Raw genomic sequence first — 44,278 nt, 5'->3', positions numbered from 1 at the left:
ACGCAGGTCCATCTGGTAGTGATGCAATTGCATCTTTCAATTAATTATCATGCAATAATCAATTTTATGCGGTATTAGCTATCGTTTCCAATAGTTATCCCCCGCTACCAGGCAGGTTACCTACGCGTTACTCACCCGTTCGCAACTCATCCAAGAAGAGCAAGCTCCTCTCTTCAGCGTTCTACTTGCATGTATTAGGCACGCCGCCAGCGTTCGTCCTGAGCCAGGATCAAACTCTCATTAAAAAGTTTGAGTTCGCACTCATTACTGTCCACTGACAGATTTATTTTCGTTTTTTGACAGGTTACATATCTCTATGTCACCCTGCACTTGGTTCGTCTTGTTCAGTTTTCAAAGGGCTTTGTCTTTCGCGACAACTATATTAGTATATCACCTATACCCTCACCCTGTCAATACCTTTTTCAATCTTTTTTCGTTTTTTTAAAAGTTTATTTTTCAGTTCTGAGTATAAAGTTAATTTCTTTGTGAGCAGGAAGCTGGTTTATGTCACCTGAGTGTATGACTTTCTATAATCTAAAAAGGTTGAGAAAACTGCTCTCAACCCTCTTTTCTTACTTTATTTAACCTCTAAAAGGCCAATATCTCCATCCTCGCGACGATATATAACATTTGTGCTGCTGTCCTCAGCATCGGAATATATGAAGAAATCATGGCCCAATAAATCCATCTGCAGAATCGCTTCTTCCAAGTCCATCGGCTTCAAATCTATGTGTTTTGAACGGACAACTTTTGATGGGACTTCTTCTGCTTCTTCAGCAAAGGAATCTGTGAAAAGCTGGCTTGTAGCAACCTTATTGCGATTCTTTCTTTCAATCTTGGTCTTATTTTTGCGGATTTGGCGCTCAATCTTATCTGTGACCAAATCAATTGATCCATACATGTCCTGAGAGATATCTTCTGCACGAAGAGTGATGGAGCCTAGCGGAATTGTTACTTCCACTTTCGCAGTTTTTTCACGGTAAACCTTGAGGTTCACACGCGCATCAAGTTCTTGCTCTGCTTGGAAATACTTCTCAATCTTCTCAAGTTTAGAAACTACGTAGTCACGGAGAGCATCTGTTACTTCTAGGTTTTCACCACGGATACTATATTTAAGCATATAAGTACCTTCTTTCTAAACATAAATGTTTTATTTATAATATCATTATAACGCTTTCATTCCTTTTTTGCAAATTTTTTCTTATCTTGCGATTGAAAATGTCAAAATTTCTTTCACTCCTGCTTCCAGCAAGATTTGCTTGGCTAATTGCAAAGTTTTTCCAGTCGTATAGATATCATCAACCAGCAAAATTTTATCTGGTAAATCAACCCCATTCTTAATTTTAAAAGCCTGCTGCGTCAGCAGACGCTCCTCACGTGTCTTGCTCGACTGTGCTAGGGTGTCTTTTTTCTCTAAGATATTTCTATATGACAAGTTTGCAGCATCTAAAAACCCCTGTACTTGATTAAATCCTCTTACTTGAAATTTTTCGATACTAACTGGAATCGGAACAATGGTATGCTCTCTAAACATTTTGACTGCTTTTTTAATTGCTTTTGCAAATACAAAACGCAATGCATAGTCTCCCTGAAACTTGTATTGACTGAAATAATCCTTCATTGCATCATTATAGGTAAATAGTGACTGATGCTGGACTTGATTCCCCTCTTTCTCCCATTTTTTGCAATCTGTACATAAGTCTGATTGTCCGTTTCGAAAACAGCGTGGGCAATGCTCTTCAGATATGCGTTCAAAATTTTGATAACAAGTGGAGCAGCAGCTTGGTCCTTCTTCTTTTAATAGAAAAAGCCGTAAAAAACTGCCTTTCTCCTTAATTTGCTCCTTACATAAAAGACACTCTGTCATAATCCCGCCTCCTTATTCATATCTCTCATTTCCCGAATTGCCTTTTCCATAGCAAGGGTAGTCCCATCATGAAAAAATAGCAACTGTCCAGTCGGTCTATCCATACTACGGCCAACTCGGCCTGAAATCTGAACCAGAGCACTACGACTGAACAGGCGATGATTGGCTTCCAAGACAAAAACATCTACACCAGGAAAGGTTACCCCACGCTCTAAGATAGTCGTTGTCACCAAAATAGTGATCTCCTTGCGACGAAACTGCTCGACAATCTCCAGACGATTTTCTGTTGTGGAGGCGACAAAAGCCAGCTTTTCATCCGGCAGAGCAATCTGCAAAGCCTGAGCAAAATCCTCTCCTCTTTGAATTTCTGCAACAAATATCAAGAGAGGAAATTGAGTCTGCCTCTGTTTTTCTATATATTTTAAAAGCTTAGGTGTTATTTTCTTCTTCTGAAGATATTTTTGAAAGTCAGATAACCAAACTTTCTGAGGGATAGTCAAGGGATTACCATGAAATCTTCTGGGAAGACTCAGGCGTTTCAGCTCACCTTTTTGAACTCTTTTATCCAGTTCATCTGTGGAAGTGGCTGTCAGAAAAATAGTTGTAGCATTCTCTTTCACAGAACGCTCTACAGCGTGATACAGCATGGGATTATCCACATAAGGAAAAGCATCTACCTCGTCAACAATCAACAAATCAAAAGCCCGATAAAATTTTAAGAGCTGGTGGGTGGTCGCAATTACCAAGGGGCTGCGAAAATAAGCTTCTGACTCCCCATGCAGAAGGGCTATTTCACAAGAAAAGTCTTCTTTTAGGCGCCGATAAAGTTCTAAACAAACATCAATCCGCGGACTGGCCAAGCAAACAGACCCTCCTCTATCAATAACTCTTGCAATCACTTGGTAAATCATTTCTGTTTTTCCAGCGCCAGTAACAGCATGCACTAACGTATTCTGTCTTTTCTCTAGCGCATCCAGTAAGCCTTTGGAGACCTTCCCCTGAAACTCTGTCAGTTGCCCCTGCCATTTAAGCACCTGTTTTTTAGGAAAATCCTCTTGAGGAAAATAGTAAAGTTTTTGGTCACTCCGTACCCGGCCCAATATTAAGCATTCTCTACAATAATAAGCTCCAACAGGTAGCTGATTTTCTCGTTCAATCAAGCTGTTGCAGCGTCCGCAGTGGAGCTTGCCTTTTTCTTCTCGGATACTGGGAATTTCTTTTGCTTGTGCTCGCAAGCTAGACTCTAACTGACTCTCTGTAAATATACGTCCTAAACAATCTTGCAACTCTAACATACTTATTTATTCGTAATTTTTTGGCAAAATTCATATTTTCTTGTAAAATATAGTTATGGAATTTAAGACAATTAAAGAAGATGGCATGGTTCAAGAGGAAATTAAAAAATCCCGCTTTATCTGCCATGTAAAACGAGTTTACTCCGAGGAAGAGGCTCGCGCTTTTATCACTGCTATAAAAAAAGAACATTACAAGGCCACTCATAACTGCTCTGCTTTTATCATTGGGGAAAAGAGTGATATAAAGCGAACTAGCGATGATGGTGAGCCCAGCGGAACAGCCGGGGTTCCTATGCTGGGAGTACTAGAAAAGCACAATTTGACCAATCTTTGCGTGGTGGTTACTCGCTATTTTGGCGGTATTAAGCTAGGAGCCGGCGGTCTGATTCGAGCTTATGCCGGCAGTGTTGCTTTAGCTATTAAGGAGATTGGACTGGTTGAGATAAAAGAACAAGCTGGCCTGCGCCTAAGACTGTCTTACAGCCAATATCAGGATTTTACTAATTTTTTGAAGACAGAAAATCTTGCTGAATACGATACTGAATTTACAGATACCGTCTCCACCCTTCTTTTTGTTGATAAAGGTGAAAGAGAACTGCTCAAAGATAAGCTAACTGAGTTTTTTAAAGGCAAATTAGAAATGATAGATCAAGGACTGCGCCAAGTAGAAGTCCCCTTGACACTTTGACATAAAGAAAAGCTATGGCTCTCATAGCTTTTTTATATTTTACAAAGCTCTTATTTCATTTTATACTAATTCTATTAAATTATATTGAGGTATGTATTCTATGTCACGTATTTATCAAAATATTACAGAACTAATTGGGCAAACTCCCATCGTCAAATTGAACAACTTGGTTCCAGAAGGAGCTGCTGAGGTTTATGTGAAGTTAGAGGCTTTCAATCCTGGCTCTTCTGTCAAAGACCGGATTGCCCTCAGCATGATTGAGGCGGCTGAGCGCGATGGCCTTATTAAGCCTGGCGATACCATCGTTGAAGCAACCAGCGGAAATACCGGTATTGGCCTTTCATGGGTTGGAGCAGCTAAAGGCTACAAGGTCGTCATTGTTATGCCAGAAACCATGAGTGTGGAACGCCGCAAGATTATCCAAGCTTATGGTGCTGAGTTGGTCTTGACTCCGGGTAGCGAAGGAATGAAAGGTGCCATTGCAAAAGCACAAGAAATTGCGCAAGAACGTAATGGCTGGCTGCCACTACAATTTAATAATCCGGCCAATCCAGAGGTTCACGAACGAACAACAGGAGCAGAAATTATTGCTGCTTTCGGTGAAACTGGACTGGACGCTTTTGTTGGCGGTGTCGGAACTGGCGGAACTATTTCCGGTGTATCTCACGCTCTCAAAAAAGTTAATCCGGACATCCAAATCTACGCAGTTGAAGCAGACGAATCTGCTATCCTTTCTGGTGAGAAGCCAGGTCCTCACAAAATCCAAGGGCTTTCTGCCGGATTCATTCCAGAGACCTTGGATACAGCAGCCTACAACGGTATTGTCCGCGTAACTTCTGATCAAGCACTGGAATTCGGACGCTATATTGGCGGTCAGGAAGGCTTCTTAGTGGGGATTTCATCTGCTGCTGCTATTTTCGCAGCTATTGAAGTAGCGAAAAAACTAGGAGCTGGCAAGAAAGTCCTTGCTCTGGCTCCTGATAACGGCGAACGTTACCTGTCTACCGCTCTCTACGAATTTGATGCTTAGTATTTTTTGAAAACATGTCCATTTCAACTTAGCAATCGGCTATGATTTGAATGGCAATTCTATCTAAGCAAAATATCCTGTTCTCTTATGGAACAGGATATTTTTTAAACTTTTTCTTCTTTTAAGAATTTTTTTGCCTCTTTGATCCAGATAGGCAGCTGTCTGCCTAAAGGCTCAAAACCAATTTTACAGCGGTCGTTTGAAAAGCGGTGGCGTCTAGGGAGGCGGTGCTTTTCTTCTTCCAGGGTCCGCATGGACAGACTGGACTTCCCAGAAAATTCATCATAGTCCACAACCTGTACTAATACCTGCTGGCCAATCTTTACACTATCATGGATATTTTCAATATAACCCGGACGAATTTCTGAGATATGAATCAGACCAATCGTACCATTTTCCAGCTCAACAAAAGCTCCATAAGGCTGAATCCCTGTGATTTTGCCTTTTAATTTATCACCGATTTTCATCAGTCTTCTACCTCAATTGTCTCAATCACAACATCTTCCACCGGCTTATCCATAGCCCCCGTCTCAACAGCTGCAATCTTGTCCAAAACTTGGTAGGACGCTTCATCAGCCAGCTGACCAAAGACAGTGTGGCGCCGATCCAAATGCGGTGTTCCTCCCTGACTGGCATAGACTTCAGCGATAGCTTCAGGCCAGCCGCCGCGGCTCAATTCCTTAGCTGAATAAGGAAGATTTTTATTTTGAACAATGAAAAATTGACTGCCGTTAGTATTTGGCCCAGCATTTGCCATGGAAAGAGCCCCACGAATATTGTAAAGCTCAGGTGAAAACTCATCTTCAAATTTCTCACCATAGATAGACTGACCGCCCATACCGGTACCAGTAGGATCGCCACCCTGAATCATAAAGTCCTGAATAATGCGGTGGAAAATCACACCGTCATAATAACCATCTTTAGCAAGGGCGATAAAGTTGGCTACTGTTTTTGGTGCCTGTTCTGGAAACAGCTGAACTTTCATGTCCCCATGATTAGTCTTGATAGTCGCTTTTGGACCTTCTGCTGCTGCAAGTTCTACTTGTGGAAAATGTAATTCTTTTTCTACCATACCTAACTCCTCTAAAGCGGCAAAAATACCGTCTTCTTCTACTGTTTTTGTAATATAATCTGCTCTTTTTCGCAGTTCTTCATGGGAAACACCCATGGCAATGCCAATTCCGGCATAGTCAAACAATTCCAGATCATTGAGCCCGTCGCCAAAAACCATGACATTTTCAGGTTTCAAGCCCAGATGCTCGACAACCTTGGAAACTCCGGCTGCCTTGGAACCTTCTGTCGGCACGACATCTGACGAATGAGGATGCCAGCGAACCAAACGCAGATGCTCCGCTAACGCCTCTGGCAGCTGCAGGCTATCTCCTCTATCTTCAAAGGTCCAAAGCTGATAAATATCCTTGTCTAAATGAAAGTCTGGATCAACAAGCAAATCTGGATAAACCACATCAATGGCCTCTGAAATTAGAGAATGTCGATTTGACAAGGATGCTCCATGGCTGCCGACCAGACCATAGTCAATCCCCTCCTCCTGAGCCCAATTAATATAGGAAGTCACTCTATCGGACGGGATAACCGTCTGAGAGATCACCTTCCCTTTGCTGTCTTCGACATAGGCTCCGTTCAGTGTAACGAAAAAGTCTGGCTGCAAAGCTCTCAGTTCCGGCACGACACCAAACATTCCTCGACCAGAAGCAATACCCGTCAAAATCCCTTTGTCCTTCAACTGCTTGAAAACTGTCTGGATAGATTCTGGGATAAAACCTGTATCCTTGATTCGCAGGGTATCATCTATATCGAAAAAGACAATTTTTATCTTTTTTGCCTTATATTTTAATTTCGCGTCCATATCTCCCCTTGTCCAATCTTAATCTTTTCTATTATACCATTAAAAGTCTTCTTGTGGGACAAGATGGTGCTGAAAAGCATAAACAACTGCCTGAGTGCGGTCGCTCACCTCCAATTTGGACAGGATATTGGATACATGAGTCTTGACCGTTTTGAGGGAAATGAAGAGCTCATCTGCAATCCGTTGATTTTCATAACCCTTGGCCAAAAGCCCTAAAATATCACGCTCACGAGCTGTCAAATCCTCATGGAGCTCGATATGGTTACGATGGTACTCCACTTTCTTGCTGACCTCTGTTTCAATGGCAAATTCTCCCTTGGCCACTTTTTTGACGGCACGAAGAATTTCTTCAGCGCTGGAAGTCTTGAGCATGTATCCATGAGCGCCTGCATCCAGAACAGGATAAATTTTTTCATTATCCAAATAAGAAGTCAAAATCAGAATTTTTGCTTCCGGCCATTCTTTTAAAATGGCCAGTGTCGCTTCGATACCATTCATCTCAGGCATGACAATATCCATGATAATCACATCCGGATGTTCTGCCAAAGCCTGCTCAACTCCTTCTTTGCCATTGACTGCTTCAGATACTTCAGCTATATCATCTTGCAGTTCCAGGTAACTTTTCAATCCCAATCTGACCATTTGGTGGTCATCCACTAACAATATCTTCATGATTTTCTCCTTCTAGTAAAGGTATCGTGATTTCAATAGAAAGACCTTTTCTGGGGGCTGTCAAAAGCTTAAAAGTGCCCGCCATATCCCGCACACGGTCTTCCATATTTTTCAGGCCGTAGCTGAGTTCATCCTGAGCCAGCGGATCAAAACCGACGCCATTATCAGATACCTTGATTTTAAGCTCATTTGGCGCCTGATAGAGGTAAATATCCAGTCGACTGGCTTGGGCGTGCCGCAGTGTGTTGTTGATAATTTCCTGCATGATTCTGAAGACATGCTCCTCCATCTGTTTGGGTAGATGCCCAACCTGATGATTGAAGTGAACATCAATGTCACTTTTATCAGTCAGCTCCTTGATAATCACATCCATACCTTCGACCAGAGTCTTATTTTCCAACTCTGTAGGTCGCAAATGAAGCAGGAGAATCCGCAAATCCTTCTGGGCTGTGTCCAGAATATCGGCAATCCCCTTGAGCTGCTTTTGCAGTTTTTCTCCATCAAGCCGTTCTACATTTCCAGCCACTCCTGAAAGAATCATATTGGCTGCAAATAATTCCTGACTGACAGTATCGTGCAAGTCACGCGCAATCCGCCGCCGTTCTTTTTCGATAATTTTTTCTTCTGTCTGCAGGGTTTGATTTTCAGACTTTTGGAGATTCTCTGTCAAACGATGCAGCCTTCTCTCGAGCTGATGCAGAGAGCTATCCAACTCGGGTTGGTCTGTCGGCTCCAGTCTCCGTCCATCCAGCAAATGCCGAAGATTTTTTTGCACATGGGCTACCGATAGATATTGGATTAAGCGGGCCGCAATCACAATCAGAATGGTCAGTGATAAACCGATAATCACAACAAAGAAAACAAATGACTGCAACAGCTCCAAATCATTAAAGAGCTCCTGCCAAGTGAAATCAAAAATATTGAAAATATAATGGAAGATGATAAATAAGACAAAGAAAGTATAGAGGAGAATGAGAAAATAATTTGATTTCTTCACTTTCTGACAACCTCCACATTTCCTAAGAAGCTGACGAGGACAATCTTCACTGTCTTATTGGCCCGCTTGTAGTCTGGTGTCGTCAGCGAAATGGTTTCATTGCGCAGTTTGCGAGATGGATGATGCAGAAAGTTCAGCTCCCCGTAAAGAGTATTGATTTGCAGCTGAATTTCCACATCCAGCGGCACAATAATCTTGGTATCACCAAAACCTTTTCGAATGACAATGACGTTATCATGGTTGACTAAAATCACATCTTCCAAATGAATGGTGTCTTTCCCAACAATGCGCAAGAGATTGATGTCGTGGAATTGACAGCTGTCCTTAGAAAAATGCTGCAGGTCCCCCAGCCAGCGATTCTTTTCACTCTGAATTTCCACATCTTCTTCGTAAACGAGATGGGTTTCTTGATTTTCCTTATAGATATAAGGGTAGGCCACAATCATTCCATAAACCAGCGCGAATAAAAGGGCAGCAATGACATAGGGATTGAGCATAATAATGAAAAACAGCATAATCATGGAAGCGACCAGCAGAAAATTCCCTTTTTGCTTGCCGAAGTAATAATAGAGCAGCAGCAAAAAAAGGACCAAGATAATGACAACACGTGAAAAATCAGCTGCCAACATGGTCACCAATGCCATGGATAGTAAGACTGTTTCAACAAAGACAAATAATTGAACCTTCCACATAGCCTTTTCCTTTCTCTACCTTCCTATTTTAACAAAATTAGACCAAAAATCCTCCGTCCAAGGCATGAAATGGGGAAATTTGTCCAGCAAAAAAGAAAAAACCATCCGTTTTAAGCTGAAAAACTTAAAATGGATGGTTTATTAATCAACCATCAGATGAGCTGGAACTAGTTCCATGTCCGCTATCTTCAGACGATGAGCTGCTCTTTGAGCTGCTACTAGACGATGAAGATGACGAGCTAGATGACGATGGTGTCGTTGCTTCTGTCACATAAAGAGTGATTTTTTCATTAGATTTGAGGTCAATTGTCTGACCTGCTGCTGGTGACTGGGAAGTTACCAAGTCTGCCTGAGTCGAAGTGACTGAGCGGTCAACAACTCGCTCAATTCGGGAAGAAGAAATTCCCATTTGGATCAAGTAAGACCGTGCATTAGCGTAGGTGTACTGCATGCTGCCAAAGTCAGGCATGGACACACTAGTCACTTCTTTGGCCACTGTCAGCACAATCTGATGATTGGAAGTCAAATCATAGGTCGAACCAGCTGCCGGAGACTGACGAATCACCTGACCTGGCTCGTACTCGTCCGATTCTTCCTCAACAATCTCAATCAATTTCTCAGAAACATTATAGTTTGTTTTCAGATTTTCAACTGCGGCTGATTTTGCTTGTCCAACATAATCTTCCATTACAAAGGTCTTGGGGCCCTTGGAGATAATCAGGTCAATCTTGCTGCCTTCGCGGCGCTGACTGTTGGCCTGTGGATCGGTTTTAATGACTTTGCCAGATTCGACATTGTCGCTGTATTCTTCCTTTTCGTCTCCGACAACCAGCTTCTTAGCTTCAATAGCGGAGCGAGCCTCTGCTACAGTCTGACCAGAAACATCTGGCACGCTGGTATTGGATGGGCTATTATAAAGAAGGACAACAAAGGCAGCCAAAACCAATAGGACTGCAAAGAAAAGTACTTTGTAACGCGTTCTCAAACGACGTTTCTTTGGAACTTTCTTAACCGCATCAGCTGTCTCTTCCTTAACTTCAGTCGCTTCCGCTTTAGGCGGTGTTGGCTTAACAGGTGGAACTGCTGGCTGCGGTACAGGTGAGATTTTTGGCAAGGTCTTGGTGTCTGCTTTCGCAACATCATCAAAGACCAATTTCTTTTCATTACGACGCTCATAAGATAAGCTGCTGGACAAGTCAACATACATCTCTGCAACTGACTGATAACGATCCGTCAGTTTTTTGGCTGTTGCCTTAATGACCACATTTTCTAAAGCTTGAGGCACATTAGGATTTTCAGAAATGATGGATGGCAGCGGCTTTTGGAAATGCTGAAGAGCAATCGTAACGGCGCTATCCCCATCATAAGGGATATGACCAGTCAGCATCTCATAAAAAATAATCCCCATCGCATAAATATCACTCTGAACAGTTGCTTTAGAGCCACGTGCCTGCTCAGGCGATAGATAATGAACCGAGCCCAGCATAGAATTAGTCTGAGTCAGACTAGTCTCTGCAAAGGCAACCGCAATCCCAAAGTCTGTTACCTTGGCATTGCCATCTGGGGTTAAGAGGACATTTTGTGGTTTCAGGTCACGATGGACAATACCGCGTGTATGCGCCAAGCGCATCGCCAGCAAGATTTGTCCCATGATTCTGACTGCTTCTTCATTTGAAATCGGAGAATTCTCTTTGATATAGCGCTTGAGGTCAAGACCTGCCACGTATTCCATAGCCAGATACTGCTGGCCATCTTCTTCCCCAATATCAGTAATCCGAACGATGTGCGGATGGTCCAAGTCAGCCATCGCCTTAGCTTCCCGCTGGAAACGCGCGACAGCGATAGGATCTGTCTGGTAATTGGTCCTAAGAACCTTTACCGCAACTTCCTCACCATCCAAAATCAAGTCCTTGGCCAGATAGACATCTGCCATGCCTCCTCGGCCAATCTGCTTGATGATTTTATATCGCCCGGCAAAGATTTTGCCGATTTGAATCATGCCTTATCCTCCTTGTCAAAGCGAACCAGAGCAACTGTGATGTTATCCAGCCCTCCAGCATTGTTGGCAAAGCGAATTAAGGTTTGTGTTTTTTCAGACAGGCTGATATCGCTGGTGACAATGTCACAAATTTCACTGTCTGAAATCATATTGGTCAGACCGTCACTGTTAAGCAGGAGGTAGTCACCATCTTCCAAGGTAATCATGCCATAATCAGGCTGCACTTCGTCTTTTTGACCAATAGACTGGGTAATGATATTCTTCTGCGGATGACGCTCTGCTTCTTCTGGAGTAATCTGTCCAGCTTTCAACAAAGCATTAACAAGTGAGTGATCATTAGTTAGCTGACGGTATTCATCACCGCGAATCAGGCCGATGCGAGAATCGCCGATATGGGCATAGATGGCTTGATTATCAATGATAGCCAAGGCTTCCAAAGTCGTGCCCATGCCCTTGTATTCTTCATCTTGACCAAATTGATGAATGCGCTGATTTTCCTCTTCCAAGTGCTCCGCAAACCATTCACGCACCTGATTCACCGAATCAATCTGTGTATCAACCCAGGCAGCTCCTAAGTCTGTCACAGCCATTTCACTGGCAATGTTTCCAGCTCTGTGACCGCCCATACCATCTGCCAAGATGATCAGGGTCTTGCCAGCCCGATTCACAAAAAGATTAGCATAATCTTGGTTATTTGTACGCTTTTGACCAACATCTGTTAATAATGAAATTTCCATACTGTCAGTTTCCTCCTCTTATTCCGATATCTTCCTAAATTGACTGATAAAAAATCCGTCGCTTTCATATAATTCCGGCGTAATTAAGATACAGCCGTCTTTGACGATATCTTTTCTTTCATGGTCTAATAAGACTTGCTCAAAGTTCGGATGACTGGCCAGAAATTTCTCAACAACCTCAAAATTCTCTTTGGCCATAATCGTGCAAGTACTATAAGCTATTATACCACCTTTACGTAGACTTTGACAAACGCTGTCTAGTATATCCAGCTGAATTTTTTGTAAATTCTCAAAATCTGCATTTTCTTTATTATATTTTATATCCGGTTTGCGGCGAATTAAGCCAATACCAGAGCAAGGAGCGTCCACCAGGATTTTATCGAAAGCATCTGGGCCAAATGTCTCAAACACCTTGGTCGCGTCTAGCTTTTTAGTGGTGATTTTATCAGCCAGGCCCAGCCGTTCCGCATTTTCTTTTACGAGCTCTAACTTATGATCGTAGAGGTCCAAGGCTGTAATGTGGCCGCTCGTCAGATAGGAAGCCATGTGGACAGTCTTGCCGCCCGGTGCACTGCAGGCATCCAGAATCTGCTCCTCCCCTTCGATGGCCAGAGTCGGAGCCACAAGCTGACTAGACTCATCTTGAATCGTAATCGCTCCGCTTTCAAAGAGCTGATGCCCAGCAAAATGCCCCTGTCTTTTAACCAAGGCTGACGGAGATAAAAGCGAGTTCTCAGCCCCTAAAAGCTGGCGAAGCTCTGCCTTGCGCGACATATCCGTCACGCGAATGCTGGCCTTACTACGAACAAAGAGACTGGCAAAGATAGCTAGAGCTCTTTCTTCGCCAAACTCTTCTATCAGGTCTTTGACCAGCCAGACCGGCAGAGAATACTGGATCGAATAGCGCTTGTTTTTGCGCTTGATTGTTTCAAAATCAGCCACACCCTCACGCTCAATCCTACGTAACAAGGCATTGGCAAATTTTTCGCTGCCTCGTTTACGTATTTTCGCAATCTCAACAGCCTCATGAACAGCTGCATGCTGAGGGATTTTATCCAGATAGAGCATCTGGTACAGACTGAGCATAAGCAGAATGTAGAGCCAGTTATCTAATTTATCCCTATCCTCAATCAGATGGGATAAATACCACTCCAGAGTGATTTTCCGAGCAACTGTGCCGTAAACCAGCTCTGTTACCAGACCTTTATCTGCTTGACTCAGCGGACTTTGACTCAGAGCTCGATTTAAGGCGATATTGGAATAGGCTCCTTCTTCAAAAACTTCTTCCAAAATTTCCAAGGCCTGACACCGGGCCGTTTTTTGCTTACTTTCCAAAAGTATCTCCTGTGGACAGGCTGCGGCCCAGTCCATTCAAAAAATCAACGATAGCCATCTTGGGCTTACCAGCAGGCTGAACCGTCTTCAGCGAGAGAGCTCCCTGACCAGCTGCGACCACCAGCTCTTTTTTACTAATAGACAATATCTGTCCAGGCTGACCGTCGCCAGACGCCATATCTGCTTCGTAAATCTTAAAGCGTTGCCCTTGCAGCAAGGTATGAGCTACCGGCCAAGGATACATGCCGCGAATTTGATTGAAAATTTGGCGGTTTGTTTTGCTCCAGTCTATCCTCTCTTCTTCTGGGCTGATATTCGGAGAGAAAGTGACCTGACTAGGATCTTGCGGCTGAGGGATAATCTTCCCTTCCCTATAAGCTGGCAGAACATCCAATAACAGGTCTCGACCGATAAGCGCCAATTTTTCAAAGAGAGTTCCGACATTGTCAGTCTCTTCAATCGGCGTCGCCTTGCTGGCTATCATGTCTCCAGCATCCATTTCCTTGACCATTTCCATAATCGTAACACCCGCTTGCTCATCTCCATTGATCAGAGCGTAGTGAATGGGAGCCCCACCTCGGTATTTAGGCAACAAAGAGGCATGAACATTCACCGCAAAGTCAACACTGTCTAGCAAGCGGCTAGGCAAAAACTGTCCAAATGCAGCTGTGACAATACCATCTGCTTCTAAGTTCATCAACTCCTCTAAACCCGAGCTTTGAGCCAGCTTTTCCGGTTGATAAACCGGTAGCTTGTATTCCAAGGCCAATTCTTTTACTGGAGTCATACGTATCTCTCTTTTTCGGCCGACGGCCCGGTCCGGCTGCGTCACTACTGCTAATACTTCGTATTGACTGCTGGACAGCAGTCCTTTTAGGACAGTCGCTGAGAAGTCGGGCGTTCCCATAAATATTATTTTCATCATTTTCAACTATTGATTCCTTCTTTGTTCCTTCCCTTATTATATCAGAAGTCGCCTACAACAACCTTAATCTCGGCTAAAAAGCTTTACATAAAATTTTGTGGTTCATTATCAATTGTCAGGCGTAAAACTTTATTGTCCCGATTCTGTGTCCAGTCCAAGACTTGATTTAGCGTCGCCTGCAGCTTGTCTTCAAAGCGATATTTGAGCAAAATCTGATAATGATAGAGATTGTGGGTACGGGCAATGGGCTTCGGCGTTGGACCCAGGATTTGCACTTTTTCTGACAGACCGCTCCGCAGAATATCCATAACCTCATAGGCTTTTCGCACTGCTGTCTCTTCGTCCTTGTGGGACAGGGTTAGACCGACTGTATAGTAATAAGGCGGATAGCCTAGCTGCCGGCGGATTCCCATTTCATAAGCATAAAAGCCTTCATAATCCTGCTGCTTGGCAAATTCAATGGCATAATGATGAGGATTGTAGGACTGGATAAAGACCTGACCAGCCTTTTCAGCCCGACCAGCACGGCCAGCCACCTGAGTCAGCAGCTGGAAGGTTCGCTCTGAAGAGCGAAAGTCCGGTAGATTAAGAGCAGTATCCGCATTGAGTACACCAACTAGCGTCACGTTTGGAAAATCCAATCCCTTGGCAATCATCTGGGTGCCTAAGAGAATATCTGCCTGACCCTGACCAAAGCTTTCTAAAATGGCTTCATGGCTGCCTTTCTTACGGGTCGTATCTACATCCATCCTCAGAATGCGAGCCTGTGGAAAGAGCTGAACCAACTCATCATAAGCTTTCTGTGTCCCAGTACCATAATAGCGAATGCTGCGGCTGGCACAGTTAGGACAAGACTGAGGAATATTCTTAGTAAAGCCACAGTAGTGGCAGTTCATGGTCTTAGTGTCCATATGCAGGGTTAGAGAAATATCACAGTTGGGACAGCTATCAACTGTCCCACATTCCCGACACATGACAAAGCTGGAATACCCCCGCCTATTAAGCATAAGAACCGTTTGCTCTCCCTTATCCAGACGATCTTGAATAGCCTCTAGCAGGACCGGGGTGAAATTACTGGCCTCATGCTGGCCGATATAATCTCTAAAATCCACCACTTCCACTTGAGGAATCTGCGCCAGCGGATTTGCACGCTTGCTGAGCAGCTGAAAATCATAGACACCACGACTTGCTCGGGCACGGCTCTCCAAACTCGGAGTCGCCGAACCCAGCACTAAGACAGCTTGATTGTACTGAGCTCGCAGGAGAGCCACCTCTCTGGCATGATAGCGAGGATTAGAATCCTGCTTGTAGGAAGATTCATGCTCTTCATCAATGATGATGGCTCCAATATTTGTCAAGGGAGCAAAAATAGCTGAACGCGCGCCGACAACAACCTGGGCAGCTCCTCGCTCCACCTTGCGCCATTCATCATATTTCTCACCGTCAGACAGACCTGAATGCAAAATTGCAACTTGGTCGCCAAACCTAGAAATAAAGCGATCGGTTACCTGCGGAGTCAGAGAAATCTCTGGAACCAGCATGATAGCGGTCTTGCCTTGGTCCAGTGCCTCTGCGATGACCTGTAGGTAAACTTCGGTCTTCCCACTGCCTGTGACCCCTTCTAAGAGGACTGGCTGAGAATGACTCTGACCAATTTTCTGAGTGATTGCCGCAACCGCTGCGGCTTGTTCATCGTTTAAGGTCAGACTTTGCTGCTGACGCTCCTTTTGGAAATAAGCAGCAGAACGGCTAACTTCTCTATCTTCAATGCTAATTAGGTTTTCTTTGATAAAGTAATTGATAACATCGCGCGAAAAGTTTTCTCGCAAATCAGCCAAGAGCCGACTGTCCTGCTGGCTGAGCAGCACTTCTTTTAATTCTTGTTTTTTCTTGGCTTGTCGGGGAAGGTCATGATTTTGCAGAGCGGCATGATTGACCCGATACCATTTCTCAGTCTTAATATGCTTCTTGTCCGTCGCCTGATACTCCAGTCGAATACGGCACGTTTGAGTCAGTCGCATCAGCTTAGCCTGGCTTTTCTTGTCCAAATCAGAAAAGCGAAGACTGTCCTCCTGACCAAATATAGCTGAGCGCTCCTCATCATTCAGCAGCTCCGTCGGATAGAGTAGTTTATCATAGCTGGAGTTGAGAAGACTAGGCAGCATGGCCTTTAAAAGGCTAATCTTATAGGAAAAGACTGACTTGCGCAGCTCATCCGCCAGCCAGAGCTGTTCCTGATTCAGTACGGGACTGAAATCAAGGACTTCCGCAATCTCCTTCAGCTCATCTTGGTCTCCTGTCTCATCAAAGCCAACCACAATTCCCTGAATCAGGCGATTTCCCTGCCCAAAAGGGACATGGACTCGCATGCCAGCTGCCAGCATCCCTGCAAACTCTTCTGGAATAGCATAACTATAGGGCTTGTCCGTCTGCATCAGAGGAACATCCACAATAATCTTTGCTAGCTTCACATTCTCACCCCGCTTTCCTAAACGTCATTACAGAAAAAATAAGATTGAGCATCCCCAACCTTAAATCTTCTCACCTTCTTCTTTTTCTTTAGCGATTTGCTCTTTAATCTTGCGTTCTTCTTCTTCTTTACGCAGGCGCTCTTCTTCTGCCCGACGGCGAACTGCCTCGCGCTTGCCTTCTGGATCTGGATGGATAACGACATTGCCAGATTCAATTTCTTCCAAAGCACGAAGAGTGGATTTGACAGACTTGAATTCCTGCGTAGCGGGAGCTCCAGCTTCAAGCTCATGAGCGCGCTTAGCTTCTAAAATAACCAAGGAATATTTTGACGGAACCTTGTCCAGCAAAGTGTCAATAGACGGTTTTAACATCATAATTTTCTACCTAATTTCTAACTTTCTATCGAATAATCGTTTCATTTTTTGGAAGCATGTCCTGATAACGGCCGATAACACGGTCTACTCGGAAATGCTCTGCTTCAATCACGCGCTTGACACGGTCGGCAGCCAGCGGCACCTGATCATTGACAATGGCATAATCATACTCGCGCATAAGGGCAATTTCTTCTTTGGCCTTTTCAATGCGCTGGGCGATAATCTCAGCACTGTCTGTCCCACGCCCGACCAAGCGGTCTTTGAGTTCTTCTAAGTCTGGAGGAGTCAAAAAAATAAAGACGGCATCTGGAACTTTTTTCTTGACTTGCAAAGCTCCCTGAACCTCAATCTCTAGGAAGACATCAATACCTTTATCCAGCGTTTCATTGACATAAGTCAGAGGCGTCCCGTAGTAGTTTCCTACATACTCTGCATACTCCAGCATCTGTCCCTGACGAATCAGCTCTTCAAACTCCTCGCGAGTACGGAAGAAATAGTCAACTCCATCCACTTCACCTGGACGCTGAGGACGAGTCGTCATGGATACCGAGTACTGGAATTGGTTATCAGTGCTTTCAAAAATTTCTCGTCTAACAGTCCCTTTTCCTACACCAGAGGGGCCAGAAAAGACGATTAGTAAGCCTCGTTCCGTCATCATGTCTCCTTCACAGTCTTTCTATCTAGTGTAACAAAATTAGGCTAATATTTCAAGAGGATAGGAAGAAATGTATGTGTCTAGAGTTTTGAGAAAATAGAAAAAATAAGCAAGCAATCATACGGAAAACAAAATAGACCAGCAGATAATTTAAGAAAAAAGCAATCTGTTACCAGACTGCATTTCTTCTTTATTTTGCGTAGTCGACGGCACGCATCTCACGAATAACCGTTACCTTGATATTGCCTGGATATTCCAAGTTGTTTTCGATTTTTTCACGAACATCGTGAGCCAAAATCGTAATCTTGTCATCCTTAATCTTGTCCGGCTGAACCATAATCCGGATTTCCCGGCCGGCTTGTAAAGCAAAGCTGTTCTTGACACCCTTGAAGCTATTAGCGATTTCTTCCAAATCTTGGAGACGCTTGATATAGCTTTCCAGAGATTCACTGCGGGCACCTGGCCGAGCGGCACTGAGAGCGTCTGCTGCAGCTACGATAACGGCAATGACACTTTCTGCTTCCACATCCCCGTGGTGGCTGGCAATCGTATTAACAACGATTGGATGCTCCTTGTACTTACGAGCCAGTTCTGTCCCGATTTCCACGTGGCTGCCTTCAACCTCACGGTCAATAGACTTGCCAATATCATGGAGGAACCCAGCACGGCGAGCTAAATTGGCATTTTCACCCAGCTCAGCAGCGATGATGCCGGAAAGCTTGGCAACCTCAATAGAATGCCGCAGGACGTTCTGACCATAAGAAGTACGGAACTGCAAGCGCCCCATGATTTTCATCAGATCAGGATGCAGGTTAGGAGCTCCAATTTCATAAGCTGCGGCTTCCCCGTACTCACGGATGCGATTGTCAATTTCCAGACGGTTCTTCTCAACCAACTCCTCGATGCGGGCTGGATGAATGCGACCATCTTTCAAGAGTGCTTCCATGGTCATACGAGCAATTTCGCGGCGAATCGGATCAAAACCTGATAGAGTGACCACTTCAGGCGTATCATCAATGATGACATCAATACCAGTCAGACTTTCAAAAGTCCGAATATTGCGACCTTCCCGGCCAATAATCCGGCCCTTCATACTGTCATCTGGCAGATGCACCGTTGAGTTGGTTTGCTCAGCGACATAATCACCGGCAATACGCTGCATGGCTTGGACCAAGATATTCTTCGCAACCTTGTCAGATCGCTCTTTGATATCTTGCTCCGCATCCCGAATCCTAGTCGCAATCTCTTTAGAAAGCTTGTCCTCGGTCTGCGTCAAAATAATATCACGCGCTTCTGTCTGCGATAGCGAAGCAACTCGCTCCAGCTCTGCCGCCTTCTGCTTTTCAAGTTCCGCTACTTGTTCTTCACGCGCATCAATGTGTTTAGATTTATCTGAGAGACTTTGTTCTTTTTGCTCCAAAGCCTTTTCTTTGTTGCTTAAATTATCGTCTTTGCGGTCAAGGGTAGAAGCACGCTCTGTCAAGCGGCTTTCGATTTGTTTTAACTCTTGACGTTCAGACTTAAATTCTGCATCAACTTGTTCACGATATTTTCTGGCTTCTTCTTTTGCCTCCAAAAGTGCTTCTTTTTTAAGCGAACTTGTTTCCCGCTTGGCTTCTTTGACAATCAAATCAGCTTCGCGTTCAGCCTGTCCGCGTAAATTGGTTGCTTCTTGTTCAGCATTTAAAAGAGTAAGCTCTGCAGCTTCTTTAGATGATTTCATCTTAGCCGAGACACTTACATATCCAATCACTAAACCAATGATGGCAGCAAAAACAGACATAATTATAGGAAATAGGTCCATGTTTTTACTCCAAATCTATTTAATTGTTGAATTCAAAATTCCATACTATTCTATCACAAATCTAAAAAATTCACAAACCTATTTTTTGAAAATCAAGAAAGCTTTTGTCCAATTTTTACCGACTAAATCTTCAAAGTTTGTAGAAACCTGAGCACCAAAACTTTTTCAAACCATAAGCAAGATTGTTCAATTTTTTCATTTTCCTAAGATGTAAACTTTATTCCCAAATAAAAAATTTTTATGCTATAATCAGAGAAGAAAAGATGCATATGAGACAGGCTTTTTCTTCACTAATAAGACAAACCTATGGCTTGATATGACTAGAAAAACCTTCTCGCACTCGCTACATTGTAAAGGAGAAACCATGTCTAAAGAAGTTATCGTTGAAAGCTTTGAGCTGGATCACACCATCGTCAAAGCGCCTTATGTCCGCCTCATCGGAGAGGAAACCGGCCCTAAAGGCGACATCATTTCCAATTTTGATATCCGTCTGGTTCAGCCTAATGAAGATTCCATTCCAACTGCTGGCCTGCATACCATCGAGCATTTGCTGGCTATGCTGATTCGCAAGCGCATTGATGGTATGATTGACTGCTCGCCTTTTGGCTGCCGCACTGGTTTTCATATGATTATGTGGGGCCAACACAGCTCTAACCAGATTGCTCAGGTCATCAAATCCTGTCTGGAAGAAATTGCTGAAACAACTAGCTGGGAAGATGTCCCTGGAACAACCATTGAATCCTGCGGAAACTACAAGGATCACAGCCTCTTCTCAGCCAAAGAATGGGCCAAACTTATTCTCAGCCAAGGGATTTCTGATGATGCCTTTGAACGCCATGTGATTTAAAAAAGTTCTCGATTTCGAGAACTTTTTTTGTGCATGTATAATGAAATTCATCAACAAAGCAGAAAGCCAACTGCTGAAGAAATGTTCACAGATGTCTAGAAATCAAGCGAGTCAGCATGACCTGGTCCATTTCCGACGAAGTATCCAGTCTTACAGTTAATACTGAAGAGGTAGGTACCGTCTGGTTTGAAGAGGTTGTAGTAGCCGTTTCCTTTGATAATATTAACGCGTTCCAGAATATAGTTGTCTCCAGAAATGTAGCCGCGCTCACGAGAAGTTTGCAAAATCTTCTCCAGAACACCAGGATTGAATGTCCAAGCTGGATTGTTGACGTCATCAATAGCTGCTTGGTTATAAGGGACACGACTGAGATCTCTCTGCAGATTTACTCCATTGCTAGGAAGACCATAACCAGAGTATGAGCTGGAAGCCCCTGAACCAGAAGCAGACGAGCTTGAACCGCCACTTGTACCTGCACCTGTACCTCCTTGATCAGTAGCAGGAGCCGGTGTTGGAACCTGTTGGCCGCGTCCTTGGGCAATTGCTGCCTTTAGAACTTCATCTAGCTTAGCATTGCCACTTGATACATCTGAGAAAGTCGCATTTGTATTAGCCTTGGCTTCCTTGTTCAAGACACCGTCAGTAATCGCTCCGCCATCAAACTGCGAATTGACACTTTGAATAGCTGAAATTTGTTTCACTAGGGAATCATACTTGCTCTTGGCTGCATCATAGTCTTTGCTGCCTTTTAGCTTTTCAAGTAAGGTTTTTAATTTTTCCAAGTCGCCGAATTTACTGTTTTTGACAGCTGTTTGATTGCTATCTGTGAAGAATGCAGCATACTCATCATTAAAGGACTTCAGATCCTTGGCAATATTATCAGAGCTAGACGAAGACGAGCTCTTTTTGCTAGACTGCGATGTTGAAGAGCTGGAGCTTGTAACGGTCTTGTGGCCCCAATTATGCCCCAGAGCAAAGTAAAGCCCTGTGCCCGCTACAGCAATCCCTAAAAGTCCTAAGACTGGATAAAGGAAAGCTTTTTTCTTGTAGAAAGGCGTCTTAGAAACCTGTAATTCCTTCTCATCAAGCGGTTCTGGAATAGGACCGTAAGATGTCTTTTGAACGGGAGCGGCAGGAACCGCATCTTCCTGCTCTGAGCGTTGACTGCGAGAACCTAAGGGGTTTGGAGCTGCTTCTGGCTCACTTGCTGTCTCAGTGGCTGTCAACTGAGCTGCTGGAATCTCCTGCTCACTTTCAACCTCTTGCCGTCTTTCTTTGATGAAATCGGTCAAATCAGAAGTGGCTTGCTCAGCTTGAGCCGCTTCCTGCTCCTGCAGCTTTCTGATTTTCTGGGTTTCAAATTTTCCAGCTTCGATTTCCTGACGGTGCTGCTTGATGTACTTATCCAGCACATTATCGCTTTCATTCACACCGGCTTCCAGCTCCTCTTTCTTACGAGTGGCTTGTCCGACTGTCATTTCCTTGGCCTCTTCAAAATCAAGGACAGACTCTTTCTTTTCTTCTTCCGGTGAGTAGTTTTCTTCTTTCGTCACGGCAAATCCTTTCTAATCTAACTGACGTTTGACCCGCTGGCCAAAATACTGATATAAATCAACTTTTAAAGTACCATTATAAAGTTTGCGTTTTTTATCGGCCTGACTGCCGTATTTGCTTTCAAACGCTTCATCGCTAGTCAGGATAAACTTGCTCCAGGTTTTGAGCGGAGCAAAGGTTTCTCCCATTTCCTGATAAAGACGAGTCACAGTCTCATCATCTAGGAGGCGCTCCCCATACGGCGGATTAGAGATAATCACACCATTAATCTTATCTGTATGCAAATCCTGCAGACGCATCTGCTTGAAGTGAATCTGCTCTGCAACTCCTGCTTGCTCAGCGTTTTTTCGAGCTAGTTCTACCATACGGCCATCGATATCCGAACCAGAAATATCCAGCTGGATGGTCTGATCAATCTGACTGAGTGCAGTTGAGCGAGCCTGTGCTACCAAGTCTTTATCCACCCAATTCCAGTCTTCAAATGCAAAGGAACGATGAAGTCCTGGCGCCACCTTCATCCCAATCATGGCTGCCTCGATACAAAAAGTACCAGAGCCGCAAGTCGGGTCTATCAAGGGCTTATCTGGATACCAATTGGACAGGAGTAAAATGGCCGCTGCCATATTTTCCTTAATCGGTGCACCACCTTTATCGACACGATAGCCACGTTTGAAGAGGCTAGACCCTGTTGTATCAATCATGACCGTCGCTACATCTTTTAGGATAGAAACCTCTATCCTAAACTCAGCTCCATTTTCCTGCAGGGGCACCCCTTCCGGACGTGCATAATGCTTCTGCAGCTTCTTGACAACTGCCTTTTTAGAAATAGCCTGAACACTAGGCTCATTGTGAAGTTTTGACTTGACGCATTTAGCCTTGGAAATAGGAAATTTAGCTCCCAGCGGTAGATAATTCTCCCAATCCAGAGCAAAAACTCCCTGAAAGAGCTCTTCGAAAGTCTTGGCTGGAAAACTGCCAACTACAATCTTAATCCGATCGGCCGCGCGCAACCAGAGATTGGTTTGAATAATGGTACTGACATCACCCTCGAAGCGAACCCGGCCATTTTCGACCTGACAATCAAGTCCCAGCTCTCTGATTTCACGGCCGACGACAGCTTCTAGCCCTGCCGCTGCGGTCGCAATTAAATTAAATTTTTCTTTCATCTCGGCTTTTAAATGGATTCCAATCTATACAAACAAAGGGAGTGAGACAAAAATCGTGATTTCGTCACATCGATTTTCCTCACTCTCCCTTTTTAAATTTTGGGCTGAGAAGGTTTCGCTGCCATTTATCAGCTAGCTCATTCCTTGAAATATCCATCAGACAAATGAAGCAACAGCTAGTTGAACTTGGCAGAGAATAGAGCGCTCAGCCACTCTCTTGCTATTCTATTATAAAATTTAAAGAGGACAGGACTTGACGTCCCAGCCTCAGCCTATATGCAATTTTCTGTAAGCCATGTTTTGTTCCGGAAATGACTAGGTACCATTTCCTTCGATAATCATCTGTCTACTGTTTCCAGTCAGAGTGCTATGTTCGCTTCCACGCACTCCATGCCCCGACCAAAGTTTGGGTTGCTAGCTTGAGGGGTTTACCGCGTTCCACTTCTTCTGTTTCCAGAAGAACTACGTCACTGTGGCACTTTCAGACCTAATCAGACATATCCAAAGACTTAGCCCTTTCAGTCGCCGTAACGGAAAAATCCGTCCCTAGGCTTATTTCTTCGCCTAGCACAAACACTACCGGCATCACAGCCAGTGCTAGCATGGACTTTCCTCATGAAAATCTAAAATTTCCACGCGATTATCCAAAAATTGCACTGTTCTAAAAGAACCATTATTCACGATCCAAAATCTGTTTCCCGAATACTTCCTTTTCAAGGCGGTTCAAGCGTTTCAAGATATCAAAGTTAGTCGCAGAAGTCATCTGAGGGAAGCTTTCTGCAGTTGACTGAGTCGCTTGTGTTGATTGGACAGGCTGAGCCGGCTGAACTGGTGCTTTTTCAACTGGCTTCGCAGCTAACTCTTCCTTGAGACGGCGATTTTCCTCACGCAGCTCCTTTACCAAGGCTGCATAAGTCTCATAATCCTTGATAATATCATCCAAAAACTCATCCACTTCGGACTTACTATAGCCGCGTACTTCGCGTTTAAAATCCTGATCAAAAATATCTTTTGCTGTAAAAATAATACTTGCCATCTTCTCTCTCCAATCTAGTTTATCATATTCAATTATAAACAAAATGCCTAATAAAAATCAAGATTTATCATCTAATTTCCCGAAAAATTTTCAGCCACTTCATTCAGGTCATCAAATGTTAATTTTTTGATAAAATATTGTTCTTGTTTTTTCATTTCTTGGTAAAGATATTTCAATTTTGTCTCCTGTTCTTCATCGTAAAAGAGGTAAGCTCCGTCTGTATTTTGAATGACGAATTGATTGTAATCACGAAACTGACTGGGATTTTGGTAGGTAGGATAAGCATACTTGACAAAATCGGTCTGCTTAAAAGCAGCTAATTTTGCCTGATTGGCTTCATTCCAATTTTCACCTTGATTCTCAAAGAGAAAGATGCTTGCCGTCTGAAATTCATAGTCTTTTTTCAGTTCATTAGCTAGATCCAAAACCCAAGACTCAAAGCCCAGATTACCCAGAAAAACCAGCCAATCCACTCCGTCTTCCAAAAAACGAATTAAATCCCTCTTAGCGGCTTCTTTTATGATATTTATTCTCATATCTTTTTCCGTCGAAATGCCGATTTCAAAGGCTTTGTAGCCTGTTATTAGTAGACTGGTCATTTATTCTCCCTTAAAAAAGTTTTTTGTGGTATAATAGAGTGATGCTATTGTACCAATAAGGAGTTTTATGGTCAACTATCCGCATAAGCTAAAGGCAAAAAGCAGTATCAACAGGCCTGTTCCCGGCATTGCTAACTTTGCCAATCGTGGGATGTCTTTTGAAAAGATGATCAACGAATCCAACAGCTACTATCTAAGCAGAGGACTCGCTGTCATCCATAAAAAGCCTACCCCCATTCAGATTGTTAAGGTTGATTATCCGCACCGTAGCCGAGCCAAGATTGTAGAGGCTTATTTTCGGCAAGCTTCTACAACAGACTATTCTGGTGTCTACAAGGGCCATTATATTGACTTTGAAGCCAAGGAAACCCGACAGAAAAAATCGATGCCCATGAAAAATTTTCATTCGCATCAGATTGAGCATATGGAGGCTGTCCTTGAGCAAAAGGGCATCTGCTTTGTCTTACTGCATTTTTCCAGCTTAAGGGAGACTTACCTGCTTCCAGCTTCTTATTTAATTGAGTTTTACAAGATTGACAAGGGAGGGAAGTCCATGCCTTTGACCTACATTCAAGAGCATGGTTATCCGATTGAAATGCAGCAGCTTCCCAGCATCCCTTATCTTGAAATTATCGAACAAAAACTACTAGGTGGTATTATAAATGAATAAACAAACTCTTATGCAGGCTTTGAAATATCTTGCAAGTGCACTTATAACCCTGCTTATGATTGGATTCGTGATTGGCTGTTTGGTATTTACCTACTATGCGGTCAAGGCTCCTAAGCTTTCTGAAAAAGACCTGATCGCGACCACATCCAGTAAAATTTTTGACAGCAATAACAATTTGATTGCGGACCTAGGCGCTGAAAAGCGGGTCAATGCTGAAACAAGTGAAATACCTACGGATTTGGTTAACGCCATTGTCGCCATCGAAGACCATCGCTTCTTCAACCACCGTGGGGTAGACTTTATTCGGATTGCAGGTGCCCTTGTTAGCAACATCCGCGGAGGTCGCCAAGGGGGATCAACTCTGACCCAGCAATTGATTAAGCTTTCCTATTTCTCAACCTCTTCTTCGGACGCGACCCTTTCACGTAAAATCCAAGAAGCTTGGCTGGCCGCTCAGCTTGAGCGTAAAGCAACCAAGCAGCAAATCTTGACCTATTATGTCAACAAAGTCTACATGTCTAACAGTAACTACGGTATGCAGACAGCAGCCCGAAGCTACTATGGCAAGGACCTAAAAGACTTGAGCTTACACCAAACAGCTCTACTGGCAGGTATGCCTCAGGCACCTAACCAATATGACCCTTACACTCACCCAGAGGCTGCGACCAACCGCCGTAATCTGGTACTTCGTGAGATGCATGATCTCAAGTACATCACAGATGAGCAGTATGAGCAAGCCAAGAATACCCCTGTAACCGACGGACTTCAAAGCTTGAAAGCTTCCACTAGCTATCCTGCTTACATGGATAATTATCTTAAGGAAGTAATTGAACAAGTAGAAGAAGAGACTGGCTACAATGTCCTGACAACTGGTATGGAAGTCTATACAAATGTCAACACTGATGCCCAAAAGAAACTCTGGGATATTTACAACACAGGAGACTATGTAGCTTATCCAGATGACGAAATGCAGGTTGCGTCCACTGTTATGGATGTGCAAACTGGTAAAGTCATTGCCCAGCTCGGTTCTCGTAACCAATCTACCAACGTATCCTTTGGTACCAACCAAGCTGTTGAAACCAACCGTGATTTCGGTTCAACAATGAAGCCAATCACCGATTATGCTCCAGCTCTTGAAAATGAAGTCTATACCTCAACTGCTGCTCCTATCACGGATGCTCCATATAACTTCCCGTATTCCAGCACACCAGTCTATAACTGGGATAAGAAATATTATGGCGGGATGACGATTCAATACGCTATTCAGGAATCCCGGAACGTTCCTGCCGTGAAAACGCTGGAAGCCGTTGGTCTGGATGAGTCCCTCAAGTTCCTAAATCGTATTGGGATTAACTATCCTGAAATGTTCTATGTTAATGCCTTTTCAAGTAATACCAGCAAATCCGGCAACGAATACGGAGCCAGCAGTGAAAAAATGGCTGCTGCCTATGCTGCTTTTGCCAATGGTGGTACTTACTACAAGCCTCAGTATGTCAATCGCGTTGTCTTCAGTGACGGAACGGAGAAGACCTTCTCCAACAATGGTTCCAAGGCTATGAAGGAAACGACAGCCTACATGATGACCGATATGATGAAAACAGTCTTGCAGTCCGGTACAGGTACAAACGCTGCTATTTCTGGGGTTTATCAGGCTGGTAAGACTGGAACCTCCAACTATGCTGACGATGAATTAGCTAAGCTGACCAAGCCTTATTACTACTCTAGCATTGTCACACCAGACGAGCTCTTCGTTGGTTACACGCCTAAGTATTCAATGGCTGTTTGGACCGGCTACTCAAACCGTCTGACACCAATCCTTGATGATGGAGTTAAGGTTGCGACAGATGTCTACCGCGAAATGATGCTTTATCTAGCTCAAGATGGCTCTGCCTCAGAAGATTGGGAAATGCCAGATGGTCTCTACCGCAGTGGCTCCTATGTCTACCTCAACAGTGGTACTGGCTATAACCGTTACTACAATAACCAGCAGTACTATAACTATTCTAGCTATAGCAGTTACAGTACAGAAGCTAGCTCTGACACATCAGCTTCTAGTGATCATTCTGGTGATTCAAACAATAGCTCTTCTAGCCACAATGACTCATCTTCCGGTAACGGTGGAGATGACTAGAGTGACGAAGATTAGAATACAAACTAAAAGAGTAAGAATGAAAAATTCTTACTCTTTTCTTATTCTCTCATTAAAGATTACTTTGCCAAAGCACCCATGGGATCCCAGGGAGATAGGACAAGAGGCTCTGCTTCATATGCAGCTAATTCTGCTGCTGTCAGAAACTCCTTTCGAACGACGATTTGATAGGTATACTCGTTCATCCAAGCGTCAGAGGCTACAAAGTAACCCTTATTACCAACCTTTTCACCCCAAGAGTTTTCGACCTTCCATTTCTTAGCTTTACCATTTTCATCCAAGTCTACCCCTGTCAAGACCATGGCGTGGGTCATGAGGCTTTCGCTATAGTCCAAGCGGCCAGCCTTATCCTGAGTCAGTCGAATATCCATGCTAGCAGTGAAATCGTGCATCCCCTCTGCCATAACACCTGCCTTACGATTGCTAGACTGAGCAACATCCGAACCAAACCAAACGGTCTCGCCAGCCTGCATTTGAGCTATAGCCAGCTCTTTTAGTCGGTCCATTTCAACATTCAAATAACGCACTGGCTTACTGCCAACGACATTTCCCAACATCTCAACTGTATAGGACCGACCATAAGGCTTGTCTGCAGTTGGCGCATTGATGATAGAGACATAGTCATCTAGCTTTAGATCGACATATTTTTGATAGAAAGTCAGAGGTGTCAATCCGCTCTCGCTATGGAAATGATTGTCTTTATCGCGATAAGAAAAGTCAAACTGGCGAGGTGGCAAGCCTAAATTCATAGCTAAGAAGTTAAAGACTTCTTGTAGGAGTTCTTCTTTCTTGGTCTGAAGTTCTGACGATTCTGCCCCTTCCGCTCTTAATTCTCGCAAAATCTGCGCATCCTGACGCAAGAGTTTATTGAGAATCTGATTGAGTTCACGGCTATTGCTGGATGAGATAGACTCCGGGTAGACTGACTTGGGCACGACACCATATTTTTTAAAGAGGGAAACAACCATATCCCACTGACCGCCATCCTGCTGTGGCGTATCTAAGAGAAACTTGACCTTACGGCTGGTCAATTCTTGGTCAGCTGTCGCAATCACCTGCTCCAAGAACCAGTTGGATTTTTCATATTTATCCCAAAAGAAAGTGTGGGCCTGAGATAGCTCAAAATCTTCCAATTGGAAACCAGCAATCATCTTGTGGCGGAAGGTATTAAGAGCTGCAAACATCCAACAGCGTCCAGAAGCTTTCTGGTCGCTAACCTTGTCCTTAGTAAGATCCAGTGAAAAGATAGGTGTATTTTCCACAGCGGCGCTTCGCTTCTCTAAGGAAGCCAAAAGGCCATTGTGGCTGATGGCATTTTCAATTGCTGCAAACTTAGGATTGGCCTCATAAGCAGCATACAGCTTATCTGTAAAATCTTGTTCTAACGAATGCATAGAATCCTCCTTGTCATTATACATCTATTATAGAACTTTAAAAAAGGAGCGCAAGTAAAAAGGCTAGACAAAAGAGTCCTAGCCTTTTTCTAAATCGGATTTTAGAATACCATAGACGGAAAAATCTTTGACTTGTCCTTTATGAAATACAGCCTGACGGAAAGTGCCTTCGTAGCCCATTCCAGCTTTAGCCATAACACGCCCCGAAGCTGGATTGGCTGTTACAAATCTTGCTGTGACACGATTGAATCCTGCGTCTTGCAAAAGGTAGTTCAAAACAGCTTTCAAAGCTTCTGTCATCAACCCCTGCCCCCAGTAGTCTTTACTTAAAATATAACCGACCTCGCAAGCATTGACTGCTCCATCCGTGTCCACCACACTGATGTCCCCGATTACAGAATCAGGATTTTCTTTCAGACAGATGGCCCACTTGTAAAAATCCATGTTTTGATAATTCTCAACCCAGCGAGCAATAGACTGTTGGGTGACTTCAGGACTCTCGTGAGCATCCCATGTCACGTGCAACAAATTATCCGGACGAGAAGCCCAGTTGTCATACATAGCTTGAGCATCCGATTCCAGAAAAGGTCTTAGTAAAAGACGTTTGGTTTCAATGGACTGTGTGCCTATCTTTTTCATAGCTTCCTCATTTCTTGGCTCGGACTAAAAAGATTCGATAGAGATTTTCACTTCCAAAATTCATCAAAAACTGTAATCGGCAAATGCCGTTTATGCTGGCCTTTATGCCACCAAGATTCGATAGTTTCTTGGGCTTTGGCTGAAACGGACTTGCCTTCGAGGTAGTCGTCAATTTCATTGTAAGTCACGCCCAGAGCGACTTCATCCGCAATCCCAGGCTTTTCTTCTTCCAAGTCAGCCGTCGGCACCTTTTCATAGAGGGCCGGATCAGCTCCTAAAGCGGCCAAAAGCTGCTTGCCTTGACGTTTATTGAGACGGTAAAGTGGTAAGATATCTGCTCCACCATCTCCAAACTTGGTGAAAAAGGCTGTGACATTTTCTGCTGCGTGATCGGTCCCAATGACAGCTCCGCTGTATGAACCGGCCAAAGCATACTGGGCAATCATACGGCTGCGCGCCTTGATATTGCCCTTGTTAAAATCAGAGACTTTGGCCCCCGTTGCCTCGACAGCCTTTGTCATGGCATCAGCAGATTCCTTGATATTGACTGTCAGACTGACATCAGGTTGGATAAAAGCCAGAGCTTTTTGCGCATCATCTTCATCTGCTTGGATACCGTAAGGCAAACGAACTGCGATAAAGCAATAGCTATCATCCCCAGTCTCAGCCCTCATTTCCTCTACAGCCAGCTGAGCTAAGCGGCCAGCCAAGGTTGAGTCCTGACCACCAGAAATTCCCAAAACATAACTTTTCAAAAAAGGGTGCTTTTTCAGATAGGCCTTGAGAAAATCCACCGACTTGCGGATTTCTTCCTCCGGATCAATGATTGGTTTAACGCCCAGTTGAGCGATGATTTCTTCTTGTAGACTCATTTTTCTGCTCCTGTCTGGTAGGCTTTCTTGCGCATCTGGTCAATCAAGTCCATCTTATCCTGCCAAATATCTCTAGCCAGGTCAACTGGATAATCCTGTGGATTGAGAACTCGTTTGTACTCATCCCAAAGTTTATCAAATTCCTTACGTGCATAGGCTTGAATCTCAGTCAAGCTCGGCTGATTATAGACCAAATTCCCCTCTTGGAAAATATCCACCAAAAGCGGTACAGCATCAAAATTTTTGACCGTTTTATTGATGTAGGTATAGGTCGGATGGAACATTTCCAGTTCTTCTAAGCCATTGACATCAAGGCCGTCATAAGTAATGTAGTCTCCCTCAGACTTCCCTTTCTCGCGACTGGTAATACGCCAAACCTGCTTCTTGCCTGGGGTCGAAACCTTTTCGGCATTATTGGACAGCTTGATGGTATTGCGCAAAACGCCATTCTCATCTTCAATAGCAACAATCTTATAAACCGCTCCTAAAGCTGGCTGGTCATAGGCTGTAATAAGCTTGGTTCCCACGCCCCAGACATCAATCTTAGCCTTTTGCATTTTCAAGTTGAGAATGGTATTTTCATCCAGATCATTGGACGCATAAATCTTAGCATCAGGGAAGCCAGCTTCATCTAATTGCTGCCGAACCTTCTTAGAAATATAGGCAAGATCTCCCGAATCAATGCGAACACCCAGAAATTTAATCTTGTCTCCTAGCTCACGCGCCACCCGAATGGCTGCCGGAACACCTAGACGCAATGTATCATAGGTATCTACTAAGAAAACACAGTTATGATGAGTCTCAGCATAAGCTTTAAAGGCTTCATAATCATTTCCATATACTTGAACGAGAGCATGGGCATGCGTTCCCAAGACTGGAATGTCAAAGAGCTTACCAGCCCGGACATTGCTGGTGCCATTAGCTCCGCCAATCACCGCAGCCCTAGTCCCCCAAATAGCAGCATCCATTTCCTGGGCTCGACGCGTACCGAACTCCATCAGAGGCTCATCCTCGATGACAGAACGTATACGGGCTGCCTTGGTGGCAATAAGCGTCTGAAAATTAACGATATTGAGCAGAGCCGTCTCAACCAGCTGACACTGAGCTAGTGGACCTTCCACCTGCACGATTGGTTCATTGGCAAAAACCAAATCGCCTTCCTGAACAGACCTTACGGTCAGGCTCATCTTGAGATTCCGCAAATAATCCAGAAACTCTCCGTGATAGCCCAAGGTTTGCAAATAATCTAAATCGCTCTGGCTGAATGTCAGATTATTGAGATAGGAAATAATTCTTTCCAAGCCCGCAAAAACTGCGTAGCCGTTATTAAAAGGATTCTTACGGAAAAAAACTTCAAAAACTGCACGCTTGTTGTGAATATTTTGCTTGAAATAAACCTGCATCATGTTGATTTGGTACAAATCAGTGTGCAGCGTTAAACTATCATCTGGGTACATCTTCTTGCTCCTTTATGCTAGATACCTTTTATTATATCATAATTCCAAAAAAGCTAAGCAAATCCAGTCAACTCACTTGAATAGACACACTTGCTTAGCTTATATTTTTATGCTTGTTCTGTAAGGTATTTGTAGGCTTCCTGACTGGCAATGGCACCATCGCCAACAGCCGTCGTAATCTGGCGCAGGTCTTTCTGGCGAACATCGCCAACAGCGTAAATGCCGGCTACTGAAGTCTTCATCTGATGATCCGTCAGAATCCAGCCAGCCTCATCAGCGATGCCCAAGTCCGCAGCAAATTCACTAACTGGATCTAAACCAACATAAATGAAGATACCACCAAACTCTGCCTGACTAATCTCACCTGTCTTGACATTCTTGAAGGTTACGCCAGTCACTTTACGCTCATCACCATGGATGCTTTCCACCACAGAATCCCAGACAAAGCGAATCTTTTCGTTGGCAAAGGCGCGATCCTGCAGCACTTTTTGTGCTCGCAACTCATCTCGACGGTGGACAATGGTCACACTTTTTGCAAAGCGCGTCAGGAAAATAGCCTCCTCTACAGCCGAGTCACCACCACCGACAACCAATAGGTCTTCATCACGGAAAAATGCGCCATCACAGACCGCACAGTAGGAAACGCCGCGGCTGTTGTAGTCTTCCTCGCCAGGAACCCCCAGATGACGATGATTGGCACCAGAAGCAATGATGACTGTTTTAGCTTCAAAACGCTCATCCTCTGTGATGATTTCCTTGAAATCACCTCGGTCTTCAATTTTCTCTACTAGGCCAAATAGATGTTCAACACCCAGATTCTCCAGAGGTTCAAACATTTTCTCTGCTAGCTCAGGACCGCTGATATTAGCATAGCCTGGATAGTTTTCAATATCAGCAGTATTGTTCATCTGACCACCAGGAATACCACGCTCCAGCAGGGCAACTTTTAGGTTACTACGGGCTGCATAGAGGGCAGCTGTCATGCCGGCAGGCCCAGCTCCAATAATAATTGTATCGTACATAACTCTTCTTTCTCCTTGTTGTAACTAGAATTATTCTAACAACTTTTCTACAGTTTTACAAGCATTTAAGCTTTTAGGACAATGAGCAAGCCCAGCGTCGCAAAAGACAGGACTGGAATCGTCATAATGACAATCAGAAGGACATCGTACAGATGGCTCTGGCGCTCCTTGGCCGTCTTATCCTTGCGGCGAAGCATCCGCAGTCCAATCCATAAACCCGCAATGATCCCTACACCGACTGCTGTATAAAGCAAGCTCTCGATATAAAGTGCAAATATTTGATCTAACATGTCAACTCCTCAAAGGTCAATCAGCCTCATAGTGCATAGAAAGGGAACAATTCCAAATCTAGCCGTCAATATAAAACACCCACTAGACAAGAAAGCCTGCCCCACAGTATGCTAAGACTGAAAACAAACTCAGCTGGTCTAGCCAACTGAGCCTTCACTGTCTCTATTATATCAAATATAGGTCCGTTTGTAACTAGCAAAAAATTCCTTGGTTCTTTCTTCCTTTGGTTGATGGATAATTTCATCTGGTGTCCCAGACTCTATGATTTTCCCCTTGTCCAAAAAGAGTACTCTATCCGCAACCTGAGCGACAAAGGACATATCATGACTGACCAGAATCATGGTTTGGCCAGACTTGGCTGCATCAGCGATTGATTTCTCTACTTCTCCGACCAACTCGGGATCCAAGGCTGAGGTCGGCTCGTCTAGCAAAAGAACATCTGGCTTCATAGCTAAAGCCCTTGCCAAGGCTACCCTCTGCTTCTGTCCGCCTGACAAATGTCTAGGATAGTGATTTTCTCGGTCTGACAAGCCAACTTTTGCTAACTCTTCCTTGGCTATCTTAGTCGCTTCTTGGTCTGACAGTTTCTTAACTACCAGCAGACCTTCCTTGACATTTTCCAGAGCTGTCCGACGGGAAAAGAGGTTGAACTGCTGAAAAACCATGGCTAGCTTGCGGCGCAGTAGCAAAATCTCATCTTTGGAAATCCTTGAAAAATCCACTTTGAAGCCGTCGATAGTAATCTTTCCGCTATCAGGCTGTTCCAGATAGTTGAGACTGCGGAGGAAAGTTGACTTCCCAGCACCTGAAGAGCCAATCAAAGCTACCACTTCGCCTTTTTTAATGTCCAAACTGAGATCATCCAGAACCTTTTGACCTGAAAAAGTCTTACTTAAATGTGAAATATTAATCATCAGATTCCTTCTCCTTCTGCTTGCTGAAGCGATTCAAATTTATCCGGCTGCTTGATATCCATCATCTTTTCGATCCAGCGGCCAAGTTGCTCAATGAGAATATTGACTGCCCAATAAATCAGCGACACCGAGATAAAACGCTCAAAGTAACGGTAGTCTGCCCCCGCGATAGCCTGTGCCTTGGCAAAAATTTCCACTACACCAGCACTAAAAGCCAGAGATGTTCCCTTGGTCAAGCCAATCAGGGAATTAATCAGACTAGGCGTCGCTACCACTGCTGCATTAGGGATAATGACACGCATATAAACCTGCTTGTTGGTCATCCCTAAACTGCGAGCAGCCTCAATTTCTCCCGGATCTACGGACAAGATTGCTGCTCGGATGGTCTCACTGGCATAAGCCGCTTCGTTGAAAGCGAAGGCAACAATCGCAAAGACAGACGCTGGAATCTCGTTGATATTAAAGCTTGTGCCATACTTCTGATTGATAGCCTTGAGCAATAAAGGAATCCCAAAATAGGTCAGCATGAGCTGGACCAGCAGCGGTGTTCCTCTCAGAAAGCTGACAAAGAAAGCCTGAATCGGATACAGGACTTTAACCCGATTAATCTTGACGATAGCAAAAACCATGGCAAGCAGAATACCAAAGACTGCACCACCCGCTGTCAAGAGAAGGGTGATTGGCAGATTTTGCAAAATGCCCGGAATAGCCTCAAAAACGGCCCTTAAACTAAATAATTTACCATCTGGAATGAACTTGAGGAACTCCTCATACCAACCAGTTGTCAGAAGATAAGTTGTAACCACCATTATTACTTCCTTTTCTTGATAATGAAATATTTTAACATAATTCTGGAACAAAACAAAGAATTTGCTTCGCTTTTACTGTCTTTTAGCAGTCAAAACGTGAGTAGCTAGTGCAAATCTCGTGTTCCTAAATATCAAATAAGCCACACTAAGCCCAATATAAAAATAGACTAGTTTCACTAGTCTATCATATCTATCTCACAAAGACTAATATATTTTTCTTATCACAGCGATAAGAAAAGTATATCACTAAAAGGTTTGGCGCTTAGCCTTACGCTCTGCCCGGCCACGTGCACGATTCTCTGCTCGCTTAGTTTTGCGGCGCTTTTCGTTCACTGCCCACTGGATTTTTTTCTTGTAGCCTGGTTTGATTTTTTTCTTTTTCTTCTTGACCAGCCCCAGCATTTCCGTGTCCAGCTTCTCCCGACTCTTTTCCCGATTGGCCCGACGGTCTCGGTCATAGGTATCCTGGAACTCGTCATCCTTTATCATTTTGGGAGTGAATTTGATCCCCATCTTTTCCAACTCTCGAATATCTGAGTCGTCACTCGGCTGGTAGAGAGTAATGGCTGTGCCGGGAAGACCATTACGGCCGGTCCGGCCTACCCGATGGACAAAGAAAGACAAGTCCTGAGGAATGGCATCATTGATAACATGGCTTACACCTTCAATATCAATCCCCCGCGCTGCTAAGTCAGTAGCGACAATGTACTCAAAATCCAGATTCTTGACCTGATTCATGATGCGCTTGCGCTCCCGCGGAGCAATATCTCCATGAATTTTAGCAACTTTGAGCCCTTGAGCTGTCAGATAGCTGTGCAGCTCATCTGCCCTCGTCTTGGTATTGACGAAAATCATAGCCAGATAAGGCTGCAGGAGCTGACTGATTTGATAAATCTGGGCATTCTTGTCTCGTCCCTTGGTTGACAGAAGCCAGTTTTCAATGGTGTCCGCAATGACCGTCTTGGTCTTAATCTGCTCAATCACTGGATTAGACAGGTATTTTTTCAAAAAAGGCTGAAGCTTCTGCGGAATGGTCGCTGAAAAAACGAGAAACTGCAAATCTTTAGGCAACCGGCCTGCAATCTTATCAACCGTCGCCAAAAAGCCCATGTCCAGTGTCATATCTGCCTCGTCAACGACAAAGGTCTTGGCCTTGTGAATGGCCAAGTCGCCAGACTCTACCAAGTCATAAATTCGACCAGGCGTTCCAATGACGATATGAGGCTGACTGGATTCTAACTTCCCAATCTGACGAGCTTTGTCAGTCCCACCAACATAATTGGCCACCCGAATCTCTTTTTCAGAAAAGCTAGCTAACTGACGAGCAGCCTGATAAATCTGCGCTGCCAGCTCCCGACTTGGGGCTGTAATAACAGCCTGCACGCTGTCTGCTTCCTCATCCAGCATTTGAAAGATCGGCAGCAAAAACGTGTGGGTCTTCCCAGAGCCTGTCTTGGACTCACCGACCAAATCCCGGCCTGACAATACGACTGGAATCAGCTTCTCTTGGACTGGAGTCGCTTCAACGAAGTTCAAATCCCTGAGCGCTTCCTGAATATAATCTTTAAACTTAAATTCTGTAAATTTCATCTTGTCCTCTATTCTATTATCCTAACTATTATACCAAAAAATTGACCATCCTGCTTACCCTCAATGCTAAGAAGCAGAAAAGCGAGCCAGAGACTCGCTTCTTGCTATAGATATAGGATAGCTAGGGTCAAAAGACTGCCCACGATACCGATTCCCCAGAAGAAGAAATCGACTTTCCACTCGCTCCACTCCTTGCCGTGGCCAGTTAGGCCTCCCAGCTCAAAGTGGTGATGAACCGGGGTCATCCGGAAAATCCGCTTGCCGCCGGTCAGCTTGAAGTAGGTCACCTGCATCATGACAGAGGTCGTTTCAAACACATAGACGATCCCAATCAAGAGCAGGGTCCACTCTTGGTGAAGGGAAATGGAGATAGCAGCCAGCATACCGCCCAAAGCCAGGCTTCCCACATCTCCCATGAAGATTTTAGCGGGCTTGTGGTTGAAGACAAAGAAGCCTAGCAAGCCACCAATCATACTGATGATGATAATCAAAATATCAAAACGCTTCTGCTCAACAGCAATCACAGCATAGGCCACCAAGCTAATGACCACAGAAATGCTGGCCAAACCATCAATTCCATCCGTCAGATTGACAGCATTGGAGAAGCCAATCAGCCAAAAAAGGACGAAAAAGACATAGAGGAAGCCTATCTGGACAGGAACGGTGAAGACATTCAGCTGGTCACCTGCACCGTGCTGATTATAAAAGAAGTAAAAGACAACTCCGCCGACCAGCTGCAAAAACAGTTTCTGCTTGGGATTTAGACCCTCGTTGATCTTACGAAACACCTTGAGGAAGTCGTCCAAAAAGCCGACAACGCCATACAGGACCAAGATAAAAAGAATCATGATAAGGCCGTTGGACAGCTGATGAGAAAATAGACCGATAACAAAGCTAGCCAAAACAGATGTCAAGAGAAAGACTGTGCCACCCATGGTAGGTGTTCCGGCCTTGGCCTGATGCTGCTTGACATCTTCGTGCATCTGTTGGCCTGTGATACGAGCCTTATGGTAAAAACGAATAAAGGCAGGAATGCCGATGATAGTTAGGATAAAAGTTACGATTCCTGCAATAAGAGCAATAAGCATATTAGTCTCCCATTGTAATTGTTATTTTCTTGAGATTTTTCAGCGAAGTATTGGTCTTTTCGCTCTGCTTGACGACCTTGGAGCCCTCTCCTTTGAAAGTGACTTCGATGTCCTGCCACTTCGCAAAACGTTCAACATTGGCCTTGGTCCAGCCGTACATATCAGGCAGACTGTCTAAATCATCTGACAAGATCAAAACCTGCTGGTTGGCCTTGAGATTTTTGCCCTCTTTGACAGATACTTTTTTAATCTTGCCACCTGTTCCTAGTACAATTGGTTGGACGAGGTTGCGGCTCAATTCATCTGCCAAGCCGCCAGGGCTGACTTGATGTTTCAGACCTAGTTGCTTGGTCAGATCTTCCAGTGATGGCATTTTATAGCTGGTTTCTTCAGTGACTGTTTCAAGAGCTGGAGTTGTCTCTGTCGTCAGATTAAGACTGTCTTTAAGAGCGACTGCTTCTTCCAAGACCGGATTGACCACTTCCTGCCAGAATATAGGCTGGAATTTTTCCTCGGGCTGCTGAACTGTCACATACATGATAAATTCAGGATTTTCTGCCGGCGTCATGGCAACAACTGAGTAGATGTTGTCGTTCTCACCCTCTAGATAACCATTTTCAGAAGCGATCTGAGCGGTCCCTGACTTGACAGCGACATTCTGACCGGCCACTTGAATGACGGGTTCTCCACCGACATTCAGGGTTCCTTTGTAGGGGTCTGTTCCGACCTGAACCATATAATCCCGAGTGGTTTGAGCTGCTTTTTCTGAGACAGGATTTCCGATAATTTCTGTCGCTGTCTTACGAGCTGTATTGGTTTTTGGATCATGGATGGCATTGATAAACTTAGGCTCCACCATGACGCCGTCATTGGCAACGGACGAGAAGGCACGCAACATCTGCACCTGGGTCACACCAATCCCTTGACCAAAAGAACTCATGGCAATCGTAACATAGTTATCACCTGGCAAGGAGCCATAGGTTTCATTGCCCATCCCAAAGCGGGTCGGCAGACCAAACTTAAACTTACTCAAGTAGTCCAGCCACTTGTCATTGCCCATCTTCTGCTCCAAAATAGTCATACCAACGTTACTGGAATAGGTAAATCCTTGGGCAAAGGTCAGGGTTTCCCCTTCTGAAATCCCCATGTTGACGTTCCAGTCCCGAATGGTCGCATCCATAACCTTGTATTCTCTACTGTCAAAGGTATCGTTAGGATTAAAGCTGCCATTATCAATAGCTGAAGCTAGAGTCATGACCTTCATGGTAGATCCAGGCTCATACTGACCTTGATAGAGCATGGTATTCCAATTGCCCAGATTTTTCTCATTCAAGCCTTCCTTGGTATCGGCATTATAGGTCGGCCGTTGAGAGGTAGCTAGGATTTCGCCGGTCTTGGCACTGACCAAGGTTGCATTGACAAACTTACCTTTGACTTTTTCCTGAAAAGCATTCATCCGCGTTTCTAGGTAGGTTTGCAAATCAGCCGACAGCGTTGTATAGACGTCCTTGCCGTCCTCTGCCTGTACAGAGACCTTTTCTGACCCAGGCACAACATTACCGTTTCGGTCTTTTTCGTAGGTCACAATCCCATTCTGACCAGCAAGAATCCTATCCAGAGCCTGCTCCATGCCAGAAGTCCCTTTCAGCGTCTTATTGCCTTCCTTATCCTCCTGCAGCTGGGCAAGACCGATAAACTGGGAGGCAAAGACACCGTTACTATAACTGCGGTTGGGACTGGTAGTAAAGTCAATCCCTTCAATACCAGCAGCTTCAAAGGCTTCCCGCATAGCGTTCATATTACTGTAGGTAATGCCATTGCCCTGTGCCCCGAAGGAAACCTGCTTGAGATTTTTCTGCGACAGCTGGGTTTTGACGTAGTCCTTATCCAACTCTAGGTATTGATTGAAAATCTCTGCCACCTTATCATACTGGGATTCTTCTACGTAGAGAATCTTGCCGGTAGCTGACTTGTAGCTCTTGTCAATAATGGCATAGACATTATAAGTCGTGGCATCCTCTGCAATGGGAACACCATTTCGGTCATAAATCGTTCCCCGCCGGGCAGCGACTGTGACCGTCTTTTGATGGACTACTTCTGCACCCTTTGATAGATTAACACCGAACTTCTGGTCTGTTCCGATAATAATGGCAAAATTAATCAAGAAAACGAAAAAGAGAAAGATAGCTAAGATACTCATGCTCTTTCCCACTTGCCTCCGATTGTATTCAGGGGTTTGCCTATTTTTCAGGGCGTATTTTTTAATTCTTTCAAAAATTCTATTCTTCATCCGTTGAACTCACTGTTTTACGATTTCCCTTCTGGAGTTTCATATCCTGAGAGCTGGCTAGTTGGGACAGCCTTTCATAGCGGGTCAGTTCATTGACTTCCTGCTTGAGGTCGGCTAGCTCTGTCTGCTCCGCTTCAATCTGGGTATTAACTTCTGTCAAATCCCGGTCCACCTGCAATAGCTTGGTCTGCATAAAGACGATGCTGACCGCTAAAATAATGGCAGTCAAAACGATAGATCCGTAAAAGGCCTTCTCAACTCGGGAAAATTTTCTCATCTGATCTTGAAGCGGGTTTGGTCTTTTTTCTGACATTTCTTCCTCACTTGTGTATCTTACGGGCCACGCGCAGCTTGGCGGAATGAGCCCGATTATTGCTTTCTAATTCTTCTTTGCTTGGTAAAATTGGTTTGCGGCTGACCAGCTCCAGCTTAGGCTGCAGTTCATCAGGTATAAAGGGCAAGCCCTTAGGAACATCTACTGTTGACGCCTCCTTGAAAAGCTGCTTGGTCAGACGATCTTCCAGCGAATGAAAAGTAATGACCGCAATCCGGCCGTCCACCGCTAGCAGATCAATGGCCTGCTGAATAGACTCATCCGCTGCGCCCAATTCATCATTGACTTCAATCCGAATAGCTTGAAAAATCTGCTTGGCCGGGTGGCCTTTCTTCTTCAGCTCCTTAGCTGGCTTAGCTGACTTGATAATTTCAGCCAATTCTGTCGTTGTTTCAATAGGCTTGATACTTCTAGCCTGCTCAATCTTGCGAGCAATCTGCTTAGAAAACTTATCTTCGCCGTATTTAAAAAAGATTCGTACCAAATCCTGATAGCTATAATGATTGACAACCTCAAAAGCTGTCAAGGCTGCCTCGCGGTTCATGCGCATATCCAAAGGCGCATCCTGTTTATAGGAAAAACCACGCTCACGCTGATCCAGCTGAGGGCTGGAAACGCCTAAATCATAACAAATCCCATCAATTTCTTCCACACCGGCTTCTTGCAAACGGCTCTTGAGGTGGCGGAAATTGTCCTTGATAAAGGTCACCATCCCCCGCTCTACATAAGGAGCCAAACGCTTTTTAGCATTGTCAATAGCCGTCTGGTCCTGATCAAAGGCATAGAGATGCCCCTCATCTCCGAGCTGGCTCAAAAGATATTCGCTGTGACCAGCACCGCCAAGGGTCGCATCGATATAGATGCCGTCAGGCTTAACCGCCAACTGGTCAACCGTTTCATGAAGAAGAACCGTAATGTGATGAAATTCGTTTGTCATATCTTACTTATTATATCACATTCAAAAGCAAAAAAAAATTTAAAAGAAAAAGTAAGCGGATGAAATCCTTTTTTAAATTTTTTGTCAGATATACTTGACACTTTTTCCAAAAAGTATTATACTAGCATAAAATAAAAGTCAAATATAACTGACAAACTTGTTGAAAGTTATCAGTTATAGTATTAGAAAGGAAGGGTGTAATGAATCGTGTCAAAGAATTTCGAAAAGAAAAAAAGATGTCTCAGCTAGAGTTGGCCAAGTCTATCGGGGTATCGCGGCAAACTATCAATATGATTGAAAATAACAAATACAACCCCACCCTCGAGCTCTGTATCAATCTGGCTAGAGCGCTGGATACTGACCTCAACGCCCTCTTTTGGGAGCCCCAGCTGACAGATGAAGATTCTGAGGACTAAGAATTCTTCCCTGTAGCAAATTTCATACCTAAAGAAAGGACACAAACATGAAAAAAGAAACATTCTCAGACAAGATGATTAAACGATTTTACGGCATTACTGGACCTTTGGACGAGCAAAAGCGCCAACAGGCTGAGCATCTAGGAAATATAGGCTTTATCTGGCTTTTCTTTATTCTGATTTTTGGCAATGCCATCGCCTTTCCCCTAGCCTTTCGCTGGCCCAAAATTATCGCTGTTGCCTATCCTATCCTGCTGGAAATCCTTATCCTCGGCTTCTGTGTCTATATAGTCATTCAAGCACGGCGCAAAGGAATTGATGACCTAGAGCTAGAACTTCAGGATGAAAAAGAAGAAAAAGCCATGAAACACGCTGGTCTCAAAGCAGGTTTCTCTTATTGGTTGCTCTTTTACCCTCTCTTTAGCATCATGATAGCTGTCATGGAAAAGAAAGATATCCTACAAGTTCTGCTTCAACCTAAACTCATTATAACTGGATTAGCTGCTGGTCTTGGATTTGGACTGATTATGCATTTCATTGCCAAAGGAAAGATTCGTCAAGCACAAAAAAAGGAGGAAGAAGACCTATGAGACTCAATCTCAAAGAAAAAATGGATCTAGGCATTCTGTCCCTCATTACTGCCATCGCTGCCTATTTCTTTTTCCGTATCACGGAGCCTTGGATTTTCTGGCTGGATGTAGCAATCATCGTTAGCTGCATCTATATAGCTCTCCGCATTTTGAAAAAACATAAACAAGAATAAAAGAATCCCTCGACAGGAACTTTCTAGCTTCCTAGCGAGGGATTCTTTTATTTATATCTACTTAAGACTCTGGGTCATCCAGACTACGGCCGTGAAGGCCTTTCTCGCGCTGAACTTGACGCAATTTTTCAGGAGTGATATCATTGCCATCCTCGTCGACAATCTTGATGCCTTCGATGTGATGACGAACAGAGCGACGGTAGCCTTCGATATACTCTTCACGAAGCTTGGCTTGTTCCACTTTTTCCTCAGCAGTTAGACCTTCAGCTTTTTTCTTTTTAGCCAGTTCATTAATACGGGCAATTTTTTTAGGATCCATGATTCTACCTCTCTCTTACCTTTTATTTGGTATTAATCTGATTAAACTGAGCCATTTGTCCCGCTTTGGCTGTCAAAGAAGCTAGGAGAGCTAGACGATTGTTACGCACAGCCTCATCTTCATCCATAACCATGGTATGGTCAAAGAAAGCATCGATAACTGGACTGAGTGCAAAGAGTTGGTCCAGATTGGCAGCCAAGTCTGACGTCAGCTCCACCGCTTCAATGGCCGCAGCCAAGTCTTTTTCCTCTTGATTTTCAAAGAGTGCTGGATTAACAGCTGCATGCCCCTGGGCTTTCTCAGCAAGATTGAAGACCCGAGACAGGCTTTCCACTGCTGTCTTGAAGTTGTCTTCCTGAGCTTTCTCAGCTAGAAGCGCTGCTGTTTCTACCAAATCGCGTACGACAAAGTGAGTGCTTTGAAGAACAGACGTAACAATGTCTTTCGGAATGCTGCGATCCATCATCTTCTCAACGCGGGCACGGAAGAAATCCAGCACAGCCTCTTGATTTTCATAGCTTAGGCTATCAAACTTGAGTTCGTAAAGTCGACCAAGAAGCTGAGCCAAGTCAATGTTCCAGCCAAACTTATCCAAGATACGCACAACACCCTGAGTCGCACGGCGCAATGCATACGGGTCATTAGAACCACTTGGAATCAGCCCAACTGAGAAGAAGGACAGAATAGTATCCAGCTTATCAGCCAGAGCCAAGACTGCTCCGACCTTGGTGTCAGGCAATTCCCCATCTGCTGAAGTCGGCATATAGTGCTCCCGAATGGCAGCTGCCACCGCAGCATTCTCACCAGCCAGAAGAGCATACTTCTCACCCATGATACCTTGCAGCTCATCAAACTCACCAACCATGCCAGTCAGCAGGTCAAACTTATAAATAGCCGCTGCACGGGCCAAGTCAGCCGTCTCATCAGCATCCAATCCTGCTTCTTGCGCCAAGAGAGCAGCAATCTTGCCAGTCCGCTCCATGTGCTCTGCCAGAGAGCCAATCTTTTCGTGAAAGGTCACATTGCTCAGCTTTTCAACCAAGTCGGCAATAGCCAGCTTCTGGTCTTCTCTCCAGAAGAATTCCCCATCTTCCAGACGAGCCACCAAGACTTTTTCATTTCCCTTGATGACATTTTCTAGATGCTCTGCATTCCCGTTACGGACAGAGATAAAGTGTGGCAAAAGCTTACCTTCACTATCACGCACAACAAAGTAACGCTGGTGCTCTTTCATGGAAGTTACTAAGACTTCTTCTGGAACCTCTAAGTATTTAGAATCAAAATTACCTAAGAAAGCAGTTGGATATTCTACCAGATTCAACACTTCATTGAGCAAGTCTTCGTCAATTTCGATAGAAACTCCGTGCTCCTCTTCCAGTGCTCGAATCTGCTCGACAATCATATCACCCCGTTCAAGAGGACTGGTAATGACAAACTGAGCCCGCAAGTCATCTTCATAGGAATCCGCTGAAGCAATCTCCGTTTCTTGCCCCAAGAAACGGTGTCCTCGGCTAGTACGGCCGCTCTTGATATCCAAGAAATCCAAATCAAAGGCCTGCTCATCTAGGAGCACAGTCAAGGTGTGAACTGGGCGGATGTATTCAAAGGTGTTGTTGGCCCAGTGCATGCTGACAGGGAAGGTCAAAGCTTGCAGAACTTCCGTTACTGCTGGGATGATTTCCTCTACTGGGCGGCCGATTTCTTCCTTGGTCA

General features: G+C 44.4%; 43 protein-coding genes, 1 rRNA gene and 1 other RNA gene (1 of these 45 running past the window's edge). 8 read left to right on the top strand and 37 right to left on the bottom strand.

Going from position 1 to position 44,278, the window contains the following annotated elements; genetic code table 11:
- The 4 genes from K4I03_RS05275 to K4I03_RS05260 form a co-directional block, all read right to left on the bottom strand.
- Nucleotides 1–245: ribosomal RNA gene (locus tag K4I03_RS05275) — 16S ribosomal RNA — on the bottom strand; the annotation flags it as partial.
- 332 nt (nucleotides 246–577) lie between these two features.
- Nucleotides 578–1,120, bottom strand: a complete 543-nt coding sequence (gene hpf, locus K4I03_RS05270; RefSeq protein WP_002903257.1) for a ribosome hibernation-promoting factor, HPF/YfiA family — start codon at nucleotides 1,118–1,120, stop codon at nucleotides 578–580.
- Nucleotides 1,121–1,201: 81 nt separating this feature from the next.
- Nucleotides 1,202–1,867, bottom strand: a complete 666-nt coding sequence (locus K4I03_RS05265; RefSeq protein WP_227963945.1) for a ComF family protein — start codon at nucleotides 1,865–1,867, stop codon at nucleotides 1,202–1,204.
- On the bottom strand, nucleotides 1,864–3,162 hold the full coding sequence (locus K4I03_RS05260; RefSeq protein WP_227963944.1) for a DEAD/DEAH box helicase: 1,299 nt from the start codon (nucleotides 3,160–3,162) through the stop codon (nucleotides 1,864–1,866). The genes K4I03_RS05265 and K4I03_RS05260 overlap by 4 nt, the downstream gene beginning before the upstream one ends.
- Nucleotides 3,163–3,217: 55 nt before the next feature.
- Here K4I03_RS05260 and K4I03_RS05255 point away from each other — a divergent pair, with 55 nt between their 5' ends.
- Together K4I03_RS05255 and cysK are read left to right on the top strand one after the other, a co-directional pair.
- The gene (locus tag K4I03_RS05255; protein ID WP_002903261.1) at nucleotides 3,218–3,850 is read left to right on the top strand and encodes a YigZ family protein; all 633 of its coding nucleotides are present in this window, start codon (nucleotides 3,218–3,220) and stop codon (nucleotides 3,848–3,850) included.
- Nucleotides 3,851–3,950: 100 nt separating this feature from the next.
- Nucleotides 3,951–4,880: a cysteine synthase A gene (gene cysK / locus K4I03_RS05250; RefSeq protein WP_049553164.1), complete on the top strand. Its 930-nt coding sequence runs from the start codon at nucleotides 3,951–3,953 to the stop codon at nucleotides 4,878–4,880.
- 104 nt (nucleotides 4,881–4,984) lie between these two features.
- Here cysK and K4I03_RS05245 read toward each other — a convergent pair whose 3' ends face one another.
- The 13 genes from K4I03_RS05245 to K4I03_RS05185 all read right to left on the bottom strand — a co-directional run bounded on the left by K4I03_RS05245 (nucleotide 4,985) and on the right by K4I03_RS05185 (nucleotide 19,409).
- Nucleotides 4,985–5,347, bottom strand: a complete 363-nt coding sequence (locus K4I03_RS05245) for a S1 RNA-binding domain-containing protein (RefSeq protein WP_002901252.1) — start codon at nucleotides 5,345–5,347, stop codon at nucleotides 4,985–4,987.
- Nucleotides 5,347–6,747: a bifunctional Cof-type HAD-IIB family hydrolase/peptidylprolyl isomerase gene (locus K4I03_RS05240; RefSeq protein ID WP_227963943.1), complete on the bottom strand. Its 1,401-nt coding sequence runs from the start codon at nucleotides 6,745–6,747 to the stop codon at nucleotides 5,347–5,349. Before K4I03_RS05240 ends, K4I03_RS05245 begins: the two co-directional genes overlap by 1 nt.
- 39 nt (nucleotides 6,748–6,786) lie before the next feature.
- The gene (locus K4I03_RS05235) at nucleotides 6,787–7,419 is read right to left on the bottom strand and encodes a response regulator transcription factor (protein WP_111675396.1); all 633 of its coding nucleotides are present in this window, start codon (nucleotides 7,417–7,419) and stop codon (nucleotides 6,787–6,789) included.
- Entirely contained in the window at nucleotides 7,397–8,416 is a 1,020-nt protein-coding gene (locus K4I03_RS05230; RefSeq protein WP_125402748.1) for an envelope stress sensor histidine kinase LiaS, read from the bottom strand. Before K4I03_RS05230 ends, K4I03_RS05235 begins: the two co-directional genes overlap by 23 nt.
- On the bottom strand, nucleotides 8,413–9,108 hold the full coding sequence (liaF, locus tag K4I03_RS05225; RefSeq protein WP_002893496.1) for a cell wall-active antibiotics response protein LiaF: 696 nt from the start codon (nucleotides 9,106–9,108) through the stop codon (nucleotides 8,413–8,415). Before liaF ends, K4I03_RS05230 begins: the two co-directional genes overlap by 4 nt.
- A gap of 145 nt (nucleotides 9,109–9,253) precedes the next feature.
- Nucleotides 9,254–11,107, bottom strand: coding sequence for a Stk1 family PASTA domain-containing Ser/Thr kinase (pknB, locus tag K4I03_RS05220; RefSeq protein ID WP_227963942.1), 1,854 nt, complete (start codon nucleotides 11,105–11,107; stop codon nucleotides 9,254–9,256).
- Nucleotides 11,104–11,844: a Stp1/IreP family PP2C-type Ser/Thr phosphatase gene (locus K4I03_RS05215; RefSeq protein WP_002903268.1), complete on the bottom strand. Its 741-nt coding sequence runs from the start codon at nucleotides 11,842–11,844 to the stop codon at nucleotides 11,104–11,106. Before K4I03_RS05215 ends, pknB begins: the two co-directional genes overlap by 4 nt.
- Nucleotides 11,845–11,862: 18 nt before the next feature.
- Entirely contained in the window at nucleotides 11,863–13,179 is a 1,317-nt protein-coding gene (rsmB, locus tag K4I03_RS05210; protein WP_227963941.1) for a 16S rRNA (cytosine(967)-C(5))-methyltransferase RsmB, read from the bottom strand.
- Nucleotides 13,169–14,104 (bottom strand): methionyl-tRNA formyltransferase, encoded by a 936-nt coding sequence (fmt, locus tag K4I03_RS05205; protein WP_227963940.1) that lies wholly within the window; start codon nucleotides 14,102–14,104, stop codon nucleotides 13,169–13,171. The genes rsmB and fmt overlap by 11 nt, the downstream gene beginning before the upstream one ends.
- Before the next feature lie 83 nt (nucleotides 14,105–14,187).
- Nucleotides 14,188–16,575 carry a primosomal protein N' gene (locus tag K4I03_RS05200; RefSeq protein ID WP_227963939.1) on the bottom strand — a complete coding sequence of 796 codons (2,388 nt, stop codon included), beginning with the start codon at nucleotides 16,573–16,575 and terminating at the stop codon, nucleotides 14,188–14,190.
- A gap of 60 nt (nucleotides 16,576–16,635) precedes the next feature.
- A complete protein-coding gene (gene rpoZ / locus K4I03_RS05195) occupies nucleotides 16,636–16,950 on the bottom strand; it encodes a DNA-directed RNA polymerase subunit omega (RefSeq protein WP_002893503.1) in 315 nt (104 codons plus the stop codon).
- Nucleotides 16,951–16,975: 25 nt separating this feature from the next.
- The gene (gmk, locus tag K4I03_RS05190; RefSeq protein ID WP_002893505.1) at nucleotides 16,976–17,608 is read right to left on the bottom strand and encodes a guanylate kinase; all 633 of its coding nucleotides are present in this window, start codon (nucleotides 17,606–17,608) and stop codon (nucleotides 16,976–16,978) included.
- A 187-nt stretch (nucleotides 17,609–17,795) separates the two neighbouring features.
- Complete coding sequence (locus tag K4I03_RS05185) at nucleotides 17,796–19,409, bottom strand: ribonuclease Y (RefSeq protein ID WP_002911302.1); 1,614 nt, start codon at nucleotides 19,407–19,409, stop codon at nucleotides 17,796–17,798.
- 364 nt (nucleotides 19,410–19,773) lie between these two features.
- Here K4I03_RS05185 and K4I03_RS05180 point away from each other — a divergent pair, with 364 nt between their 5' ends.
- Nucleotides 19,774–20,256 (top strand): S-ribosylhomocysteine lyase, encoded by a 483-nt coding sequence (locus K4I03_RS05180; protein WP_002901276.1) that lies wholly within the window; start codon nucleotides 19,774–19,776, stop codon nucleotides 20,254–20,256.
- A gap of 95 nt (nucleotides 20,257–20,351) precedes the next feature.
- Here the strand turns inward: K4I03_RS05180 and K4I03_RS05175 are convergent, their stop codons facing one another.
- The 5 genes from K4I03_RS05175 to K4I03_RS05155 all read right to left on the bottom strand — a co-directional run bounded on the left by K4I03_RS05175 (nucleotide 20,352) and on the right by K4I03_RS05155 (nucleotide 24,611).
- A complete protein-coding gene (locus K4I03_RS05175) occupies nucleotides 20,352–21,809 on the bottom strand; it encodes a cell division site-positioning protein MapZ family protein (RefSeq protein ID WP_061592655.1) in 1,458 nt (485 codons plus the stop codon).
- A 12-nt stretch (nucleotides 21,810–21,821) separates the two neighbouring features.
- Nucleotides 21,822–22,976 carry a THUMP domain-containing class I SAM-dependent RNA methyltransferase gene (locus K4I03_RS05170; protein WP_227963938.1) on the bottom strand — a complete coding sequence of 385 codons (1,155 nt, stop codon included), beginning with the start codon at nucleotides 22,974–22,976 and terminating at the stop codon, nucleotides 21,822–21,824.
- Nucleotides 22,977–23,260: 284 nt separating this feature from the next.
- Nucleotides 23,261–23,628: RNase P RNA component class B (gene rnpB, locus K4I03_RS05165), an RNA gene on the bottom strand.
- A gap of 21 nt (nucleotides 23,629–23,649) precedes the next feature.
- Nucleotides 23,650–24,012 carry a cell division regulator GpsB gene (gene gpsB / locus K4I03_RS05160; RefSeq protein ID WP_050540595.1) on the bottom strand — a complete coding sequence of 121 codons (363 nt, stop codon included), beginning with the start codon at nucleotides 24,010–24,012 and terminating at the stop codon, nucleotides 23,650–23,652.
- Between the two features lie 71 nt (nucleotides 24,013–24,083).
- On the bottom strand, nucleotides 24,084–24,611 hold the full coding sequence (locus K4I03_RS05155; RefSeq protein WP_227963937.1) for a DUF1273 domain-containing protein: 528 nt from the start codon (nucleotides 24,609–24,611) through the stop codon (nucleotides 24,084–24,086).
- Nucleotides 24,612–24,678: 67 nt separating this feature from the next.
- On the opposite strand from K4I03_RS05155, the gene recU reads away from it, so the two are divergent.
- On the top strand, nucleotides 24,679–25,281 hold the full coding sequence (gene recU, locus K4I03_RS05150) for a Holliday junction resolvase RecU (RefSeq protein ID WP_227963936.1): 603 nt from the start codon (nucleotides 24,679–24,681) through the stop codon (nucleotides 25,279–25,281).
- Nucleotides 25,274–27,412, top strand: coding sequence for a penicillin-binding protein PBP1A (gene pbp1a / locus K4I03_RS05145; protein ID WP_227963935.1), 2,139 nt, complete (start codon nucleotides 25,274–25,276; stop codon nucleotides 27,410–27,412). Before recU ends, pbp1a begins: the two co-directional genes overlap by 8 nt.
- Nucleotides 27,413–27,489: 77 nt before the next feature.
- Here pbp1a and pepC read toward each other — a convergent pair whose 3' ends face one another.
- The 13 genes from pepC to rsmH form a co-directional block, all read right to left on the bottom strand.
- Entirely contained in the window at nucleotides 27,490–28,824 is a 1,335-nt protein-coding gene (pepC, locus tag K4I03_RS05140; RefSeq protein ID WP_227963934.1) for a C1 family peptidase, read from the bottom strand.
- Between the two features lie 78 nt (nucleotides 28,825–28,902).
- On the bottom strand, nucleotides 28,903–29,463 hold the full coding sequence (locus K4I03_RS05135; RefSeq protein ID WP_227963933.1) for a GNAT family N-acetyltransferase: 561 nt from the start codon (nucleotides 29,461–29,463) through the stop codon (nucleotides 28,903–28,905).
- A 47-nt stretch (nucleotides 29,464–29,510) separates the two neighbouring features.
- Nucleotides 29,511–30,335 (bottom strand): ammonia-dependent NAD(+) synthetase, encoded by an 825-nt coding sequence (gene nadE / locus K4I03_RS05130; protein ID WP_227963932.1) that lies wholly within the window; start codon nucleotides 30,333–30,335, stop codon nucleotides 29,511–29,513.
- Nucleotides 30,332–31,792 (bottom strand): nicotinate phosphoribosyltransferase, encoded by a 1,461-nt coding sequence (locus K4I03_RS05125; RefSeq protein ID WP_227963931.1) that lies wholly within the window; start codon nucleotides 31,790–31,792, stop codon nucleotides 30,332–30,334. Before K4I03_RS05125 ends, nadE begins: the two co-directional genes overlap by 4 nt.
- 107 nt (nucleotides 31,793–31,899) lie before the next feature.
- Nucleotides 31,900–32,814: a thioredoxin-disulfide reductase gene (trxB, locus tag K4I03_RS05120; RefSeq protein WP_227963930.1), complete on the bottom strand. Its 915-nt coding sequence runs from the start codon at nucleotides 32,812–32,814 to the stop codon at nucleotides 31,900–31,902.
- Between the two features lie 65 nt (nucleotides 32,815–32,879).
- On the bottom strand, nucleotides 32,880–33,104 hold the full coding sequence (locus K4I03_RS05115; RefSeq protein WP_002903287.1) for a DUF4059 family protein: 225 nt from the start codon (nucleotides 33,102–33,104) through the stop codon (nucleotides 32,880–32,882).
- A 171-nt stretch (nucleotides 33,105–33,275) separates the two neighbouring features.
- Complete coding sequence (locus K4I03_RS05110) at nucleotides 33,276–34,019, bottom strand: amino acid ABC transporter ATP-binding protein (protein ID WP_002903289.1); 744 nt, start codon at nucleotides 34,017–34,019, stop codon at nucleotides 33,276–33,278.
- On the bottom strand, nucleotides 34,019–34,828 hold the full coding sequence (locus K4I03_RS05105) for an amino acid ABC transporter permease (protein WP_002893524.1): 810 nt from the start codon (nucleotides 34,826–34,828) through the stop codon (nucleotides 34,019–34,021). Before K4I03_RS05105 ends, K4I03_RS05110 begins: the two co-directional genes overlap by 1 nt.
- A gap of 246 nt (nucleotides 34,829–35,074) precedes the next feature.
- Nucleotides 35,075–36,418, bottom strand: a complete 1,344-nt coding sequence (locus K4I03_RS05100; protein ID WP_011837419.1) for a DEAD/DEAH box helicase — start codon at nucleotides 36,416–36,418, stop codon at nucleotides 35,075–35,077.
- 104 nt (nucleotides 36,419–36,522) lie between these two features.
- Nucleotides 36,523–37,506, bottom strand: coding sequence for a phospho-N-acetylmuramoyl-pentapeptide-transferase (mraY, locus tag K4I03_RS05095; RefSeq protein WP_149566086.1), 984 nt, complete (start codon nucleotides 37,504–37,506; stop codon nucleotides 36,523–36,525).
- Nucleotide 37,507: 1 nt separating this feature from the next.
- A complete protein-coding gene (gene pbp2x, locus K4I03_RS05090; protein ID WP_227963929.1) occupies nucleotides 37,508–39,796 on the bottom strand; it encodes a penicillin-binding protein PBP2X in 2,289 nt (762 codons plus the stop codon).
- Nucleotides 39,786–40,109: a cell division protein FtsL gene (gene ftsL, locus K4I03_RS05085; RefSeq protein ID WP_227963928.1), complete on the bottom strand. Its 324-nt coding sequence runs from the start codon at nucleotides 40,107–40,109 to the stop codon at nucleotides 39,786–39,788. The genes pbp2x and ftsL overlap by 11 nt, the downstream gene beginning before the upstream one ends.
- A gap of 7 nt (nucleotides 40,110–40,116) precedes the next feature.
- A complete protein-coding gene (gene rsmH / locus K4I03_RS05080; protein ID WP_002914283.1) occupies nucleotides 40,117–41,067 on the bottom strand; it encodes a 16S rRNA (cytosine(1402)-N(4))-methyltransferase RsmH in 951 nt (316 codons plus the stop codon).
- A 200-nt stretch (nucleotides 41,068–41,267) separates the two neighbouring features.
- On the opposite strand from rsmH, the gene K4I03_RS05075 reads away from it, so the two are divergent.
- The 3 genes from K4I03_RS05075 to K4I03_RS05065 are packed head-to-tail and all read left to right on the top strand — an operon-like array spanning nucleotide 41,268 to nucleotide 42,246.
- Nucleotides 41,268–41,483, top strand: coding sequence for a helix-turn-helix transcriptional regulator (locus K4I03_RS05075; RefSeq protein WP_002896937.1), 216 nt, complete (start codon nucleotides 41,268–41,270; stop codon nucleotides 41,481–41,483).
- A gap of 47 nt (nucleotides 41,484–41,530) precedes the next feature.
- A complete protein-coding gene (locus K4I03_RS05070) occupies nucleotides 41,531–42,073 on the top strand; it encodes a DUF3278 domain-containing protein (RefSeq protein WP_125346899.1) in 543 nt (180 codons plus the stop codon).
- Nucleotides 42,070–42,246, top strand: a complete 177-nt coding sequence (locus K4I03_RS05065) for a hypothetical protein (protein WP_002896934.1) — start codon at nucleotides 42,070–42,072, stop codon at nucleotides 42,244–42,246. Before K4I03_RS05070 ends, K4I03_RS05065 begins: the two co-directional genes overlap by 4 nt.
- 61 nt (nucleotides 42,247–42,307) lie before the next feature.
- Here K4I03_RS05065 and K4I03_RS05060 read toward each other — a convergent pair whose 3' ends face one another.
- Both K4I03_RS05060 and glyS read right to left on the bottom strand, forming a co-directional pair.
- Nucleotides 42,308–42,565, bottom strand: coding sequence for a DUF896 family protein (locus K4I03_RS05060; protein ID WP_002911278.1), 258 nt, complete (start codon nucleotides 42,563–42,565; stop codon nucleotides 42,308–42,310).
- Nucleotides 42,566–42,587: 22 nt separating this feature from the next.
- Nucleotides 42,588–44,278, bottom strand: the 3' portion of a protein-coding gene (gene glyS, locus K4I03_RS05055) for a glycine--tRNA ligase subunit beta (protein WP_125357064.1). It continues 349 nt past the right edge of the window; 1,691 of the gene's 2,040 nt are visible here — the last part of the coding sequence; the start codon falls outside the window, past its right edge — the gene reads right to left on this strand; the stop codon is at nucleotides 42,588–42,590.

Source organism: Streptococcus sanguinis, assembly GCF_020729725.1.
GTDB lineage: Bacteria > Bacillota > Bacilli > Lactobacillales > Streptococcaceae > Streptococcus > Streptococcus sanguinis_V.
The sequence above is the reverse complement of the archived record's forward strand: the minus strand, read 5'-3'. Positions and strand labels throughout refer to the sequence as shown.

Excerpts from the sequence above, each read along its gene's own strand:
- hpf (WP_002903257.1), bottom strand. The coding sequence starts at position 1,120 with ATGCTTAAATATAGTATCCGTGGTGAAAACCTAGAAGTAACAGATGCT.
- recU (WP_227963936.1), top strand. The coding sequence starts at position 24,679 with ATGGTCAACTATCCGCATAAGCTAAAGGCAAAAAGCAGTATCAACAGG.
- nadE (WP_227963932.1), bottom strand. The coding sequence starts at position 30,335 with ATGAGTCTACAAGAAGAAATCATCGCTCAACTGGGCGTTAAACCAATC.
- K4I03_RS05110 (WP_002903289.1), bottom strand. The coding sequence starts at position 34,019 with ATGATTAATATTTCACATTTAAGTAAGACTTTTTCAGGTCAAAAGGTT.
- K4I03_RS05100 (WP_011837419.1), bottom strand. The coding sequence starts at position 36,418 with ATGAAATTTACAGAATTTAAGTTTAAAGATTATATTCAGGAAGCGCTC.
- K4I03_RS05260 (WP_227963944.1), bottom strand. The coding sequence starts at position 3,162 with ATGTTAGAGTTGCAAGATTGTTTAGGACGTATATTTACAGAGAGTCAG.
- liaF (WP_002893496.1), bottom strand. The coding sequence starts at position 9,108 with ATGTGGAAGGTTCAATTATTTGTCTTTGTTGAAACAGTCTTACTATCC.
- gpsB (WP_050540595.1), bottom strand. The coding sequence starts at position 24,012 with ATGGCAAGTATTATTTTTACAGCAAAAGATATTTTTGATCAGGATTTT.
- K4I03_RS05125 (WP_227963931.1), bottom strand. The coding sequence starts at position 31,792 with ATGTACCCAGATGATAGTTTAACGCTGCACACTGATTTGTACCAAATC.
- K4I03_RS05185 (WP_002911302.1), bottom strand. The coding sequence starts at position 19,409 with ATGGACCTATTTCCTATAATTATGTCTGTTTTTGCTGCCATCATTGGT.
- K4I03_RS05215 (WP_002903268.1), bottom strand. The coding sequence starts at position 11,844 with ATGGAAATTTCATTATTAACAGATGTTGGTCAAAAGCGTACAAATAAC.
- pknB (WP_227963942.1), bottom strand. The coding sequence starts at position 11,107 with ATGATTCAAATCGGCAAAATCTTTGCCGGGCGATATAAAATCATCAAG.
- pepC (WP_227963934.1), bottom strand. The coding sequence starts at position 28,824 with ATGCATTCGTTAGAACAAGATTTTACAGATAAGCTGTATGCTGCTTAT.
- K4I03_RS05135 (WP_227963933.1), bottom strand. The coding sequence starts at position 29,463 with ATGAAAAAGATAGGCACACAGTCCATTGAAACCAAACGTCTTTTACTA.
- trxB (WP_227963930.1), bottom strand. The coding sequence starts at position 32,814 with ATGTACGATACAATTATTATTGGAGCTGGGCCTGCCGGCATGACAGCT.
- fmt (WP_227963940.1), bottom strand. The coding sequence starts at position 14,104 with ATGATGAAAATAATATTTATGGGAACGCCCGACTTCTCAGCGACTGTC.
- K4I03_RS05075 (WP_002896937.1), top strand. The coding sequence starts at position 41,268 with ATGAATCGTGTCAAAGAATTTCGAAAAGAAAAAAAGATGTCTCAGCTA.
- pbp1a (WP_227963935.1), top strand. The coding sequence starts at position 25,274 with ATGAATAAACAAACTCTTATGCAGGCTTTGAAATATCTTGCAAGTGCA.
- K4I03_RS05245 (WP_002901252.1), bottom strand. The coding sequence starts at position 5,347 with ATGAAAATCGGTGATAAATTAAAAGGCAAAATCACAGGGATTCAGCCT.
- pbp2x (WP_227963929.1), bottom strand. The coding sequence starts at position 39,796 with ATGAAGAATAGAATTTTTGAAAGAATTAAAAAATACGCCCTGAAAAAT.
- K4I03_RS05070 (WP_125346899.1), top strand. The coding sequence starts at position 41,531 with ATGAAAAAAGAAACATTCTCAGACAAGATGATTAAACGATTTTACGGC.
- K4I03_RS05105 (WP_002893524.1), bottom strand. The coding sequence starts at position 34,828 with ATGGTGGTTACAACTTATCTTCTGACAACTGGTTGGTATGAGGAGTTC.
- rpoZ (WP_002893503.1), bottom strand. The coding sequence starts at position 16,950 with ATGATGTTAAAACCGTCTATTGACACTTTGCTGGACAAGGTTCCGTCA.
- K4I03_RS05235 (WP_111675396.1), bottom strand. The coding sequence starts at position 7,419 with ATGAAGATATTGTTAGTGGATGACCACCAAATGGTCAGATTGGGATTG.
- mraY (WP_149566086.1), bottom strand. The coding sequence starts at position 37,506 with ATGCTTATTGCTCTTATTGCAGGAATCGTAACTTTTATCCTAACTATC.
- K4I03_RS05065 (WP_002896934.1), top strand. The coding sequence starts at position 42,070 with ATGAGACTCAATCTCAAAGAAAAAATGGATCTAGGCATTCTGTCCCTC.
- gmk (WP_002893505.1), bottom strand. The coding sequence starts at position 17,608 with ATGATGACGGAACGAGGCTTACTAATCGTCTTTTCTGGCCCCTCTGGT.
- K4I03_RS05180 (WP_002901276.1), top strand. The coding sequence starts at position 19,774 with ATGTCTAAAGAAGTTATCGTTGAAAGCTTTGAGCTGGATCACACCATC.
- K4I03_RS05265 (WP_227963945.1), bottom strand. The coding sequence starts at position 1,867 with ATGACAGAGTGTCTTTTATGTAAGGAGCAAATTAAGGAGAAAGGCAGT.
- K4I03_RS05255 (WP_002903261.1), top strand. The coding sequence starts at position 3,218 with ATGGAATTTAAGACAATTAAAGAAGATGGCATGGTTCAAGAGGAAATT.
- K4I03_RS05115 (WP_002903287.1), bottom strand. The coding sequence starts at position 33,104 with ATGTTAGATCAAATATTTGCACTTTATATCGAGAGCTTGCTTTATACA.
- K4I03_RS05060 (WP_002911278.1), bottom strand. The coding sequence starts at position 42,565 with ATGGATCCTAAAAAAATTGCCCGTATTAATGAACTGGCTAAAAAGAAA.
- cysK (WP_049553164.1), top strand. The coding sequence starts at position 3,951 with ATGTCACGTATTTATCAAAATATTACAGAACTAATTGGGCAAACTCCC.
- K4I03_RS05155 (WP_227963937.1), bottom strand. The coding sequence starts at position 24,611 with ATGACCAGTCTACTAATAACAGGCTACAAAGCCTTTGAAATCGGCATT.
- ftsL (WP_227963928.1), bottom strand. The coding sequence starts at position 40,109 with ATGTCAGAAAAAAGACCAAACCCGCTTCAAGATCAGATGAGAAAATTT.
- K4I03_RS05240 (WP_227963943.1), bottom strand. The coding sequence starts at position 6,747 with ATGGACGCGAAATTAAAATATAAGGCAAAAAAGATAAAAATTGTCTTT.
- K4I03_RS05170 (WP_227963938.1), bottom strand. The coding sequence starts at position 22,976 with ATGAAAGAAAAATTTAATTTAATTGCGACCGCAGCGGCAGGGCTAGAA.
- rsmH (WP_002914283.1), bottom strand. The coding sequence starts at position 41,067 with ATGACAAACGAATTTCATCACATTACGGTTCTTCTTCATGAAACGGTT.